This is a genomic window from Mycobacterium sp. 852013-50091_SCH5140682 (genome assembly GCF_001665685.1).
Lineage (GTDB): Bacteria > Actinomycetota > Actinomycetes > Mycobacteriales > Mycobacteriaceae > Mycobacterium.
Window position 1 is genome coordinate 56,676 of record NZ_LZTB01000075.1, and the last position, 56,012, is coordinate 112,687.

The 56,012-nt window shown below is 67.8% G+C and carries 55 protein-coding genes and 1 pseudogene (2 of these 56 cut by a window edge); 20 read left to right on the plus strand and 36 right to left on the minus strand.

Features of this window, described 5'->3' with window-relative positions; translation table 11 throughout:
- Both A5784_RS21105 and A5784_RS21110 read left to right on the plus strand, forming a co-directional pair.
- Window positions 1–243: the 3' portion of a cupin domain-containing protein gene (locus A5784_RS21105; protein ID WP_082944994.1), read on the plus strand. 96 nt of this gene lie to the left of the window's left edge; 243 of the gene's 339 nt are visible here — the last part of the coding sequence; its start codon lies beyond the left edge, outside the window; it ends in the stop codon at window positions 241–243.
- Window positions 244–276: 33 nt separating this feature from the next.
- Window positions 277–1,269, plus strand: a complete 993-nt coding sequence (locus A5784_RS21110) for a sigma-70 family RNA polymerase sigma factor (RefSeq protein ID WP_082944978.1) — start codon at window positions 277–279, stop codon at window positions 1,267–1,269.
- Here the strand turns inward: A5784_RS21110 and A5784_RS21115 are convergent.
- Window positions 1,214–1,816 (minus strand): annotated as a pseudogene (locus A5784_RS21115) (carboxymuconolactone decarboxylase family protein); the annotation flags it as partial. The gene A5784_RS21110 and the pseudogene A5784_RS21115 overlap by 56 nt on opposite strands.
- Before the next feature lie 121 nt (window positions 1,817–1,937).
- Here A5784_RS21115 and A5784_RS21120 point away from each other — a divergent pair.
- Window positions 1,938–2,792: a type IV toxin-antitoxin system AbiEi family antitoxin gene (locus A5784_RS21120; RefSeq protein ID WP_064946846.1), complete on the plus strand. Its 855-nt coding sequence runs from the start codon at window positions 1,938–1,940 to the stop codon at window positions 2,790–2,792.
- A 58-nt stretch (window positions 2,793–2,850) separates the two neighbouring features.
- Here A5784_RS21120 and A5784_RS21125 read toward each other — a convergent pair whose 3' ends face one another.
- The 4 genes from A5784_RS21125 to sdhC are packed head-to-tail and all read right to left on the minus strand — an operon-like array spanning window position 2,851 to window position 6,281.
- Window positions 2,851–3,636, minus strand: a complete 786-nt coding sequence (locus A5784_RS21125; protein WP_064946847.1) for a succinate dehydrogenase iron-sulfur subunit — start codon at window positions 3,634–3,636, stop codon at window positions 2,851–2,853.
- Window positions 3,636–5,390 (minus strand): succinate dehydrogenase flavoprotein subunit, encoded by a 1,755-nt coding sequence (gene sdhA / locus A5784_RS21130; protein WP_064946848.1) that lies wholly within the window; start codon window positions 5,388–5,390, stop codon window positions 3,636–3,638. The genes A5784_RS21125 and sdhA overlap by 1 nt, the downstream gene beginning before the upstream one ends.
- Window positions 5,391–5,394: 4 nt before the next feature.
- Window positions 5,395–5,868, minus strand: a complete 474-nt coding sequence (locus A5784_RS21135; protein ID WP_064946849.1) for a succinate dehydrogenase hydrophobic membrane anchor subunit — start codon at window positions 5,866–5,868, stop codon at window positions 5,395–5,397.
- Window positions 5,865–6,281: a succinate dehydrogenase, cytochrome b556 subunit gene (sdhC, locus tag A5784_RS21140; RefSeq protein WP_156750689.1), complete on the minus strand. Its 417-nt coding sequence runs from the start codon at window positions 6,279–6,281 to the stop codon at window positions 5,865–5,867. Before sdhC ends, A5784_RS21135 begins: the two co-directional genes overlap by 4 nt.
- A 215-nt stretch (window positions 6,282–6,496) precedes the next feature.
- Between sdhC and A5784_RS21145 the strand changes: the two genes are divergently transcribed.
- Window positions 6,497–6,904, plus strand: a complete 408-nt coding sequence (locus A5784_RS21145) for a cytidine deaminase (RefSeq protein ID WP_064946851.1) — start codon at window positions 6,497–6,499, stop codon at window positions 6,902–6,904.
- Window positions 6,905–6,915: 11 nt separating this feature from the next.
- Here A5784_RS21145 and A5784_RS21150 read toward each other — a convergent pair whose 3' ends face one another.
- The gene (locus tag A5784_RS21150; protein WP_064946852.1) at window positions 6,916–8,346 is read right to left on the minus strand and encodes an MFS transporter; all 1,431 of its coding nucleotides are present in this window, start codon (window positions 8,344–8,346) and stop codon (window positions 6,916–6,918) included.
- A 93-nt stretch (window positions 8,347–8,439) separates the two neighbouring features.
- On the opposite strand from A5784_RS21150, the gene A5784_RS21155 reads away from it, so the two are divergent.
- A complete protein-coding gene (locus A5784_RS21155; protein WP_064946853.1) occupies window positions 8,440–8,976 on the plus strand; it encodes a TetR/AcrR family transcriptional regulator in 537 nt (178 codons plus the stop codon).
- A gap of 9 nt (window positions 8,977–8,985) precedes the next feature.
- A complete protein-coding gene (locus A5784_RS21160; RefSeq protein WP_197514827.1) occupies window positions 8,986–10,278 on the plus strand; it encodes a thymidine phosphorylase in 1,293 nt (430 codons plus the stop codon).
- 19 nt (window positions 10,279–10,297) lie between these two features.
- Here the strand turns inward: A5784_RS21160 and A5784_RS21165 are convergent, their stop codons facing one another.
- Complete coding sequence (locus tag A5784_RS21165; protein ID WP_064946855.1) at window positions 10,298–11,158, minus strand: LysR family transcriptional regulator; 861 nt, start codon at window positions 11,156–11,158, stop codon at window positions 10,298–10,300.
- Window positions 11,159–11,227: 69 nt separating this feature from the next.
- Between A5784_RS21165 and A5784_RS21170 the strand changes: the two genes are divergently transcribed.
- Together A5784_RS21170 and A5784_RS21175 are read left to right on the plus strand one after the other, a co-directional pair.
- Window positions 11,228–12,130, plus strand: coding sequence for an EamA family transporter (locus A5784_RS21170; RefSeq protein WP_082944981.1), 903 nt, complete (start codon window positions 11,228–11,230; stop codon window positions 12,128–12,130).
- Window positions 12,131–12,137: 7 nt separating this feature from the next.
- Complete coding sequence (locus A5784_RS21175; protein WP_064946903.1) at window positions 12,138–13,229, plus strand: adenosine deaminase; 1,092 nt, start codon at window positions 12,138–12,140, stop codon at window positions 13,227–13,229.
- 3 nt (window positions 13,230–13,232) lie between these two features.
- On the opposite strand, the gene A5784_RS21180 is transcribed toward A5784_RS21175, so the two are convergent.
- Genes A5784_RS21180 through A5784_RS21200 form a run of 5 tightly spaced genes read right to left on the minus strand, consistent with a single transcriptional unit; the run spans window position 13,233 to window position 18,717 of the window.
- Complete coding sequence (locus A5784_RS21180; protein WP_064946856.1) at window positions 13,233–14,630, minus strand: acyl-CoA synthetase; 1,398 nt, start codon at window positions 14,628–14,630, stop codon at window positions 13,233–13,235.
- Between the two features lie 10 nt (window positions 14,631–14,640).
- A complete protein-coding gene (locus A5784_RS21185) occupies window positions 14,641–15,588 on the minus strand; it encodes an Lrp/AsnC family transcriptional regulator (protein WP_197514821.1) in 948 nt (315 codons plus the stop codon).
- An 11-nt stretch (window positions 15,589–15,599) separates the two neighbouring features.
- The gene (locus tag A5784_RS38825) at window positions 15,600–17,024 is read right to left on the minus strand and encodes a sodium:solute symporter family protein (RefSeq protein WP_064946858.1); all 1,425 of its coding nucleotides are present in this window, start codon (window positions 17,022–17,024) and stop codon (window positions 15,600–15,602) included.
- Window positions 17,021–17,290, minus strand: coding sequence for a hypothetical protein (locus tag A5784_RS21195; RefSeq protein ID WP_064946859.1), 270 nt, complete (start codon window positions 17,288–17,290; stop codon window positions 17,021–17,023). The genes A5784_RS38825 and A5784_RS21195 overlap by 4 nt, the downstream gene beginning before the upstream one ends.
- Window positions 17,287–18,717, minus strand: a complete 1,431-nt coding sequence (locus tag A5784_RS21200) for an amidase (RefSeq protein WP_232006171.1) — start codon at window positions 18,715–18,717, stop codon at window positions 17,287–17,289. Before A5784_RS21200 ends, A5784_RS21195 begins: the two co-directional genes overlap by 4 nt.
- Window positions 18,718–18,960: 243 nt before the next feature.
- Between A5784_RS21200 and A5784_RS21205 the strand changes: the two genes are divergently transcribed.
- Window positions 18,961–20,556: an outer membrane protein assembly factor BamB family protein gene (locus A5784_RS21205; protein WP_156750690.1), complete on the plus strand. Its 1,596-nt coding sequence runs from the start codon at window positions 18,961–18,963 to the stop codon at window positions 20,554–20,556.
- 8 nt (window positions 20,557–20,564) lie between these two features.
- Here A5784_RS21205 and A5784_RS21210 read toward each other — a convergent pair whose 3' ends face one another.
- The 7 genes from A5784_RS21210 to A5784_RS21240 form a co-directional block, all read right to left on the minus strand.
- Complete coding sequence (locus tag A5784_RS21210; RefSeq protein WP_064946862.1) at window positions 20,565–21,377, minus strand: alpha/beta fold hydrolase; 813 nt, start codon at window positions 21,375–21,377, stop codon at window positions 20,565–20,567.
- A 59-nt stretch (window positions 21,378–21,436) separates the two neighbouring features.
- Complete coding sequence (satS, locus tag A5784_RS21215; RefSeq protein WP_064946863.1) at window positions 21,437–22,705, minus strand: protein export chaperone SatS; 1,269 nt, start codon at window positions 22,703–22,705, stop codon at window positions 21,437–21,439.
- Between the two features lie 35 nt (window positions 22,706–22,740).
- Window positions 22,741–22,890 carry a hypothetical protein gene (locus A5784_RS21220; RefSeq protein WP_232006173.1) on the minus strand — a complete coding sequence of 50 codons (150 nt, stop codon included), beginning with the start codon at window positions 22,888–22,890 and terminating at the stop codon, window positions 22,741–22,743.
- A gap of 13 nt (window positions 22,891–22,903) precedes the next feature.
- Window positions 22,904–24,022: a C40 family peptidase gene (locus A5784_RS21225; RefSeq protein ID WP_064946865.1), complete on the minus strand. Its 1,119-nt coding sequence runs from the start codon at window positions 24,020–24,022 to the stop codon at window positions 22,904–22,906.
- A 2-nt stretch (window positions 24,023–24,024) separates the two neighbouring features.
- Complete coding sequence (locus A5784_RS21230; RefSeq protein WP_064946866.1) at window positions 24,025–24,315, minus strand: hypothetical protein; 291 nt, start codon at window positions 24,313–24,315, stop codon at window positions 24,025–24,027.
- 48 nt (window positions 24,316–24,363) lie between these two features.
- Window positions 24,364–25,011, minus strand: coding sequence for a sigma-70 family RNA polymerase sigma factor (locus A5784_RS21235; RefSeq protein WP_156750691.1), 648 nt, complete (start codon window positions 25,009–25,011; stop codon window positions 24,364–24,366).
- Window positions 25,012–25,115: 104 nt separating this feature from the next.
- Complete coding sequence (locus A5784_RS21240) at window positions 25,116–27,881, minus strand: helix-turn-helix transcriptional regulator (protein WP_064946905.1); 2,766 nt, start codon at window positions 27,879–27,881, stop codon at window positions 25,116–25,118.
- Window positions 27,882–28,014: 133 nt separating this feature from the next.
- Between A5784_RS21240 and A5784_RS21245 the strand changes: the two genes are divergently transcribed.
- Together A5784_RS21245 and upp are read left to right on the plus strand one after the other, a co-directional pair.
- Window positions 28,015–28,908, plus strand: a complete 894-nt coding sequence (locus tag A5784_RS21245; protein WP_064946867.1) for an RNA polymerase sigma-70 factor — start codon at window positions 28,015–28,017, stop codon at window positions 28,906–28,908.
- 9 nt (window positions 28,909–28,917) lie between these two features.
- A complete protein-coding gene (upp, locus tag A5784_RS21250) occupies window positions 28,918–29,541 on the plus strand; it encodes a uracil phosphoribosyltransferase (protein ID WP_064946868.1) in 624 nt (207 codons plus the stop codon).
- 4 nt (window positions 29,542–29,545) lie between these two features.
- On the opposite strand, the gene A5784_RS21255 is transcribed toward upp, so the two are convergent.
- The gene (locus A5784_RS21255; protein WP_064946869.1) at window positions 29,546–31,192 is read right to left on the minus strand and encodes a phospho-sugar mutase; all 1,647 of its coding nucleotides are present in this window, start codon (window positions 31,190–31,192) and stop codon (window positions 29,546–29,548) included.
- A complete protein-coding gene (locus A5784_RS21260; RefSeq protein ID WP_064946870.1) occupies window positions 31,189–31,662 on the minus strand; it encodes a MarR family winged helix-turn-helix transcriptional regulator in 474 nt (157 codons plus the stop codon). The genes A5784_RS21255 and A5784_RS21260 overlap by 4 nt, the downstream gene beginning before the upstream one ends.
- A gap of 103 nt (window positions 31,663–31,765) precedes the next feature.
- On the opposite strand from A5784_RS21260, the gene A5784_RS21265 reads away from it, so the two are divergent.
- Window positions 31,766–32,866: an AbrB family transcriptional regulator gene (locus A5784_RS21265; RefSeq protein ID WP_064946871.1), complete on the plus strand. Its 1,101-nt coding sequence runs from the start codon at window positions 31,766–31,768 to the stop codon at window positions 32,864–32,866.
- Here the strand turns inward: A5784_RS21265 and A5784_RS21270 are convergent.
- Entirely contained in the window at window positions 32,812–33,588 is a 777-nt protein-coding gene (locus tag A5784_RS21270; protein WP_156750696.1) for a purine-nucleoside phosphorylase, read from the minus strand. The two genes, A5784_RS21265 and A5784_RS21270, sit on opposite strands and share 55 nt — an antisense overlap.
- An 83-nt stretch (window positions 33,589–33,671) precedes the next feature.
- Here A5784_RS21270 and A5784_RS21275 point away from each other — a divergent pair, with 83 nt between their 5' ends.
- From A5784_RS21275 to A5784_RS21285, 3 genes are read left to right on the plus strand one after another with little or no spacing between them, the layout of a single operon-like run.
- Window positions 33,672–34,856, plus strand: coding sequence for a M20 family metallopeptidase (locus A5784_RS21275; protein WP_064946906.1), 1,185 nt, complete (start codon window positions 33,672–33,674; stop codon window positions 34,854–34,856).
- A 5-nt stretch (window positions 34,857–34,861) separates the two neighbouring features.
- Complete coding sequence (locus A5784_RS21280; RefSeq protein ID WP_197514828.1) at window positions 34,862–36,028, plus strand: M20 family metallopeptidase; 1,167 nt, start codon at window positions 34,862–34,864, stop codon at window positions 36,026–36,028.
- Window positions 36,029–36,038: 10 nt separating this feature from the next.
- Window positions 36,039–36,980, plus strand: coding sequence for a hypothetical protein (locus tag A5784_RS21285; RefSeq protein ID WP_064946874.1), 942 nt, complete (start codon window positions 36,039–36,041; stop codon window positions 36,978–36,980).
- A gap of 14 nt (window positions 36,981–36,994) precedes the next feature.
- Here the strand turns inward: A5784_RS21285 and A5784_RS21290 are convergent, their stop codons facing one another.
- The gene (locus tag A5784_RS21290) at window positions 36,995–38,455 is read right to left on the minus strand and encodes a purine-cytosine permease family protein (protein WP_197514822.1); all 1,461 of its coding nucleotides are present in this window, start codon (window positions 38,453–38,455) and stop codon (window positions 36,995–36,997) included.
- Window positions 38,456–38,727: 272 nt separating this feature from the next.
- Between A5784_RS21290 and A5784_RS21295 the strand changes: the two genes are divergently transcribed.
- The 3 genes from A5784_RS21295 to A5784_RS21305 are packed head-to-tail and all read left to right on the plus strand — an operon-like array spanning window position 38,728 to window position 41,129.
- Complete coding sequence (locus A5784_RS21295) at window positions 38,728–39,423, plus strand: hypothetical protein (protein ID WP_064946907.1); 696 nt, start codon at window positions 38,728–38,730, stop codon at window positions 39,421–39,423.
- A gap of 25 nt (window positions 39,424–39,448) precedes the next feature.
- On the plus strand, window positions 39,449–40,420 hold the full coding sequence (locus tag A5784_RS21300) for a PDR/VanB family oxidoreductase (RefSeq protein WP_064946876.1): 972 nt from the start codon (window positions 39,449–39,451) through the stop codon (window positions 40,418–40,420).
- Window positions 40,421–40,472: 52 nt separating this feature from the next.
- Entirely contained in the window at window positions 40,473–41,129 is a 657-nt protein-coding gene (locus tag A5784_RS21305) for a GntR family transcriptional regulator (protein WP_197514823.1), read from the plus strand.
- 6 nt (window positions 41,130–41,135) lie between these two features.
- Here the strand turns inward: A5784_RS21305 and npdG are convergent, their stop codons facing one another.
- Window positions 41,136–41,861, minus strand: a complete 726-nt coding sequence (npdG, locus tag A5784_RS21310; protein WP_197514824.1) for an NADPH-dependent F420 reductase — start codon at window positions 41,859–41,861, stop codon at window positions 41,136–41,138.
- Window positions 41,862–42,000: 139 nt separating this feature from the next.
- Here npdG and A5784_RS21315 point away from each other — a divergent pair, with 139 nt between their 5' ends.
- On the plus strand, window positions 42,001–43,659 hold the full coding sequence (locus A5784_RS21315) for a PucR family transcriptional regulator (RefSeq protein ID WP_064946877.1): 1,659 nt from the start codon (window positions 42,001–42,003) through the stop codon (window positions 43,657–43,659).
- Here the strand turns inward: A5784_RS21315 and A5784_RS21320 are convergent.
- The 12 genes from A5784_RS21320 to A5784_RS21375 form a co-directional block, all read right to left on the minus strand.
- Window positions 43,619–44,800, minus strand: coding sequence for an XdhC family protein (locus A5784_RS21320; RefSeq protein ID WP_064946878.1), 1,182 nt, complete (start codon window positions 44,798–44,800; stop codon window positions 43,619–43,621). The two genes, A5784_RS21315 and A5784_RS21320, sit on opposite strands and share 41 nt — an antisense overlap.
- A 15-nt stretch (window positions 44,801–44,815) precedes the next feature.
- The gene (locus A5784_RS21325) at window positions 44,816–45,436 is read right to left on the minus strand and encodes an SRPBCC family protein (protein WP_064946879.1); all 621 of its coding nucleotides are present in this window, start codon (window positions 45,434–45,436) and stop codon (window positions 44,816–44,818) included.
- Entirely contained in the window at window positions 45,433–47,820 is a 2,388-nt protein-coding gene (locus A5784_RS21330) for a xanthine dehydrogenase family protein molybdopterin-binding subunit (protein ID WP_082944987.1), read from the minus strand. Before A5784_RS21330 ends, A5784_RS21325 begins: the two co-directional genes overlap by 4 nt.
- A complete protein-coding gene (locus A5784_RS21335; RefSeq protein ID WP_064946880.1) occupies window positions 47,817–48,320 on the minus strand; it encodes a (2Fe-2S)-binding protein in 504 nt (167 codons plus the stop codon). The genes A5784_RS21330 and A5784_RS21335 overlap by 4 nt, the downstream gene beginning before the upstream one ends.
- Window positions 48,317–49,210 (minus strand): FAD binding domain-containing protein, encoded by an 894-nt coding sequence (locus A5784_RS21340; RefSeq protein ID WP_064946881.1) that lies wholly within the window; start codon window positions 49,208–49,210, stop codon window positions 48,317–48,319. The genes A5784_RS21335 and A5784_RS21340 overlap by 4 nt, the downstream gene beginning before the upstream one ends.
- Window positions 49,207–50,031: a CoA-transferase subunit beta gene (locus A5784_RS21345; RefSeq protein WP_197514825.1), complete on the minus strand. Its 825-nt coding sequence runs from the start codon at window positions 50,029–50,031 to the stop codon at window positions 49,207–49,209. The genes A5784_RS21340 and A5784_RS21345 overlap by 4 nt, the downstream gene beginning before the upstream one ends.
- The gene (locus tag A5784_RS21350) at window positions 50,028–50,993 is read right to left on the minus strand and encodes a CoA transferase subunit A (RefSeq protein WP_082944988.1); all 966 of its coding nucleotides are present in this window, start codon (window positions 50,991–50,993) and stop codon (window positions 50,028–50,030) included. Before A5784_RS21350 ends, A5784_RS21345 begins: the two co-directional genes overlap by 4 nt.
- Window positions 50,990–51,943 carry an LLM class flavin-dependent oxidoreductase gene (locus A5784_RS21355; protein ID WP_064946882.1) on the minus strand — a complete coding sequence of 318 codons (954 nt, stop codon included), beginning with the start codon at window positions 51,941–51,943 and terminating at the stop codon, window positions 50,990–50,992. Before A5784_RS21355 ends, A5784_RS21350 begins: the two co-directional genes overlap by 4 nt.
- A gap of 120 nt (window positions 51,944–52,063) precedes the next feature.
- Window positions 52,064–52,945 (minus strand): 5-oxoprolinase subunit C family protein, encoded by an 882-nt coding sequence (locus tag A5784_RS21360; RefSeq protein ID WP_064946883.1) that lies wholly within the window; start codon window positions 52,943–52,945, stop codon window positions 52,064–52,066.
- Window positions 52,942–53,556, minus strand: coding sequence for a 5-oxoprolinase subunit B family protein (locus A5784_RS21365; protein WP_064946913.1), 615 nt, complete (start codon window positions 53,554–53,556; stop codon window positions 52,942–52,944). The genes A5784_RS21360 and A5784_RS21365 overlap by 4 nt, the downstream gene beginning before the upstream one ends.
- 11 nt (window positions 53,557–53,567) lie before the next feature.
- The gene (locus tag A5784_RS21370; protein WP_064946914.1) at window positions 53,568–54,329 is read right to left on the minus strand and encodes a LamB/YcsF family protein; all 762 of its coding nucleotides are present in this window, start codon (window positions 54,327–54,329) and stop codon (window positions 53,568–53,570) included.
- A gap of 71 nt (window positions 54,330–54,400) precedes the next feature.
- Window positions 54,401–55,315: a LysR family transcriptional regulator gene (locus A5784_RS21375; RefSeq protein WP_064946915.1), complete on the minus strand. Its 915-nt coding sequence runs from the start codon at window positions 55,313–55,315 to the stop codon at window positions 54,401–54,403.
- A gap of 106 nt (window positions 55,316–55,421) precedes the next feature.
- Between A5784_RS21375 and A5784_RS21380 the strand changes: the two genes are divergently transcribed.
- Window positions 55,422–56,012 carry the 5' portion of a pyridoxal-phosphate dependent enzyme gene (locus A5784_RS21380; RefSeq protein WP_232006175.1) on the plus strand. It continues 465 nt past the right edge of the window, so only the first 591 of its 1,056 coding nucleotides appear in the window; its start codon is at window positions 55,422–55,424; its stop codon lies off the right edge, out of view.

Sequence of the window (56,012 nt, forward strand, 5' to 3'; positions counted from 1 at the left end):
GTCTGGGCCGATTCTGTGATCGACACCGGGGTGTGGGAGTGCGACCCGGGGGAGTTCACCGCTGATCGGTCGGCAGCGACCGAGGTCTGCCACATCATCTCCGGTTCCGGCATAGTGGTGGGCGACGACGGGACGAGCGCCGACATCGGGCCCGGCTCACTGCTGGTGCTGCCCCGGGGCTGGCGCGGAACGTGGTTGGTCAAGGAGACAATCCGTAAGACGTACGTCATCATCGGCGCCTGACGGGTGTCGTCGGCCCCGCCCTAGACTGGGGCCATGACCGCGAGCACTCGCGTCGATGAGTTCGAGGAGTTGCGGCCGAATCTCCTTGCGGTCGCCTACCGGTTGACGGGCACCTACGCCGATGCCGAGGACATCGTGCAGGAGGCCTGGATCCGGTGGGACGCCAACCGCAACGAGATCCATGACCTGCGTGCCTGGCTGACCACGGTGGTCAGCCGACTCGGCCTGGATCGGTTGCGGTCGGCCGCGCACCGGCGCGAAGCGTATGTCGGCGAGTGGCTGCCCGAGCCGGTGGTGACGCCCTTGGATCTCAACGCCGGGTCCGGCACCGTCGACCCGCTCAATGCCGTCGTCGCAAGTGAAGACGCCCGGTTCGCCGCCATGGTGGTGCTCGAACGCCTGACCCCGGACCAACGGGTCGCGTTCGTCTTGCACGACGGCTTCGCTGTGCCGTTCTCGGAGATCGCCGAGGTGCTCGGCGTCAGCCCGGCCTCGGCGCGCCAGCTGGCTTCGCGTGCCCGCCGGGCGGTGGCCGACGCCCCGCCGCCGGTTCCGGCCGACACGCACAATGAGATCGCCGGCGCGTTCATGGCGGCGTTGGCGACCGGGGACCTGGAAGCCGTTGTGCGCCTGCTGCATCCGGAAGTCACGTTCACCGGGGACTCCAACCGCCGGGCGCCGACGGCTGCGCGGGTCATCCACGGCCCCGACAAGGTGGCACGTTTTCTGCTCGGGCTCGCGAAGCGGTACGGGCCGAATTGGCATGCGCAGGGGCAGCTGGCGTTCATCAACGGCGAGTTGGGCACGTACACACCGGGGGCACCGGCCCGCGACGGCTACCCGGAGATGATGCCGCGCGTCACCGCAGTGACGGTCCGCGACGGAAAGGTCTGCGCGGTATGGGATATCGCCAATCCTGACAAGTTCACCGGTTCTCCGCTACGTGGAGGTGTGGCCGCCTACATCGAGATCACGCCTGCTGTTCAGACGCCGCCCACGGAACCCGGCACGCATCACCCGAATTGAAGCCCTGCTCGGTGATCCCCAGCGCCGAGTACATCCGGGCGCGCATGTTCTCCACCCCGATCTGATACGTCAGCTCGATCACGCCGTCGTCGCCGAAACGCTTCTTCAGATCGGCGATCTGCTCGTCGGTCACGGAGTGGGCGTCGGTGGTCATCGCGTTGGCGTACGCGATGGCGGCGCGCTCGTCGTCGGTGTACAGCGGTGAGGTCGCGTAGTCGTCGATGGACTTGAGCCGGTCGACATCCAGGTTCTCCAGCCGCATCAGCATCGAGCCGAAATCGACGCACCACGAGCAGCCGACCGTGCGGGCGGTCCACAGCACCGCCAGTTCACGGACGCTGGCCGGCAGCTTCTTCGAGCCGCTCTGCAGCAGAGTTTCGTGGACGGCATTGGCCACCAGCAGCCGGGGATGGTGTGCCACCACGGTGAACGGCTCGGGCACCTCACCGAAGCGACGCTTGGCAACGCGGTACATCACCCGGGTCAGCAGGCCGGCTTGTTTGGGGGTCACAGGGGCGATTCGTGTGGTCATACCAGTCAGACGAGACAGCCCCGCGATGTGTGACGGGCGAATGTGAACATGATGGCGAGATTCTCGAGATTTCTCGCCATCATGTTCACACTGGCGGGCGGTGGAACCGCGTTTACCTCCGCGGCGTCCTATTCGCATGGCATTGCCCTTCGTCGGATCCGAGGCACTCGCGGCGGGGTCGCTCAACCGGTATCAGCTGAGCACGCGCTACCACATGCTGCATCGGGATGTTTATGTCCCGCGCGATGCAGAACTGAAACCCATCGACAAGGCGGTCGCGGCGTGGTTGTGGTCGGGGCGGCGCGGGATCGTCGCTGGGCTGTCGGCGGCCGCGCTCCATGGTTCCAAGTGGATCAACGCGGAGCTGCCCGCCGAGCTCAATCACTCCAGCAGACACAAGACCAACGGCATCGTGTTGCACAGTGACCGCCTCGCCGACGACGAAGTCTGCACGGTGCGTGGCATCCGGACGACGACGCCGGCGCGCACGGCATTCGATCTCGGCCGCCGACGTGGGCTGGAGACGGCCGTTATCCGGGTGGACGCGTTGCTGCAGGCCGCCGACCTGAAAGTCGTTGACGTGCAGGCACTCCTGGCGCATCACCGGGGTGTGCGAGGCCTGGTGCAACTGCGCGAGGTGCTCGACCTGGCCGATGCCGGCGCCGAGTCACCGCAGGAAACCCGGCTCCGCCTGCTGTATACCGAGGCCGGGATGCGACCGTCGCAGACCCAGATCGAGGTGTTCGACCATGGGCTGCAGGTGGGCCGGATCGACATGGGGTGGCCGGAGTGGACGGTCGGCGTCCAGTACGACGGTATCCAGCATTGGGCCGACCCGAGACAGCGCACCAAGGACATCGACCAGGATGCCGAGTACCGCGCACTTGGCTGGCGCATTGTCCGGGTAGGCGCCGACTTGCTCCGACACCGGCAGGGCACCATCATCGCGCGCACCCGGGAAGCACTACGCGCACGCGGGTGCCCAGTGTGAAGAAGATCGCGAGATTTCTGAAAAATCTCGCGATCTTCTTCACACTCGGCGAATCAACCTAGCGCGCAAACATCAACGCGCGCTTGACCTCCTGGATGGCCTGGGTGACCTGGATGCCACGCGGGCAGGCCTCGGTGCAGTTGAAGGTGGTGCGGCAGCGCCACACGCCGTCGACCTCGTTGAGGATGTCGAGCCGCTCGGCGGCCGCCTCGTCACGCGAGTCGAAGATGAAGCGGTGCGCGTTGACGATCGCCGCCGGGCCGAAGTAGGACCCTTCGCTCCAGTACACCGGGCAGCTCGTGGTGCAGCAGGCGCACAGGATGCATTTGGTGGTGTCGTCGAAGCGGGCCCGGTCGGTGGCGCTTTGGATGCGCTCGCGGGTGGGCGGGTTGCCGCTGGTGATCAGGAAGGGTTTGACGGCGCGGTAGGCGTCGAAGAACGGTTCCATGTCGACGACGAGGTCTTTTTCCACGGGCAGGCCGCGGATGGGCTCGATGGTGATGGTCAGTGGCTTGCCGGGCTTTTTGGGCAGCATGTCGCGCATGAGCACCTTGCACGCCAGCCGGTTGACCCCGTTGATACGCATGGCATCCGAGCCGCACACCCCGTGAGCACACGAGCGGCGGAAGGTCAGGGTGCCGTCGAGGTAGCCCTTGACGTAGAGCAGCAGGTTGAGCAGCCGGTCCGACGGCAGGCACGGCACGCGGAAGCTCTGCCAGCCGGCGGCGTCGGGGTTCTCCGGGTTGAACCGGGCGATCTTGAGGGTGACCATGACCGCACCCTCGGGCACCGGGGGCAGGGGCGGGTCGCCGGCTTCGGGCTTGTCGATGACAGGTGCACTCATCAGTACTTCCTTTCCATCGGCTCGTACCGGGTCTGGACCACGGGTTTGTAATCCAACCGGATGTCGGCCAGCAGACCGGGGCCTTCCTTGTAGGCCATGGTGTGGCGCATGTAGTTGGTGTCGTCGCGGTTGGGGTAGTCCTCCCGGGCGTGCCCGCCGCGGGATTCTTTGCGGTTGAGTGCCCCGACCACGGTGACTTCGGCCAGTTCCAGCAGGAAGCCGAGTTCGATGGCTTCGAGCAGGTCGCTGTTGTAGCGCTTGCCCTTGTCGTGCACGGTGATCCGCGAGTAGCGCTCTTTGAGGGCGTGGATGTCGGTCAACGCCTGCTTGAGGGTTTCCTCGGTGCGGAACACCGCGGCGTTGTTGTCCATCGACTGCTGCAGGGAGGTGCGGATGTCGGCGACGCGCTCGTTGCCGTGCTCGGAGAGGATGTCGGCGACCCAGCCCACGACCATGTCGGCCGGGTTGTCCGGCAGGTCGACGTGGTTGTGGTTGTTGGCGTATTCGGCTGCGGCGATACCGGCCCGGCGACCGAACACGTTGATGTCGAGCAGCGAGTTGGTGCCAAGGCGGTTGGCGCCGTGTACCGACACGCAGGCGCATTCCCCGGCGGCGTACAGGCCGGGGATGACGTTGGTGTTGTCGCGTAGCACCTGGCCGTGCACGGTGGTGGGGATACCGCCCATGACGTAGTGACAAGTCGGGTAGACCGGCACCAGTTCGGTGACGGGGTCGACGCCGAGGTAGGTGCGGGCGAATTCGGTGATGTCGGGCAGTTTGGCTTCCAGGACGTCTTCGCCGAGGTGGCGCACGTCGATGTAGACGTAGTCCTTGTTGGGGCCCGCACCGCGGCCTTCGAGGACTTCGAGCACCATCGAGCGGGCGACGATGTCGCGCGGCGCCAGGTCGACGATGGTGGGCGCGTAGCGTTCCATGAACCGCTCACCCTCGCCGTTGAGCAGGCGGCCGCCTTCGCCGCGCACGGCTTCGGAGATCAGGATGCCCAGCCCGGCCAGGCCTGTCGGGTGGAACTGGTGGAACTCCATGTCTTCCAAGGGAAGTCCCTTGCGGAAGATGATGCCCAGGCCGTCACCGGTCAGGGTGTGGGCGTTGGAGGTGGTTTTGTACATGCGCCCGGAGCCGCCGGTGGCGAACACGATGGCCTTGGCGTGGAAGATGTGGATGTCGCCGGTGGCCAGCTCATAGGCGATGACGCCGGTGGCCACCGGGCCCGCGGGGGTGTCGGTGAGCGCGACGTCCAGCGCGTAGAACTCGTTGAAGAACTCCACGTCGTGCTTGACGCAGTTTTGGTAGAGGGTCTGCAGGATCATGTGGCCGGTGCGGTCGGCGGCGTAGCAGGCCCGGCGGACCGGGGCTTTGCCGTGGTCGCGGGTGTGCCCGCCGAAGCGGCGTTGGTCGATGCGGCCCTCGGGGGTGCGGTTGAACGGCATCCCCATCTTTTCCAGATCCAGAACGGCGTCGATGGCTTCTTTGGCCATGATTTCCACGGCGTCCTGGTCGGCGAGGTAGTCGCCACCCTTGACGGTGTCGAAGGTGTGCCATTCCCAGTTGTCTTCTTCGACGTTGGCCAGAGCGGCGCACATGCCGCCCTGGGCCGCGCCGGTGTGGCTGCGCGTGGGGTAGAGCTTGGTGAGCACGGCCGTGCGGGCCCGGGGGGCGGCTTCGACCGCGGCGCGCATGCCTGCGCCGCCTGCGCCGACGATGACGACGTCGTAGCGGTGTTGGTGAATCATGGTGTTAGCCCCCGATGTTGGCGTCGAAGGTGACCAGGACGTAGGTGCCCAGTACCAGGGTGAATCCTGTGGCCAAGAGCAGCAGTGAGTTCAGGTAGAACTTGGTCACGTTCTTGCGGGCGTAGTCGCCGATGATGGTGCGCATGCCGTTGGCGCCGTGGATCATGGCCAGCCACAGCAGGGCCATGTCCCAGATCTGCCAGAACGGCGACGCCCAGCGCTGCGCGACGTAGTTGAAGTCGATGCGGTACACGCCGTCCTGCCACATCAGCATGATGAACAGGTGCCCCAGGGCGAGAAAGACCAGCGCCACTCCGGAGAACCGCATGAACAGCCAGGCGTATTTCTCGAAGTAGGGGATACCGCGGGGGCGCCGGGGAGCGCGCGGGTGATCGAGTGCGGCGGGACGGTCGTGTTCGCGCTCCAGGACCGGGGCCAGGCGGCCGAGGCGGGATTCGCCCGGGGTGGGGGCGCTCACAGGAATCGCTCCGTCATGTGCATACCCAGAACTCCTAGTCCGGCGATGAGGGCAACAGCGAACACGGTCACCGCCACGGCGAGCATGTGGCGTTGATAGCGCGGGCCTTGGGCCCAGAAGTCGATGAGGATGACCCGGATGCCGTTGAGGGCGTGGAAGAGGACCGCAGCGACCAGGCCCATCTCCATCAACCCGACGATCGGGGTTTTGTAGGTCTCGATGACCGCGTTGTAGGCCTGCGGGCTGACCCGCACCAACGCGGTATCCAACACATGGACAAACAAAAAGAAGAAGATCGTCGCCCCGGTGATGCGATGCAACACCCACGACCACATTCCTGGATCTCCGCGATACAACGTGCGTCGCCGCGATTTCCCGGACCGCGCCGCCGGCACCTCCGCCTGAGTACTCACATCGCCCTCCAACGCCATCGGTGGACGTTCGGGACCTGGTCTGCCGATTAGCCCCAAACCTCGGGGCGACTCTAAACCCATTTGCACTGGCGAACGAATACGGTGTCGAGGTATGGCGCGCAGAACTGGGAAAAGTTAGGTTTACCTATCCACATCACACGTCGCTGAGGCGGAGGTTTCGGAATGCATTCAGAACCCATTCTCGAGGCGCTGACGTGACGCGGGAGATTGACTGGAAAGTGTTGCGCGAGAAGGCAATTGCCGCATCGGAAGCCGCGTACGCGCCATATTCGCAATTCCCGGTCGGCGCTGCGGCACTGGTCGACGACGGCCGGGTGATTACCGGCTGCAATGTGGAGAATGTCTCATATGGCCTAGGTCTCTGTGCGGAGTGCAGTGTGGTCTGCAACCTGCATTCTTCGGGCGGCGGACGGCTGGTCGCGTTGAGCTGTGTCGGGCCCGACGGCGCGCTGTTGATGCCGTGCGGCCGGTGTCGACAGGTGCTGCTGGAACATGGCGGCTCCGCGTTGTTGATCGACCATCCGGGTGGCCCACGCCCGCTCGCCGAGTTGCTTCCGGACGCATTCGGGCCCGCTGACCTCGAGCGATCGAACAGAGCGTGATGTCAAGCGGGTCAACGGCTCTCATCGGTGTCCAGATATCCGCGATCACGGAACAACCAAAGCGGTACCAGCAGTCCGCCCATCGCCGCGACGCCGGCCGCGAGCGAAAACGCCACGGTGAAACCGGTGTTGACGTCGCGGGGAGCTGCCCAGCCGACCAGCACCGCGGCCGCGAGCTGGCCGCCGAGCGCGCCGCCGATGGTGCGCGCCACCGTGTTCAGACCGTTGGCGCTGCCGCTCTGTGCCTGCGGGCAGGCGGCGTTGACCATCCTGGGTAGCGCCGCCATCGCCAATCCCCAACCGACGCTGGCGATGGCGTAGTACAGCACCGCGTGCCACACCGATGCGTGGGTGACGGCCAGTAGGGCGGTGCCTGCGGCCGCAAGCGTCAGTCCGGCGGTCAGCGGGGCCCGCACCCCGAACCGGTCGGCTAGTGCCGGTGCGGCCCAACTGGCAGGCATCGTCATCAGGGTCCCGGGCACCAGGACCAGTGCGGCGCCTGTCACCGACAATCCGAACCCTGGGTTACCCGTGGGTAGTTCGGCCAGTTTGGGCAGCGCCACGTACACCGCGAACTGGTTGACCCCGAGCAGCAACGCGCCCAGATGTGCTGCCGTCAGCGGCGGCTTGGTGAGCAGGGCGAGGTCCACGATGGGATGGGCCACCCGTCGCTCGACGGCGACGAACACCGCCAACATCGCGACGGCGGTGCCGAACAGGCCGAGTACGCGGGCGGTCGTCCAGCCCCACGCCGGCCCCTGTGTGACGGCGAGCAACAGCGCCAGCAGTCCTGCGGTCATCGTGGCTGTGCCCGCCACATCGAGCCGGCCGGGGTGGCGCTCGCGGCTTTCCGGAATCCACCGTGCCGTCATGATCAGGGCGGCCGACACCGGAACCGTGCCGATCGCGAACAGCCACCGCCACGACGCGTGGTCCACCACCAGCCCGCCGAGCAGCACGCCGACTCCGGCGGTGCCGGTCACCAGTCCGGATGCCACGGCCAGCCCTGCATGAGCCCGCGATGCGGGGAGTGCCTCGCGCAGGATCGCAAACGTCAGTGGCAGCAGCGTGAGGCTCACGCCCTGGACGGCCCGGCAGGCGATGAGCGTGCCGATGTCGGGTGCGGCGATCGACGCCAGCGTGGCAGCCAGGTAGATCGCCAGCATCCAGAGCAGCACCCGGCGCTTGCCGAACCTGTCGCCCAGGCGGCTGACGACGGGTGTGACCACTGCGCTGGCCAGCAGCATCGCCGACAGCACCGCCCATGATGCTGCGGTGGTGGTCGTGCGCAGATCGCGTTGCAGGACGCCGAGGGTCGGCACGAGCATGGTCTGCAGCAGTCCGTAGGAGACGACGACCATGCACATCGCGGCAAGGATGCGCCCCGAACCGTACCGTCGGGAAGCTCCGGATGCGGCATGCTGGCGAGCGATGACGTCCATGGATCTCCTTGCCAAGAGGCCTGTCACGTGCGCGAACACTGTTCGCAACCGCTCTCACGGTAGCGCGAACGCTGTTCGCGTAGGGGTCTACCCGTGACGCAACCGCTGAACAAGGCGACGATCGTGGCGGCGGCGCGCCGGATCGCTGACCGCGACGGCCTGGCCGAGCTGACGCTGCGCCGCATCGCCGGGGAACTCGGCACGGGTGCGGCCTCGCTCTACCGGCACATCGCCGACCGGCAAGAGCTGCTGCTCCTGCTCGTCGAGGATCTGGTGGCCGGCTACCCGTTGATCGACCCTGCGGGCGCAGACCCCGTGGAGGCCGTGGTCCGGCAATGGCACGCCATGTACGACCACCTGGTCGCGCACTCGTGGAGCGGACCCGTCATCGCCGACGGCGACTACGCGCTGCCGTCGGCGAAACCAGTGGCCGATCACTGCATGGCGCTGCTGCGCGGCGCCGGACTCGACGAGATGGCCGCGCCACGCGTCTACCGCGCCGCGTGGCGCCTCCTGATCGGTCACCTGATGTCGCGGCACCCGTTCGGACATTTGCAGGGTGCTCCGCCCCAGCAGGACGATTTCGACTGGGCGCTACGGACATTGCTGCGGGGCGCGCTCGCCGAATGAGCGGTTAGGATTTGCGCCATCGACGCCCCCACCATCATCCGAACCAAACGCGACGGCGGTGTGCTGTCCGACGCGGCCATCGACTGGGTTATCGCCGGGTATACGCATGGCCGGGTTGCCGACGAGCAGATGTCGGCGCTGCTGATGGCGATCTTCCTGCGTGGCATGACGCCCGCGGAGATCGCCCGGTGGACCGCGGCCATGGTGGCGTCGGGGGAGCGGTTCGACTTCACCGATCTGCGCCGGGCCGGTAAGCCGCTGGCGCTGGTGGACAAACATTCGACCGGCGGAGTCGGCGACAAGATCACCATCCCGCTCGTCCCCGTGGTGCTGGCCTGCGGTGGCAGTGTGCCGCAGGCTGCCGGACGCGGCCTCGGGCACACCGGTGGCACGCTCGACAAGCTGGAGGCGATTCCCGGATTCACCGCCGAGCTGTCCAAAGACCGTATCCGTCAACAGCTTTGCGAGGTCGGCGCGGCCATCTTCGCGGCCGGGGACCTGGCACCGGCCGACCGCAAGATCTATGCGCTGCGTGACGTCACCGCCACCACCGAATCGCTGCCGCTCATCGCGAGCTCGGTGATGAGCAAGAAGCTCGCCGAGGGGGCCGAGGCACTGGTCCTCGACGTCAAGGTCGGGCGCGGCGCGTTCCTCAAGACTGAGGCCGAATCCCGCGAGCTCGCCCGCACCATGGTCGAGCTCGGCAATGCCTACGGGGTTCCGACGCGGGCCCTGCTCACCGATATGGACCGGCCGTTGGGGCGCACGGTGGGCAATGCGGTCGAGGTGGCCGAGTCGCTGGAGGTGCTGGCAGGCGGCGGCCCGCCCGATGTGGTCGAGCTGACGGTGGCGCTGGCCGCCGAGATGCTCGCTGCTGCAGGCATCGACGGCGTCGACCCGGCCGCAACGCTGCGCGACGGTTCGGCGATGGACCGGTTCCGTGATCTGGTGACCGCGCAGGGCGGCGATCTGTCCCAGCCGCTGCCCGTGGGCGCCTGTTCGGAGACCATCACCGCGGCGAGCGGCGGCGTGATGGGCGACATCGACGCCATGGGTGTGGCGATGGCCGCCTGGCGACTGGGCGCAGGCCGTGCCCACCCGGGCGACCCCGTGCAAGCGGGCGCAGGGGTCCGGATTCATCGCACGCCGGGCGAGCCGGTAGCGGCCGGTGACCCGATCTTCACGCTCTACACCGACACAGCCGACCGGCTCCCGGCAGCGCTGGCCGAACTCGAGGGGGCGTGGGCGCTCGGGGACACCGCGCCGGTGCTCGGCCCGCTGATCATCGACCGGATCGACTGACGGCAACGCGGCAGGCGCCTCACGACGCGTAGAGCCGCGTGACGGCGTCGATGAGAGCGTCGAGCCCTTCCGGGCGATCGTCGTGGCGCCACACCAGCCGGACGGCGATGCGCGGGCCGTCTTTGATCGGCCGGTAGGTGACGCCGGGCCGGGGGTGGTGGTGCGCGGTTGCCTCGGCCGTCGTACCCACACCACGGCCCGCGGCGATCGCGTCCAGCCAGCTGTCGATGTTGGTGGACTCGATGAACCGTGGTGGTTGATGCTCGGTGCCGCTCCACAACCGGCTGCTGGTGGTCCCGACCCGGGGATCGATGATCACCGTGCGTTCGGCGATCTCGGCCATGCTCAGCTGACGCCGCCTCGACCACTGCGGATCGTCGGAGGCGAACGCCGCCAGGCGTCGTTCCAGACCGACCACCACCGAGTCGAACCGTTTGTCGTCGCCCGCACGCCGCACGATCGCGACGTCGCACAATCCCTCGGACAGGCCGGCGGAGGGCGAGTCGTGGCGCACCAGCTCGAGTTCGATGGAGTCGTGCTGCTCGGCCCAATCCCGTTGCAGCCGTGCGGTATGGCGTCCGAGTGCTGCCCACGCGTACCCGAGGCGCAGCACTCTGTGGCGCGAGGCCACGAATTCGGTGAACTTCTCGGCTTCCGCGAGCACCCGCCTGGCATGGGGCAGCAGCTGTTGGCCGGCTCCGGTGAGTTCGCAACCTCGTGGCACCCGGCGAAGCAGCCGGTTGCCGACGGCCTTCTCCAGCGCCGCGATGGTGCGCGAGACCGCGGCTTGTGAGACGTACAGCTGGGCCGCCGCGTCGGTGAATGACCCGGTGTCGGCGGCGGTCACGAAGTATCGCAGCTCGCGCAGACTCCACTCCATAACCAAATCGTATGGCAACTGCAAAACATGCACTAGGTTTATGGTGCTGGTCATCCTTACCGTGACCGCATGAACACCCTCGACAGCACTGAGCGTCCAGGCAGCCCCGTGGCCGCCCCGGCGGCTGCGCGTCGGCGTGGCGCAGGCTTCGCGTTGATGGCGGCGAGTTCGGCTTCCAACCAGGTCGGCGCCGCACTGGGCGCGTCGGCGTTCGGGGCGATCGGTCCGATCGGTGTGGTTGCCGTCCGGCAGATCGTCACCGCGCTCGTCCTGGTGCCCGCGGTGCGGCCCCGTCTGCGGGGGCTGCGGGCAGACCAGTGGCGCCCGATTCTCGCCCTCGTGGTGGTCCTCGGCGTGATGAACCTCTGCCTGTACGCCGCGATCGAGCGCATCGGACTTGGTCTGGCCGTCACACTGGAATTTCTCGGCCCGCTGGCCGTCGCGGTCGCCAGTTCGCGACGTGCCATGGACATTGCCGGTGCTGTGCTGGCGGGGATCGGCGTGGTGATACTCACCGACCCCGGCCCTACCACCGATGTCGTCGGCATCGCCCTCGGCCTGCTTGCGGCAACGGCCTGGGGTCTCTACATCCTGCTCAACCGCACCCTGGGCCTGCGGCTCCCCGGACTGCAAGGAACCGCCGTGACCAGCCTTGTCGCCGCCGCGGTCTGGATTCCGATCGCCGTGGTGTGGTTCAGCGTCCACGCGCCGACCGCCGCGGCGATCGCGCTCGCGCTCGCGTGCGGGCTGATGTCGTCGATCGTGCCCTATGTCGCCGATCTGCTCGCGCTGCGTCGCGTCCCGGCGCACATCTTCGGCACGTTCACGAGCATCAATCCGATCTGGGCGGCCCTGGCCGGCTGGCTGCTACTGCGCCAACCGCTGGACGTCCACGAGTGGGCCGGTATTGGTCTGATCGTCATCAGCAACGGTGTGGTTTCGTCTGCACAGTTGCGCCGTGGTCGCGGATGATGGAGAGATGAGTACCCCGCTGACCTTCGACATGATCCGCCACGCCCCCAAAGCCCTGCTGCACGATCACCTCGACGGTGGGTTGCGCCCGGGCACCGTGCTCGATCTTGCCGGTCAGTTCGGGTACGACGAGCTGCCCGCCACCGACGTCGACGAACTGGCGACGTTCTTCCGCACGGCCGCGCACAGTGGCTCGCTCGTGCGGTACCTGGAGCCCTTCGCGCACACGGTCGGTGTCATGCAGACCCCCGAGGCCCTGTACCGCGTGGCCCACGAATGCGTCGAGGATCTCGCGGCCGACAATGTGGTGTACGCGGAGGTCCGGTTCGCACCCGAACTGCACATCGACCGCGGCCTGTCCCTGGATGCGGTGGTCGACGCGGTGTTGGCTGGTTTCGCCGACGGGGAGAAGGCGGCCGCGGCGGTCGAGGGGCGCACCATCACCGTGCGCTGCCTGGTCACCGCGATGCGCCACGCTGCCCGGTCCCGCGAGATCGCCGAACTGGCAATCAGGTTCCGCGACAAGGGCGTTGTGGGCTTCGACATCGCCGGGGCCGAGGCGGGCTATCCGCCGTCCCGGCATCTCGACGCGTTCGAGTACATGCGAAGCAACAACGCGCGCTTCACCATTCACGCCGGCGAGGCGTTCGGGCTGCCGTCGATCCATGAGGCGATCGCGTTCTGCGGTGCCGACCGGCTCGGTCACGGCGTGCGAATCGTCGACGACATCACCCAGCTCGACGACGGCAGCCAGAAGCTCGGCAGGCTGGCAGCGATCTTGCGGGACAAGCGCATACCGCTGGAGATGTGCCCGAGCAGCAATGTGCAGACCGGGGCCGCGCCGTCCATCGCCGAGCACCCGTTCGACCGGTTGGCCCGGCTGCGGTTCCGGGTCACCGTCAACACCGACAACCGGTTGATGAGCGACACCACCATGACCCAGGAGATGACGCGTCTGGTCGATGCTTTCGGCTACGGCTGGAGCGACTTGGAACGCTTCACCATCAATGCGATGAAGTCCGCGTTCATCCCGTTCGACGAGCGGCTGGCCATCATCGACGAGGTGATCAAGCCGCGTTACGCCGTGCTGGTGGGCTGAAACTCAGCTGTCTAGGAGTTTCTTCTGGACCTTTCCCATTGCGTTCCTTGGCAATTCATCGAGGAAGACGATGTCGCGGGGACGCTTGTGATGCGACAGGGTGTCGGACACGAACTCGATCAGGCGCCCGCCCAGCTGGGTCCGATCCGCGTCGTCGGTGACCACGTAGGCCACGATCCGCTGTCCGAGGTCCGCATCGGCCTGTCCCACAACGGCGACCTCACGGACCGCGGGGTGGGCCAGCAGCGCGGTTTCCACCTCACCTGCCCCGACGCGGTAACCGCCGGACTTGATCAGGTCGACGGACTCCCGGCCGACGATCCGGTGAAAGCCCTGCATGTCGCGCGTCGCGACGTCGCCGGTGATGAACCAGCCGTCGTCGGTCCATGATTCGGCTGTCGCGTCCGGCCGGTTGAGATAGCCGTCGAACAGCATGGGTCCACGGACCTGGAGGCGGCCGATGCTCTCGCCGTCGTCGGGCACGCCCTGCCCGTCCTCGGTCCGCAGCCGGGTCTGCACACCCAGCACGGGTTGCCCGACCGATCCGGGCCTGCGTTCGCCGAGCGCGCGGGTGCTCAGCGTGATCATGGTTTCGCTCATGCCGTAGCGCTCGATCGGGGCGTGCCCGCTGAGTTCGGCGATGCGATCGAAAACGGGTGTGGGCAGCGGCGCGCTGCCCGAGACCAGCAGCCGCGCGCGACCCAGCGCCCGGGCCGACACCTCGTCGGCGGCGATCCGCGACCACACGGTCGGCACCCCGAAGTACATGGTTCCGGGCGCCGCGGCGTAGCGCTCGGGGCGGGGTGCGACGGTGTGCACGACGCGGGAGCCGATCCGAAGGGAACCAAGCACACCGAGCACCAACCCGTGCAGATGGAACAGCGGCAGGCCGTGCACGACGGTGTCCTCGGAACTCCACTGCCACGCATCGGCGACGGCGTCGATACCGGCGGCCACGGCGCGGTGGCTCAGATTGACACCCTTGGGGGCCCCGGTGGTTCCCGATGTGTAGAGGATCATCGCGGTCGCGTCGTCGGCAGGGGTGGGCAGCCCGGCGCCGCCGGTATGGCCGCGGGCCGGTACTGCGCGCAGATCGGAATCCGGGTGGGCCGGCCCGGCCCAGCACCCGACCGCGGCGTCGGAAAGGATGTGGCGCAGCTCGGCACTGCCGGAGTCGGGCGGGACGGGCACCACGGGCACACCGGCCAGCAGGCATGCCGTCACGGCGATGACGGTGTCGAGCGTGGGCTCCGCGTACACCGCAACGGGATGCTCGGCAGGCAGGGCGGCCGCGAGAGCCGTTGCGGCATCGACCAATTCCGCCCGCGACAGGCTCTGCTCACCGATGGTGACCGCCGCCGCAGCGTCCCGGTCGGCGGCGTCGAGCGAGGTCAGAAGCATTGAGGGCCTTTCATTTCGGAACTGCGGGCACCACGCCGCCGCGCTTGTAGGTCTGGATCAGCAGGGTCGCGTGAACCGATTCGACGCGAGATTCCCAGGGGCCGTTGACGAGAAAGTCGCGGAGCTCGGCGATGTCGCGGGCCGTCACGTCGACGACGACCGGATACTCACCCATCACCATGGCCGCGTAGCGCACGAGAGGTGAACGGGCGAGCGAAGTTCCGATGTGTTCCGCGTGCTGGGGCGCACATCGTATCCACAGCAGGGCTTCGACGGGCAGCCCGAGCAGGGCCGGTCCGACGACGGCGCGGATACGGACCACGCCGCGCTGGATCAGTTGATCGATACGCCGGCGCGCGGTGGCCTCGGAGAACCCGGCCAGCGTCGCGATCGTCTCGAAGGGGGTACGCCCGTCGGCGACGAGCGCGTCGATGATGGCGCGGTCGACGTCGTCGACCTGCAGGCCGGTCCGCGTCTGTTCCGGTGGGACATCGGGCAATTCGAGTTCGGCAACCTCGGCGGGGCTCAGCACACCGGCGCGCCATTCGGCGACGGTCCGGAAGTACTGCAGTACCGGGGTCAACCGGTGGGTCAGGACGCCGTCCAATTCGGCACCGAGCAGTGTGGGCAGCGCGTCGAAGTCCGCCGTCACCTCGGCGATCACTTCGGCGGATTCGGCCAGCACATAGACGAACACCGATTGCGGCCACGACGCCAGGGTGCGGGCCACCGAGTGGACGCGCTCCGGTCGGCACCGCACGCGCAGCAGATGTGTCGGTGCGAGTGCGGTCAGACCGACCACCTGTACTGTGCCGTCCTCCAGGAGGGCGGCACCGCGGCGGGCGACGGTGCGGACCGGCTCGTCGAGTACCTGCGCGATCCGCCGCCATGAGGCCCGACCGTTGACCTGGAGGGCCTCGGTGATCCGTCGGGCGAGTGGGTCGAGTGGTTCCGGCACCGGCTCAGTATTCACCGCGCGGCCGGTACTTCCTCTTCGATTGCAGGGCGGGGCATCCGGCGCCGGATCGCCTCGGCGACGATCACTGCCGCGATGTTGGGGCCGAGTGCGATGAAGCCGGAATCCCAACTGCCGATCGGAATCTCGAAGAAGGTGATCCAGCTGACCACCAGTACTCCGATCACGATGCCGATCAGTGCCGGGACGGCGCCAACGCAAACCCGTCCTCGCAACGCCACCAGGATCGCGGGGGCGAGCTGGGTCAGCCCGCCGTAGGTGAGCAGCAGCAGGCTGGAGATGCTGGCGCCGCCGAGTCCGAAGCCGAGCGCCAGGATGATGGCCGCCGCGACGACCGCGGTGTTGACCCGCATCCGGGTCTTGTCGGAACCACCGGTGATCAGGTTGCGCGACACCAGGGTTGAGATGCCCATGACGATCGCGGCCGCCGGAACCATCGCCGCCGAGGCGCCACCGATCGCGATGACGGCGACGAGCCAGTCGGGCAGGGTGTGCGTCGCGGTGTCGATGAGGACATGGTTCCCGGTGGTGTCGGCGGGCAGGATCAGGGTGGCGCCCAGCCCGACGATGATCGGCGCGAACAGCAGCAACTGGTACAGCGCGAGCCACGTGTAGTTGCTGCGCAGGATCTCACCGCTGCGGGCCGCCAGCACCGGGGGCCACAGGTGCGGAAAGACGTTGAGGCCTGCGCCGATCGAGGTGACGACGACCGCCGTGACGAAGCACGTGGTGTCGTATCCGGGCGCGGACAGCGTCAGCAGCTGTGGTTGACCACTCTGCACGCGCGAGAAGACCTCGGGAATGCCTGCGATGCCGAAACCGACGCCGCCCACCACGATGAGCAGGGCGACCACCATGAGCGCGTCCTTGACCACTGCGACCCGCGAGATCCCGCGAATGCCTGCCCAGACGACGAACACGATGACCAGCACGCTCGCGATGACCATGGACAGGCCGCGGCTGGACGCGTTGCCGGTGGCCAGTTCGACGATCAGGCCGAGGCCGGTGATCTGCAGTTCGAGATAGGGCAGCAGGAAGACCGCGCCGACCACCGCGACCACCTTGCCCAGTGGCACGCTGTCGAACCGGTCGATGAAGAAGTCGGCCATGGTCAGGTAGCCGCGGCCCTTGCCGAGTCGCCACAGCTTTGGCGCGACGAAGTACATGCCGATCGCCGAGATGGATAGGTACGCCAAGGCGAACGTGGCACTGACGCCGCCGCCGAACGCGATCCCGGACAGCCCGAGAAAGCTGAAGGTGGTGAGCGATTCACCGGCCTGCAGGAACCACGACCGCCACCGGCGGAAGCTGCGGCCGCTCACGGTCCACTCGTCGAGCTTCCTGGCGCGGTTGCCCGCGATGCCGATCGCGCCGATGGCGAACAGGCCGATCACGATGTAGACGGTGAGCGCGTTCATCGGACGTCTCCAGCCGTGTCGGCTCCCTCGGCGGCCTCGGCCGCGTCGAGTGCGTCGCCGCCGTCACGGCGGTAGGACGCTTCGACGACGCGAAGGGCGACGACGGTGCCGATCACCCAGATCGCGGTCCACACGAGGACCGACGGGACGCCGAACCATAGGTGCGGGCCGTTGACGAAGGGCAGAAAGGGCGTGGCGAGGAAGCCGAGGATCGGGACTGCCGCGATGGCGAGGCGTCGCGGGCTTTCCAGGACAGGCGATGTCATGAGCGGTTCTCCGAGATGAGGGCGGGACGCCGCGTGCCGTGTTCGGTGGCGGCTTCGAACGCGGCGGCGACGCCGAGCAGCGCCTGTTCACCACGAGCGCGGGTGACGATCTGCAGCCCGACGGGCAGTCCGCCGGGCGTAAAACCGGCAGGCACCGAGATGGCGGGCACGCCGAGGACGGTGATCAGGTAGGCCGCGGCCATCCAGTCGAGGTAATTGTGCTGCCGCACGCCTGCGACCTCGGCCGGCCAGAGTTGGTCGGCGTCGAATGGAACGACCTGGCTGACCGGGGCGATCAGCACGTCGTAGGTGTCGAAGAAGCCGTTGGCGGCACGCTGCAGCCGGGTCAGTTCAGCCAGTGCTCGGCCGATGTCGCCCGCGGTTCTGGCGCGGCCTTCCCGGATGTTCCAGGCCAGGTCTGCCTTGAACGCCTCGGGCGTGGCGTCGAGCTGCCGGCCCCACAGCGTGTCGAACTCGACCGCGCGCAAGGTACGGAATGTCGCGTCGGCTCCGTCGAGGTCGGGACATGCCGGCTGGACGTGCGCGCCGAGTTCGGCGAACACCTTGGCGGCGGTTTCCAGGGGGGCCAGCACTTCCGCGTCGACGGGGACGCGGTCGCCGAGGGTCGGTGCCCACGCCACGCGAAGCCCTTTGAGGTCAGCAGGTTTCACGTCTGCGAACCCTGCCGGGTCGTCGGCCAGCGACAGCGGGTCGTCGCGATGCGGCCCGGCGATCACCGACAGCAGCAGTGCGACGTCGTTGACGGTGCGGCCCATGGGGCCTGCCGTCGCCAGGTTCGGGTACGCCCAGGCCGCGGCGGGGTCCGGAACCCGGCCTGTCGTCGGTCGCAGACCCACGACATTGCAGAACGATGCCGGATTGCGCAGGGAGCCACCCATATCGCTGCCGTCGGCGATGGGTTGCATGCCGCTCGCCAATGCGGCTGCCGCGCCGCCACTGCTGCCACCGGCCGACCGGTCCAGTGCGTACGGATTGCGGGTCGTTCCGAAAACTTCGTTGAACGAATGCGATCCGGCCGCGAACTCGGGCACGTTGGTCTTGCCGACGCGAATGGCGCCTGCGCCCTGGATACGTCGCACGATTTCGTCGTCCTGCTCCGGGATCCAGTTGGCGTGCAACGGGGAACCGAACGTGGTGCGCAGGCCCGCGGTGGCGTGGGTGTCCTTGAACGCGATCGGCAGCCCGTGAAGCGGGCCCAGCGGTTCACCCGCCGCGCTGCGCTGGTCGGCCTCTGCGGCGGCCCGCTCGGCTCCCTCGATGTCGAGGGTCACGATCGCGTTGACCGCGCCGTTGTACCGGTCGATCTGAGCGACGTGGGCCGCGAGCACTTCGCGGGCGGATATATCGCGGCGCCGCAGCGCTGTTGCCATGTCGGTGGCGCTACCGAAGACCAATGAGTCGTCCACAAGCTCCCAATTTCTCCGTGGCCCTGTCGCGCAGGTGCCTGCCATGACAGTCCGGACCTGATGAGATCCCCATCACAATGTTGGTATAGGCCAGAAAAGTAGCAGGAATGACTGATCAGGACAAGAGCTAAGAAAAAACAACGGTTTGTGCCTTCACTGGCGCTCTGATGATGGAATGTGCCGATTTTCGGGGCCAGCAACGAGCTGCGCGGGTGGGGTGGCAACCTGAAATACACTCCCCACGTGAACCAGTGGGGGAGTTCGCCGTGGGGCGACAACGACGGGCAGCCAGGGGCATCGGGATGGTCCGAGTCGCCGTTCGACGCACCTGAGGTCCGCCAGGAAGCTCCGCCGGTGTTCGGGGCTGCCCCCGGATTGCCGATGTATCCGCAAACCCAGGGCTGGGGACAGGCACCGGGCTACGGGTACCCGCAGTTCACGCCGCAGCCGCCGGACGGTCCCCGTCGCCGCGGCAAGGTCATCGGAATCGTCGTCTCTGCGGTGGTGGTGGTCCTCGCCCTGGTGATCGGTTCGGTCGTGGTGTGGAAGTTCAGCTCCGGAGGCTCGGGCTCGGACACCGACACCACCGCCGGCAAGGCCGAGGTCGCGTCAGAGTCGCCGCGACCTCCGGCCGAGGTCAAGCTGCCCTCGTTGAGTGCCGCGCCCACCACGCTGTGGAGCTATCCGCCGTCGGGGGACTCCAGCAGCTACCTGACTGTCCTCGGTGGCGATACCAAGACCGTCATCATCAAGCTCGGGGACTCCATCATCGGACTCGATGCGGCCGGCGGCTCGCAGCTGTGGCAACAGCCATGGCCGAAGTCGAACGGTGATTACGTCAACTGCGTGGTCGGCACGTCGGGTGACACGGCCATGTGCGTCGGCGACAATATGGCCGCGATCATCGACATGAAGACCGGAACCACGAAGAACACCGTGTCCGGGCACCAGGGCAGTAGCGGCTACAGCGGCTCCGGATTGTTGGCCTATGCGGACAACACCGTCGGCGTCACGGTGTTCGACGATTCCGGACAGCAACTATGGACGAAGCCGATGACGGGTGTCGTCCAGCCGTTCCTGGATCAGGGCATCATCGCGGCGAAGGCGCCCACGAACACGAAGTTCTATGACGCGAAAACGGGAGACGATCTGTTCTCCATCGGCATCGTCGACGATCTGATCGCCACCAGCCGCGGCATCGCCGTGTCGGTGCGGGGAAGTTCGGTCGATGTCCAGCCGGACCGGTACCCGAAGCAGCGGATCGACTTCTACTCCTTCACCGGGAAGAAGGCGTGGAGCATTCCCGAAGATGCGCATTATCGCCTGCCCCACACCGCGATTCTCACCTCCTACACGTTGCCGCAGTCAGTGGAGAATTCGACGTCGGGGGTCGCATCGCCGATCGTGTACAGCGAGGACAAAGGGGAGATCGCCGGAGTCGACGATGCCACCGGAGAGATTCGCTGGTCGCAGCAGGTGCCCCTGGTGCCGCACACCCTCCCCAGCCTGTCCGGTATCGGCGACCTGTGTATCGTCGCGATCCCGACCGCCGAGCCGAGCGCCGAGCCGGGAGCCGGTGCGCCCCGGGTGCGGGTGCGCAAGTGCACGGACGCCACCGGCGCGCTCGTCGCCCCGTCGCAGGGCAGTAGCAGCCCAGGTCTGGTAGCCGTCAATGGCGATCAGACCGTCATCGGCGGTCCCGGTTCCGATTCGACGACGGCCTACGACGCTGCGACGGGTCAGCAGTTATGGCAATTGGGCAGGGACGCCGGAAGTTTCACGTTGGTCGGCGATGCGCTGTACAGCGCATCGTTTGGACGGGTGTCGCGCGTCTCCTGATCTCGGCCCTACGCCAGCGCCAGTCGCAGCGCGTCCGCGAAATCGCCTGGCTCGCTGAGGAATCCGCCGTGATCGCCGGGAAACATGACCGGTTCGGTGCCCAGTAGCTCGGCCAGCGCGACGGTCGTGCGCTGGGTGAGCAGCCGCCCCGAATCCACACCGAGCCCGAGTACCACCCGTGCGTTGCGCAACGCCTCGACGTCGGGCAGGTACCGCGTGGTTGGCCGCAATTCGTGGGCGAAGAAGTGCGTCGCGTTGGCCTCTTCGTTCGGATCGGGTTCCCCGGGCGGCCCGGCCGGGGCGTCGTCGGGCAGGTCGAAGCCGGCGGTGACCATGAATTGAGCGAACGCCGCGTGATACCCGTCGCGATGAAACGTCGCGACGATCTCGTCGGTGGCAGCTCGTTGCGCGGCGGCGTCGGGCAGCAGTTCCACCAGCGGTGGCTCGTGGGCGACCAGGGTGCGCACCCGGTCGGGATGCCGGGCGACCAACGCCAGGCCCGTCACCGCTCCGCCGGATGAGCCGAACACGTCGGCCGTATCCGCGCCGAGATCGTCGAGGATGGCGGCGACGTCGTCGGCGCGGAGCTCAGGGGTGGAATCCTGTGCGGGGTCGTCGACGACGCTGGCGGTAATGCCGCGCGGATCAGTGGTGACGACGGTGTGATCGGCGGCCAGCGCGTGCGCCAGCGGTACGAACTCGGCGGCCGACATCGGGGCGCCGAGGATCAACAGCAGTGGGCCGTCCCCACGCACCTCGTAGTGCAGGCGAGCGCCGGGGACGGTGACGGTACGGGTGGACAGGCGGCTCGTGGAGGTCATGTGCGGGTAGACCGCCGGGATACCGAGAATTCATCGGCAACCGGCGGCACCACCGACAACTACTCGGGCCGCAGCCGCGACTCCACGAAGCGCTCGAGGGTCTCCCACTGCTCGACAGCATCGGCGTAGGGCGCGGCCGGGGCCTTCACCTTGTCCGGGTCGAGCACGTGGCCGACGAACTTGCCGAGCGGCGTGGTGGCGGCGAGGGTCTCCTCGACGGTCTTGTCCTCGGCGTAGTCGCTGACGTCGCGCAGCAGTTCCACGGCGAGCTCGAGCTGATCGTGGTCGATCGCATCGGGTCCGTCGGCGATGTCGTCCGAGATGCCGGTGAGCACATAGACGTTCTCGTCGGAGACATCCACCCGCAGCGACCCGTCCGTGGCGGCGGTGCGGATGTCGTCGTAGGTGGCGAGGTCCGACAGATCGTGGTCGTGCTCGTCGGCCAGGTAGCGGGCCAGGGCACGTTCGGAGCTGAACACACTGATGCGGCCGTTGCGGCCCAGGAAGACGGGTTCGTCGTCGAGGTAGCAGCGCAGCGTGTACACCGTGCCGGACCGCGTCATGAGCCGCACGGGGTCGATGCCGACCTTGACCCAGAAGTCCTCGTCACCGCCGAGCACGGCGTTGTCGTCGGCGGCCTCTTCAGCCTCTCCGGCCTCGTCCGCCTCGTCGGTGTCCTCGGCTTCGGTCGCCTCGACCTCTGCCTCGTCCTCGTCGGGCTCAGGCGCGGGCTCGTCGAGTTCCTCCTGGGCCTTCTTCACCGCGTCGGCGTCGATGTCCTCAGGGATGGTGACGATCTCGTCGATGGCGTCGAGGACCGCGTCCCAGCCGCGGTCGATCACGCCTTCGATATCGGCCCAGCGCTTGCGTCCGCTGCGACCGGTGAATTCGTCGAGTCCGCCGCCGAGGGTGCCGAGTACCGGGTTGCCGTTGAAGAACTTGCTGATTGCGGCCAGTTCACACACCGAGCCGATGGACGACACGATCGCCAAGGTGCGGTGCAGGCGCGCGACCGATTCCTCGGTGGGCTTTTCGGCCACCAGTTCCGGTACCCCGACGAGGTCGTACTGCCGGTCCTCGGCGGGGTCGAGCTTATGCGCCGAGGCCTCGGTCAACTTCTCCCACGCGGGATGATCGGCCAGGTCATTGTCGGAGTTGGTGCGCACGAACGCGACCAGATCGGCGACCGACTCGAACGCGAACAGGTCTTCGTCGTCGCCGAGGAACGCCTCCCACTCGTCGCCTGCGTCCCGCCACCGCGGAGCCCACAAGGTGTAGAGGTCGCCCTTGGTCAGTGCCAGCCGAACCGGCACGATGTCAGCAGCCATGCGGCACAGCCTAACGGCGCACCCTGCGCGGCCTGTCACGTCGTCTCCGGTTGGCGGCCGAACCCTGCGGCGAGGTCCTCGAGCAGCCGCCGTCGACGTTTCACGGCGTCGGCGCCCTCGCGCAGTGCGCACAGGTCGTCACCGGCCCGCTCGAGCGCGGCGAGGCAGGCCCTAGCCCAGGTCATCGTGTCCGCGACGTCACGCGGTGGGTCGGAAGAAACCATGGAAACCCTGCCCGGCGTTGGTGGTGCGGATCGGGGAGAGCTGTACCGGATCGCCCGCCTCGATCATGGTCGAATCACCGACGATCATCGCCACGTGGCCGTCCCACACCGCGAGGTCGCCGGGCCGCAGCGTATCCGCGGACACCGCGGCGCCGACATCCTGTTCCTGCGCCAGCCGGGGAATGTCCAGCCCCGCTTCGTGATACGCCCACTGCGTCAGACCGCTGCAGTCCAGGCCGACGCCGGGCGTGGTGCCGCCCCAGCGATAGGGCACACCCAATTGCGTCAACGCGTTGCGCACGGCCTCGGCCGCCACCGCGTTGGGGGCCCGTGCGGTGCTCCCGTCGGGCAGCCGCACGGCCACCCCGTCCCCGAACATGCCGGGATCGCGGGTGCCGATCGCGGACTCGGGCGCCGAGCCTGCCGACCCGCCGCCGCGGTGTCGCCCCACCAGCGCAGCCAACGGACCTGTCAGACCCGAGAGTGCGCCGGGTCCGGGCGGTGTCGACATCGCGGGCGACGCCCCCAACCCGGGCGCAGCACCCAGGCCCGACGGTGTGCCCAGCCCGGCCGGAACGGTCGCAGCGGGTGCTGCAACCCCCTCCGCACTGACGGCCGAGGCGTGGTCGTCGAGTTGGGTGCGTAGTTCGTCGACGACGGAGATCGCGTCGCGCAGTGCCTGTTGCGCCTCGCCCAGCAGCGCCTCCGCCACCCCGGGTTCGTCGAGGCGAGGTTCCAGCGCTGCGGCCCGTTCCTCGAAGCCGGACACGATGGCCTGCAACCGGGCAGCGGCGGACCGCGCCGCAGCGCCCGCGTGCCGTGCGGCAGCGCCGAGAGTTTCCGCGCGGTCGGCCAGCGCATCTGCCGTAGCGGCGGTCGCGGTCGCAGCGCGTCCGGCGGCGTCGGCGGCGGCACCCGACCAGTCGCCCACCGCAGCCCACGAGCCGCGGGAGGCGGTGGCCACAGTGCTCAGCGCGTCGCGCACCTCGGCGAGCACTGCGTCCGGACTGCCCGGCGCGGCCCAGCCCGGGCCGACCAGCGCCTGTACCTCGCGCAGCGGGGCAACCAGCGCGCTGACAAGTGGGCCCGGCATTGCTACACCCAGGGCAGCAGGTCGGCGGCCCGGCGCCCTACGGCGTCGAAATCGGCGGCAGTCCCCGCGGCGGACATCGCGGCGGCCCTGGCCTGGACACTCAGAGCGGTGATGGCGGCCGAATGCTCGGTGAGCGCCGTGCGCAATGCAGCTACGAAGTCGGCGCCGACCGGCCCGAGCGCCGAGGCGGGGGTGTCCGTCGACCACACCAGCGCGGCGGCGGCGCTGAGATCGGCGGCGTGGGCGGCGTGCGCGCTGCCGAGGGCACGGATCAGGGCGGTGTCGGCGAACATGTCCTTAAGACGGCGGCCGGCGTCGTTCGGTTCCGTGTCAATTGCCGGTCACGCCACGCATTGCTCCCCGGGCCCGCGGCGGGTGTCGGCCAGGTCTGCCAGCGCGACCCGCAGCCGTTGGCGGCTGCGGGCGACCCTCGACATCACGGTGCCCATGGGCACACCCAGCAGTGCCGCGGTCTGGGCGTAGGTGAGCCCCTGCATGTCGGCGTAGTACACGGTGAGGCGGAAGCTCTCGGGCAGAGCGCTCAGTGCCTCGCGAATCACCTTGTCCGGCAAGATGTCCAGAGCCTCGTCCTCCGCGGACCGGTGTACCGCGGACAGGTGCACCGAGCTGGCGGCAAGGTCGCTGTCGGTGATGTCCTCGACGGTGAACACGTCGGGTCTGCGCTGTTTGGTGCGGTGCAAGCTGACCCAGCGGTTGTGCATGATGCGGAACAGCCACGCCCGCATGTTGGTGCCCGGCTGGAACCGCCGAAATCCCGCATAGGCGTTCATCAGGGTGTCCTGCAGCAGGTCTTCCGCGTCGGCCTCGCTGTGGGTCAATCGCCTTGCCCCGCGCAGCAATACGGCGTGGTACTGCATGGCGTTGCGTTCGAACCGGGCCGCCAGCTCTGCCTCCGACTCCGGCTCGGATGCGGACGTCTCGGGCATCCCCGGTGGGGTGCTGGTCCGGGCATCGGACTGCGGCAGCATGTGGAGCCTCCAGAGTGGGTGGGAATGCGTGGAACGGTTACCAACTAGAGCCTTGCCGTCGGCACCGGGTGGCGGACCCTTGACAGTCCGTGGTCCGTGGCCGCTCAAACCACCCACGAGGTCCCGCGCAGCTGCCTGCGCGATGTGATGTTGAGCTTCACGAACACTTTCCGCAGGTGCCACTCCACGGTGTGGGTGCTGATGAACATCTGCGCCCCGATCTCCTGATTGGTCAGGCCTGCGGCGGCCAGCCCGGCGATCTGGGCTTCCTGTGCGGTCAGCCGATCGCCGCCGCCGGCGGGTCGGCGCCGGGTCTTCTCGCCTGTGGCCACCAGCTCCCGGCGCGCCCGTTCGGCGAAGGCCTGCGCGCCCATGTGCGTGAACATGGTGTGGGCGGCGCCCAGGTGCGTGCGGGCGTCGGCGCGTCGGTTCATCCGGCGCAGCCATTCGCCGTAGCGCAGCCGGGCTCGTGCCTGCTGCACGACGATGCGCGTACGGTCCAGGCGCTCGATCGCCTCGGCGTACAGCTCTTCGGCAAGCTGATCGTCGGCGAGAAGTGCACGAGCTCCGGCCAGTGTGCCCAGCGCCCAGTCGGTTCCGCTGGGCAGGGTGCTCTGTTCGAGTTGCCGCAGGGCTCTCTTGGCGGCATCGGGTTCGCCGCATCGCGATGCCGATTCGACGAACTCGGTGAGCGACCAGCCGAACAGGCCGAGGTCCTGGTATTCGCATGCTTCACGCGCGGCGGCGTACGCCTGGTCGTAGCTGCCGAGACCGTTGTGCAAGACAGCCCCGGCATAAGCGGTCAACCCGAGTAGCCGGCCCTCACCACGGGCGGTGGCTCTCTCGGCTGCCGCTTGGATCAGCCTGTTGGCTTCGGCGGGGTGACCCCGCCAGGCGGCCAGGATCAGCGAGTGGTCGGTCATCGGCGGGTGCCCGGCGGCGGCGCTGAGCGAATCGGCTTCGTCGAGAAGCATGGCCGCGGCGGCGAATTCGCCGGCCTGGACGTGCGCGCCGGCCCGGTAGCCGAGGGCACGGGGCAGGATGGCCAGTGCGGCGGTGTCCCGGGTCAGCTGGACCGATCGCGTCGCGAGCCGATGCCATGCCTCGTCGTCCCAGATCTCGTGCACGGCCGATTCCTGAGCGATCGGGAACGCCGCACCCGGCCAGCGGATGCGGTGAGGCTCCGTGTGCAGCAAGGTGTCCAGCAGGGCCACCCCGGCACGCAATTCGGTGTGCCCTGTGCCGTCGTCGGTGCCCATCCGCCGGGAGATGCCGCTCACCAGAAGGTAGGCCGGATGAGGCGGTTCGGGCGTTGGCGCCGTGACGGCCTGCGCGGACTGGGCGGTGGCGTGCACCGCGGCGGGGTCACCGAGCCGGCCGGCATGCATGGCCGCGGCGAGCGCCTCGAGGTAGGTCGGACCGGCGGCCGGATCGTTCAGGTTCGCCAATTGCCGTGCAGCGTCGATCAATTCGGCGACCGGAGGACCCTGGAAGGTGCCGCGCGCGACCAGGAGCCGGGCTCGCAGATGGGTGGCGCGGGCGCGGTCCAGATCGGTCAACGGCCCGAGTTCGGCGATGCCGAGCAGTTCCTCGGCTTCGCCGGGGGCCGCGGCATCGCTCTTGGCGCGCGCCGCTGCCAGTGCCCGGGCGCCGCGGCGTGCCGGATCCCGGCTCAGTGCGGTGGCCCGCTGGAGAAGTGCGGCGGCAGCCGCCACCCCGCCGCGCTGTTGTGCACGCCCGGCCGCCGCCTCCAGTTCGGCGGCGACAGCGTCGTCGGGCCCGGTGGTGGCGTACGCCGAATGCCAGGCCCGCCGGTCGGGGTCGACATCGGCGTCGGTGACCTCCGCCAGCACCCGGTGGATCGCGCGGCGTTCGGCGAGATCGGCAGACCGATAGGCCGCCGACCGCACCAGCGGATGGTCGAAGAGGACGCGTCCCGTCAGTTCGATAAGACCTTCGCGTTCGGCCGGAGCCAGCGCGCTTGCGGGGATACCGAGTCGCTGCGCCGCCCGCATCAGCAGGAGCGGATCGCCGACGGGATCCGCCGCGGCGGCCAGCAGCAGCTGTCGCGTTGGGAGGGGTAGGGCCGCGATGCGGTGCGCGTAGGTCAGTTCGAGTTGCAGCTGGGGCCCGGGGTGGCCCGGGTCTCCGAAGCCTCCGGCGAGTTGGGCGGCGGTGCGGTTGCGGACCGACTCCAACAGCCCGAGGGGTAGGCCACGGGTCTCGGCCACGATCTGGTCGCGGACCCGCCGGTCGAGACGGCCGGGCACCAGAGAGTCGAGAAGCTGCCCGGCGTGTTCGGTGGTGAGCCCGCCGACGACCAGCTCCGGTAGCTCCGTCAGCGCGGTGTCGCGGCCGGAAGTGGTTCGCGCGGCGAAGATCACGCCCACCGGCCCGGCGGAGAGCCGGCGCGCGACGAAGGTGAGTGCCTGCAGCGAGGCCTGGTCGATCCACTGCGCATCGTCGGCGAGGCAGAGCAGCGGTTGCGTGCCTGCGACCTCCGACAGCAGGCTCAGCACCGCGAGTCCCACCAGGAATGCGTCGGGCGGTGGCCCGGCGGCCAATCCGAAGGCGACGCTCACGGCATCGCGCTGGGGCTGGGGCAGGCTGTCGAGCCGGTCCAGCAGCGGGGCGCAGAGATGCTGCAGGCCGGCGTACGGCAGCTCCATGTCGGACTCCACGCAGGTGACCCGCAGCATGCGCGTATCGGCGCGGCGGTTGTGCAGGTAGGCCAGCAGCGCGGTCTTCCCTGCGCCTGGCTCGCCGCGCAGCACCAGCGCCCGGCTGCGGCCGGTGCGGACATCGGCGAGGAGCTCGTCGAGCGCGGCGCATTCGGCGTCGCGACCGTAGAGGCGTCGTGTTCGGCGCATCGGTACTCCTTGTTGCATGCTGCGGGTGGTGTCGTTCAGGTAGACCGGGCTGCCCACCGATCTGTGACAGTGCGATGTGTCACAGCGCGGCATCGCAGGATGCGCCGGTCGATGGTGTGTTTGACTACCTCCCATGACCGACCTTGCCGACGCGGAGGAGGTCTTCACCGGGGTCCGCCCGCGGCTGTTCGGTCTGGCGTACCGGATGTTGGGCAGTGTCGCAGAGGCCGAGGACGTGCTGCAGGACGCCTGGGTGCGCTGGCAGGCCACTGACCGCGACGACGTGCGCGAGCCCGTCGCATTCTTGGTCACCATGGTGACGCGGATGTGCGTCAACGTGCTGCAGTCGGCCCGGGTCCGGCGCGAAACCTACATCGGGCCTTGGCTTCCCGATCCCGTCGATACCAGTGCCGATCCGGCGCTCGGCGCCGAACGCGGCGAGGCCCTGCAGGTCGCGACGCTGATGCTGATGGAGAAACTCGCGCCGCCCGAGCGGGCGGCATACATCCTGCGCGAGGCGTTCGACTACCCGTACGAGTTGATCGGCGAGACCATCGCGGTGACCGACGTCAACGCGCGTCAGTTGGTGAGCCGGGCCCGCAGGCACCTGGCCGCTCGGCGCGGCGAACCGGTCGGCACCGAGGAGCAGCGGCGGTTGCTGACGGCGTTCGTGGCCGCGGCGCAGACCGGCGACATGTCGGATCTGGAGGAGCTGTTGGCCTCGGACGTGGCCAGCTACACCGACGGGAACGGGATGCGCAACGCCGCGCCGGTGCCTGTCGTCGGCCGGCAGCGGGTCGCGAAGTTCGTACTGGCATTCCGGCGCCGGTTCTGGCGCAACGCCGCGGTCACGTGGATCACCGCGAATGGGCAGGCCGGCGCGCTGATTTCGCAGGACGGCGCGCTGGCGGCGTTTCTGACCGTTGCGGCGTCGGCGGAGGGCATCGAAGAGCTGTTGTGGGTGCTCAGCCCGGACAAGCTGGCGCACATCGCCACTGCGGTCCCTGATCCGGCGGAGACCGTTTAAGGTCGGCGCATGGACGTACGTGTCGTCGAGCATCCACTGGCCGCTGCCCGGCTGACCACCCTGCGTGATGAGCGCACCGACAACGCGGCGTTCCGTGCGGCCTTGCGCGATCTGACGCTCATGCTGGTCTACGAGGCCACCCGCGACGCGCCGTGCGAACCGATCCCGGTGCGCACACCGCTGACCGACACCACCGGTTCCCGGCTGGCCAATCCGCCGCTGCTGGTACCCGTGCTGCGCGCCGGGTTGGGCATGGTCGACCAGGCGCATGCGCTGATCCCGGAGGCTCAGGTGGGTTTCGTCGGGATGGCCCGTGATGAAACCACACACCAGCCGACGCCGTATCTGGCGTCCCTGCCTGACGATCTGAGTGCCCGGTCGGTTTTCGTGCTCGACCCGATGTTGGCCACGGGAGGGTCGATGGCCTACACCGTGGACCTGCTGCAGGCCCGCAACGCCGTCGACATCACCGCGGTGTGCGTGGTGTGTGCGCCCGAAGGCATTGCGGCACTGGAGAAAGTCGCCCCCGGCATCCGGCTCGTCACCGCGACCATCGACGATGGTCTCAACGAGATCGCGTACATCGTCCCAGGTCTCGGCGACGCGGGGGACCGCCAGTTCGGACCGCGCTGAGGCGTCAGAAAAGTGCCGCGGCGGTGGCTAGTTCGTCGTTGAGCGTATTCGCCCGGGCCCGTGCCATGGTCAGGTCGTCGGTCGGTGCGCACCGAACTTCGGTGTAGGACTTCAGCTTTGGCTCAGTCCCCGAGGGGCGCACGACAACCCGCACCGTGGTCCGCGCGTCACCGCCGGTGAGGATCAGCGCATCGGTGCGCTGCTCGCCGGGCCGGTCCAGCAGATCCTCGACACTCACGGGGAAGCCTGCGAGTTCGGTGGGCGGGGTGGTCCGCAGCCGAGACATCGCGGCCTCGGCGTCCTCGACCGGTCGCGACACCGCGCCCGTCACGTGTACACCGTGTCGCAGGGCCAGGGCGTCGAGCGCATCGGGCACCGTGCGGCCCTGATCGCGCAGGGCGACCACCAGGTCGCAAAACAGGATCGCGGCGCTGATGCCGTCTTTGTCGCGCACTGCCGCCGGGTCGACGCAATGCCCGATGGCCTCCTCGTACGCGTATGCCAGTGTGGTGCCGGGACCTCCGGCGCGGGCCAGCCACTTGAATCCGGTCAGCGTCTCGGCGTGGTGGGCTCCGTGCGCGGCGGCGATCGCGGCCAGCATACGCGATGACACCACGGTGCTGGCCACCACCGTGGCCTCGCTGACCGGGCCGGGCTCGACCTGCGACAAGATGTAATCGCCCAGCAGCCAACCGGTTTCATCACCGGAGAGCATGCGCCAGCCGTCGGCGGTGGGGATTCCGACGGCACAGCGGTCGGCATCGGGATCCAGCGCGATCGCCACGTCGGCCGACACCTTGGCGGCCAGGGTCAGCAACGCGTCGGTGGCTCCCGGTTCCTCGGGGTTCGGAAAGGCCACGGTGGGGAAGTCCGGGTCGGGCGCGAACTGGCTCTCCACCACGTAAACATCGTCGAGGCCGGCCAATGCCAGTGCGTCGAGCGCGAATTCGCCGCCCACCCCGTGCAGCGGGGTCAGTGCCACCCGCAGCGAACCGGTGGTGTGACGCACGTGCGCAACCCGCTCCAGGTAGTGGCGGATCTCCTTGAGGCCCCCGGTCTGCACGGTCGCGCGTGGAATTTCGTCGGCATGGGGTGCGCGCGCGACGGCCGCCTCGATCTCGCGGTCGGTGGGGGAGATGATCTGCATGCCGCCTTTGCCGAACACTTTGTACCCGTTGTCCGCCGGTGGGTTGTGCGACGCGGTGATCTGGATGCCCGCCGTGGCGCTGAGGTGCCGCACGGCGAACGCCACCACGGGCGTGGGGACGGCCGCGAGCATGAGCAGCACTTGAAAGCCCTGGGCCGCAAGGACTTCCGCAGCAGCGAGAGCGAATTCATCGGAGCGGTGCCGGGCGTCGCGCCCCACCACCACCTGCGTCTCGCTGGGAGTGAATCCGGTGCCGTCATGGGCGAGCTGGTCTTTGAGCACCTGCGCCACCGCCCAGCTCGTCCGCAGCACGACGGCCAGATTCATCGCGTCGGGTCCACCGCGGACCGGTCCGCGCAGCCCGGCTGTGCCGAACGTCAACGGGTTGTTGAACCGCCGCGCGAGCTCATCGGGGTCGCACGCGGACAGCTCGGCCGCGGTGCCCGGATCGGGGTCGTGGGTGATCCACGTTTGAGCCACCGCCGAAATCGCCGATTGCGTCATGAGTCAAGTGTGCCTGCTTTTGCATCGGCGTACGCGAGCTTGCGGAGCACCGGCGCCACGAGCGTCAGCAGGCCGCGCTCCAGATCGGTGAGATTGTCGCGCATCGCGGTATGTAGCCAGGCATCGCGTTCGGCGCGGTCACCCTGCAGGAGCTCGGCGCCCTGTGCGGTCAGCTCGATGAGTTGACGTCGGCGGTCGTGTTCGTCAGGGCGGCGCACGATCAGCCGACGGTTCACGAGTTCGTTGATGCCGTCGGTCAAGGACTGCACCCGCACCTGCAGCCTGGTGCCCAGCTCGGCGGGCGTGGTGGTCCCGGCGCGGCTGATCTCACCCAGCAGCTCGAGTTGGCTGAGTGTCAGACCGTGATCGGGGCGGTGCCTGCGCATCTGCCGAGCCACCGCCATCATCGACTCCCGCAGTTCCGTTGCGGTACTGACCGATGGCTTCGCGGTGGACCGTGTGCTGACCATAGCCAAGTTATACCTTGGTAACTGTCGCATTGTGTCGAGACTCCACGAGGTTGCGACCGCGTAATAACAAGGTAATACTTGGCACTATCGAATCGGAGGTTGCATGCGGCGGATGCTGAGCTGGGTCGTTCTGGTGACGCTGACCATCGCGGCGACCTTCGCCCTCACCGCCATCGGCGTTCCGTCCGCCGGACTGTTCGCCGCGCTCGTCGTGGGAGTCGCGCTGGCATTGGCCGCCCTGGCTCCCGCCCGATTGCCTCGGCACACCGGCCTGGCGGCGCAGGGTGTGCTCGGCGTCTACATCGGCACCATGGTCCGGCCGGAGGCCGTCGACGCGCTGAGGCCCGACTGGTTGATCGTGTTGGCCATCGCGGTGGCCACGCTGCTGCTCAGTGTCCTCGCCGGGGCGCTGTTGGGCCTGCATCGCGACATCAGCCCGCTGACCGGCTCGTTGGCACTGGTGGCCGGCGGTGCCTCTGGGCTGGTGGCCATCGCCCGCGAACTCGGCGGTGACGACCGCGTGGTGTCGGTCGTGCAGTATCTGCGCGTCGCGCTGGTCACCGCAACGATCCCGGTGATGGTCACCCTCGTCTATCACGCCGACACGTCGCACCCGGGTTCGTCGCCGGCGCAAACCGATTCGGCCCCTTGGTATGTGAGCCTCGCCATGCTGGCCGCATTGGTAGTGGTCGGTGCCGCAGGCGGCAAGCTGATCCGGTTGCCCGGCGCCGGGCTGCTCGGGCCGCTGGCGCTGACCATCGCGCTGCAGCTCACCGGCCTGTCGTTCGGTCTCACCGTTCCGATGGTGCTGGTGCAGGCCGCCTACATGCTCATCGGCTGGCAGGCCGGGCTGTCCTTCACGCTGGCTTCGGTGCGGGCGATCGGCCGCATCCTGCCCCTGGCGCTCGCGCTGATCGTGATCCTCGGAGCGATGACCGCAGGGCTCGGCGTCGTGCTCGCGAAAGTCACAGGTATCACCCAACTGGAGGGATACCTCGCGACCAGCCCGGGCGGCGTCTACGCCGTGCTGGCGACCGCCGTGGAGACAGGTTCGAATGTGACCTTCATCATCGCGGTCCAGGTGGTCCGCATGCTGCTGATGCTGTTCGCCGCACCGCTGATGGCCCGGGGTTTGGCCAGGTTCAGCGCTCAGAGACGCGCGATCACGCCGGCCAGCAGGGAGCCCATCCGCGCCGCCGACTGACGGCCTGCCTCCAACACTTCTGTGTGGCTGAGCGGCTGGCCCGTCATACCCGCCGCCAGGTTCGTCACCAGCGACACGCCCAGCACCTGCGCCCCGGCGGCCCGCGCGGCGATGGTCTCGTGCACCGTCGACATGCCGACCAGATCGGCACCCAGTGTGCGCAGCATCCGGATCTCGGCCGGGGTCTCATAGTGCGGTCCCGGCAGCGCCGCGTAGACGCCCTCGGCCAGAGTCGGGTCGATCTCGCGGGCGAGGTCGCGCAACCGCGGCGAATAGGCGTCGACCAGGTCGACGAATTGCGCCCCGACCAGCGGCGATCGTGCCGTCAGGTTGAGGTGGTCGCTGATCAGCACCGGCTGTCCCACCTGGTAGTCGGCGCGCAGACCACCTGCGGCGTTGGTCAGCACCACGGTGTGCGCCCCGGTCGCCACCGCGGTCCGGACGGGGTGCACGACGTGCTGCAGATCGTGGCCCTCGTACGCGTGGATCCGTCCGACGAGCACGAGGACCCGGTGTGCGCCGATGCGTACCGACAGCACTTGTCCGCCGTGCCCGGCCGCGCTGGGCGGGGTGAATCCGGGTAGCTCGGCCATCGGCACCACCGCGACCGGGTCGCCGAGTTCGGCGACGGCAGGCGCCCACCCGGAGCCGAGCACCACCGCGACGTCGTGGTGGTCGACGCCGGTGCGCTCGGCGATGGCTTCTGCGGACGCGAGGAGCAATTGGGCTCCTGCGGACGCGTGCTCCCGATCGGTCACGGTGGCCGAGCTTAACCGGCGCGAACAGGCAATGCGATACTGCGATGATGCCCACCGCCGCTGCCTCGCTGAGCGTCGAAGACGCCGTCAACCGGCGCCGTGGTGACCTCATCGAGCTGTCCCACTCCATCCACGCCGAGCCTGAACTGGCGTTCGCCGAGCATCGCAGCTGCGCCAAAACCCAGGCGCTGGTGGCCGAATACGGGTTCGAGATGACCGCGGCGCCCGGCGGTCTCGACACCGCGTTCCGGGCGTCCTACGGCAGCGGCCCGCTGGTGGTGGGGATTTGCGCCGAGTACGACGCGCTGCCCGAGATCGGGCATGCGTGTGGACACAACATCATCGCGGCCTCCGCGGTCGGCACCGCCCTGGCGCTCGCCGAGGTGGCCGACCAACTCGGCCTCACGGTGGTGCTGCTCGGCACGCCGGCCGAAGAGCTCGGCGGGGGAAAGGTGTTGATGCTGGGCGCCGGAACCTTCGACGACATCGCGGCGACGGTGATGCTGCATCCCGGTCCGGTGGACATTGCCGCGGCCCGCTCGCTGGCGCTCTCGGAGGTGACGGTCGATTACACCGGGCGGGAATCGCACGCGGCGGTGGCCCCGTACATGGGCGTGAACGCAGGTGATGCGGTCACTGTCGCACAGGTGGCCATCGGGCTGCTGCGCCAACAGCTGCTGCCGGGGCAGATGGTGCACGGCATCGTCACCAACGGCGGCCAGGCGACCAACATCATCCCGGGTCATGCGGAACTGCGCTACACCATGCGGGCGACCGATATGACGGCGCTGCACGAGCTGGAAGGCCGGATGGCCGGCTGTTTCTCGGCCGGGTCGATCGCAACGGGCTGCACGCATCAGGTCAGTGAGACCGCACCCGCCTACGCCGAGCTGTTGCCCGATCGGTGGCTTTCGGAAACCGTGCGCGCGGAGATGGTGGCCCTCGGCCGTGAGCCGCTGCCGCCAAGCGTGGAAGCCAGCGTGCCGATGGGCAGCACCGACATGGGCAACGTCACTCAGGTGATGCCGGGAATTCATCCGGTCATCGGCATCGACTCCGGTGGCGCGGCCATCCACCAGCCCGCGTTCACCGCGGCGGCCGCCGGTCCGAGTGCCGACAAGGCTGTGGTGGAAGGGGCAATCATGTTGGCCCGCACCGTGGTTCGCCTTGCCGAGACCCCCGGCGAACGGGATCGGGTGTTGCAGGCCCAGGAAAGGCGGACGGCATCATGACTGCGGTGAATCTCGCCCAGATCGCCGACAGTTGGCTGGCTGCCCACTACGACGATCTGGTGGCCTGGCGCAGGCATCTGCACGCGCATCCCGAATTGGGCCGCCAGGAGTTCGCCACCACCGAATTCGTTGCCAAGCACCTCGCCGAGGCGGGGCTCAACCCGAAGGTTCTGCCCGGTGGCACCGGTCTGACGTGTGACTTCGGCCCCGACGACGGCTTGCGGGTCGCGCTGCGCGCCGACATGGACGCGCTGCCGATGGCCGATCGCACCGGTGCGCCGTATGCGTCGACGGTGCCGAACGTCGCGCACGCCTGCGGGCATGACGCGCACACGTCGGTGCTGCTGGGCACCGCCCTGGCGCTGGCCTCGGCCCCGGAGCTTCCGGTCGGCGTTCGGCTGATCTTCCAGGCCGCCGAGGAATTGATGCCCGGCGGCGCCATCGACGCTGTGTCGGCCGGGGTGCTCAACGGGGTCTCGCGGATCTACGCGCTGCACTGCGACCCGCGACTGGCTGTGGGCCGCGTGGCCACCAAGCCTGGGCCGATCACCTCGGCGGCGGATTCCATCGAGATCACCCTGCACTCACCGGGTGGGCACACGTCGCGCCCGCATCTGACCGGTGACCTGGTGTACGGCCTGGGCACGCTCATCACCGGGCTGCCCGGGGTGTTGTCGCGCCGCATCGATCCGCGGCACAACACCGTGATGGTCTGGGGTGCGGTCAACGCCGGTGTCGCCGCCAACGCGATACCGCAGATCGGAACATTGGCCGGCACCATACGCACCGCGAGCCGTGATACCTGGCTGACGCTGGAATCGATTGTCGAGGAAGTTGTTTCGGCGTTGCTCGCGCCTCTCAACATCGACCACAGCCTCAACTACCGGCGCGGTGTGCCGCCGGTGGTCAACGAAGAAGTCTCCACGCGCATCCTCACCCACGCCATCGAGGCCGTCGGCCCTGACACCCTTGCCGACACCCACCAGTCCGGCGGCGGCGAGGACTTCTCCTGGTATCTGGAGGAAGTGCCCGGCGCCATGGGACGGCTCGGCGTGTGGAGCGGCCAAGGACCCCAACTCGACCTGCACCAGCCGACGTTCGACCTCGACGAGCGGGCCCTCGGCGTCGGCGTCCGCACCCTGGTCAACATCGTCGCTGCCTCGTCCTGCTGACCCCCTTGATGTGACCCATACTCCCGACGAGGTGCTCACCGCGGCGACCGCAGCTTTGCGGGAAGCGGAGTCCTTGCGGCAGCGGTTGGCGGTGGCACGCAGCAAGGCCGAAGCCTCCGCAACGGCCGCAGCGGCGGCCGAGCAACAGATCGCCGGAGAGGCCCGCGACGTCAGGAAGCTGAAATCGCTGTCGCTGACCAAGATTCTGGCGCACCTCAACGGTTCGTACGACGACGATCTCGCCCGCGAAACCGCGCAGCAGGACGCCGCCGAGTACGCATATGCCGCCCGGCAGGCCACGGCTGACGCCGACCAGAGCGTCGTCGATGCCCTGCAGCATCAGCTCGTCGCACTCGGTGACGTCGACGAGGCCTTCCACCGGGCGCTGGCGATCAAGGAGAACTGGTTGCAGCGCAACGGCGGCGCGACGTCATTCAAACTGCTCGAATTCGCCCAGCAGCGTGGCCGATTGATCGCCGAGCTCAAGGAGATCGGGGAGGCCCAGGCCGCGGGCGAGGCGGCGCTGCGCGAATTGCATGGCGCCGCAGACCTGCTCAACGACGCGCGATTTCTGTCGTCATACGACACGGTGGCCAACGGCGAGTTCGTCGGCGCGGCGATCAAGTGGCAGATGCTCGACGATGCGGCGGACCAACTGCGAGCCGCGGACGTCGCCATCAAGACGTTCACGACGGAGCTGGCGGACATCCAGGCGGACAGTCTGAGGTTGGCTGAATTGGATGACTTCACCACGTATTTCGAAACCTGGCTCGGCGCCATCTTCACCGGCAGGGCTGTGCGTGAACGGCTCGGCGAAGCCCACGCCACCGTCGTGTCGACCATCGATGCCACCAACGGGATCTGGGTCAACCTCGAGGAGCGCAGGCTTCGCCACGTCAACGACTTCGCACAGCTCAAGGCGCAGCGGGACGCGTTGGTGCTGCGCGCTTGACCAACGGGCACACCTTAATTCATCTTCTCCAGCCGCGACGCCTCCGGCCGACCGGGTGGCAGCGCGGCCCCGGCGTTCGGTGCGAACCAGCGCCGCGCGGTGAGGTAGACAACGGCCGCCACGATCGCGGAGACGAAGTAACTCAGGTCGGCGCCACCGAGGCTGATGCCGATCGGGCCCGTGTAGAAGTCGTTGGCCATGAACGGTACTGAGACCACGACGCCGATGACCAGTGCCGACAGGCCCGCCACGTTGAACCGCCCGAACGCTCCGGCCGGAGTGTAGAAGTTCTCGAACGGCAACACGTTTCGTCCGCCGCGCTGCACGACGTAGTAGTCGACCAGCAGGACCGCGACCCACGGCGTGATGTAGTACGACAGCACATGCAGGAAGAGCAGGAAATTCGACTGGAACTGGTCGCCGCCGAACACCAGCGCGACAACCAGGCCGACAAGACCTGCGATCGTGACGGTCACCCACTGTGGCAACTTCACGTCACACGTCAGTGTGTTCATCGCCCCGCTGTAGAGGTTCACCGAGTTGTGCGGGATGGCAGACAATCCCAGCGTGAGCAGCGCGACGTAGCGCAGCCACCCGGGCAGGGCGACGCCGAACGCGTCGATCACGTCACCGCCGGGCATGAGCGTGATGAGACCCGCGCCGAGGCACATCATCCAGGTCGTGGAGGCGAAGAGGCCGGCGGAAGCTGCCGCGAATATCGATGAGGGCTTACTGTTTTCGGGCAGATAGCGCGAGTAGTCCGACGCGTAGGGCGCCCAACTCGCGGTGTAGCCGAACACGGCGGTGAAGAGAACCGACCAGGCAAGCCAGTAGTCGACACCGCTGACCGTGGCATCGGTGCCTGGCCCGCCGCCGTGGACGATGAGGACTATCGAGACCACGGTGAGGACCACGATGCTCACGTTGGTGATGATCTTGCCCAGCGCGTGCAGGATCTTGTAACCGAAGATGCCGATCAGAATGCTCACTGCCGCAACGACAACGACAGTCGGGGCGTATGGGGCATTGAGGAGGCTTGCCAGTGATTTGGCGCCGAGGACCGTTCCGACGCTGTAATAGCCGATGCACATCAGCAGGGTCAGGAACGCGGGAAGAAAGTTTCCGAAGTAGCCGAACGGAGCCCGCCCCATCGGTAGCTGTGGCATACCGAGTCGGGGTCCCATGACCGCGCACAAGCCGGTGACGATGGAACCCAGGATGTTGGCGAGAACGATCGCGGTGATGCTGCCCGTAAGGCCCAGGCCCAGCGGGCCGCCGCTGGCGCCCAGATAGATGCCGGCAAGGTAGATCACCGGTGCGAACCGCACAGTGAACTGATTTCGAGGGTTGCCATAACGCTGGCTTGCCGGGATGTGGGCGATGCCGCGTCGTTCGAGCGTCAACGCGCTGGCAGACGTTTCCGTGCGGGACGGCTGCCCAACGGGCGGAACCGATTGCGCGTCGCTGTCTTTCATGCAAGTCCTCATTTCGTGGACAGGAAGACTGTGAGGTCCATCACGCTAGGGTCGGGGGTGTCGGATGCACACATGACCAGGAGCCAATCTTCACAGGGCCTGTTTGGCGGAAGGTGCCAACCCCCGCGGGGCCGGGTGGGTGAGGCTGTTGTGCGCCGCTGAACCCGACAGGCTGAACCCGGTAGGGAGGCGCCGAGCGGCCTTGACCGTGACACAACTCTCACCATACTATCGATTATCGATAATTACCGGGTGCGAGAGAGGTGCTTCACGTGGTCGATGTCAGGAACGTTCGCGGCGGGACAGGTCTGGACCCCATCAAAGAAGAGGTCGACGCCATCCTCGACTCGATCTTTGCCAATGCGAAGCGCACCAGCGAAAAGTTCTTCGAATCCTTCGCGTTGGACCCTCAGCCGATCATTCTCGCTGAGTGGCTGGCTACCCGGGCTTGGCGCGAAATCGACTATGTCTTCCTGCTCAACGAGGAGATTCGCCGCTACGGGTTGGGTTTCGAAAGAAAGCACATCACCCTGTTGGCGAAGCAGGCCTTCCAGGAAGCCGAACACTATGAGGCAGTGAGCAGTGCTGTCGAATCACTCGGTGGCACAGCGCCTACCACGGTTCCCGCGGATTCTCAGGCCTGGAGCGAATTCCTGTGGGAGTGCCTCGACCGCCATCCACTTGCGGCCGTCGCAGCATGGAATGCCTCGGAGACCTCAGCAACGGGAAGCCTTGAGCCGACTTTCCTTGCCGGAGAACGCCACGGCTTCGACGAGGTGGTCCGAGTGCACCGAAAGATCGAGATCGACGAGAAATTCCATGTCGGACTCGGCAGGCAAATTCTCGCGCGTTACGCGGAAACCGACGACGATCGCAACGAGATTCTCCGTGCGATGCGCGGCATGCGTGACATCGCCGCAAACATGTTCTCGCCGGACTCGGCGACGCGACTGCTGACACAGCGATAAGCCATACCCGCAGCGAGGTTGGGCAATGCCATCACAGAGTCAGACACGCACGGCGCCTGCCGCACACGTGACGGTTTCGTCGGTTCGCCGAGAGGCGGACGGTGTGCTGGCCCTCGAACTGCGAGCATCGGACGGGTCCGCGCTCCCGACGTGGACGCCCGGAGCGCACATCGAGGTGGAATTGCCAGGGGGTTTTGTACGCCAGTACTCGTTGTGCGGCGCCCCTGACGACATCGACCGCTGGCGCATTGCCGTACTGCGCGAGCCCGCGAGTCGCGGTGGCTCGAAGTTCATCCATGACAACATCGAACCGGGGGACGTCCTGTCCGTCCGAGGGCCTCGCAACAATTTCGGGATTGTCGAAGCGGACCGATACTTGTTCGTAGCCGGGGGTATCGGTATCACGCCCATCCTCCCGATGGCTCGGCATGTCGCCCGCAGTGGCAAGCCGTGGACGCTTGTCTACGGTGGGCGAACACTCGCGTCGATGGCATTCGTCGACGAGTTGAGAAACCTGCCTGCAGGCGATGTGCGCGTGATACCGCAAGATGAATACGGCCTGCTGGATCTGGACTACTTCCTGGGGACCCCGCGTTCTGACACTGCCGTCTACTGTTGCGGCCCGGGCCCCCTGATCGACGCGGTCGAACTACGCTGCGCCACATGGCCGATAGGCGCGCTACATCTGGAACGCTTCGCGCCGAAGGAAGTACCACGCAGTTCCGTCGACGACGAGTTCGATGTGCGACTCGCCCGGTCGGGGGAGCGGCTGCGGGTACCCGCTGACCGGACGCTTCTCGAAGTGCTCGAAGCGGCCGGCTACGAGATCGACAACTCCTGCCGCGCCGGCATTTGCGGTACGTGCGAGTTGGCCGTTGCCGACGGCATCCCAGAGCACCATGACGACGTTCTCAGCGATGCCGAGCGGGAGTCGAATCGAGTCATCCTGCCGTGTGTTTCCCGGTCGAAGAGTGCCGTGCTGGTCGTCGACCTCTAACCGGTACCGCCAGGTACGTGTCTAGGCGGCAATGAGTCCGTATCTTCAGAACATGCCCGCGCACGACCAGATGGATGTCCGCCAGACGCTCAGTCACCGGATCCGGGACACCCTGGTGCGCCAAATCGTGTCAGGCGAACTGGAGCCCGGCGAGCGGCTGGTGGAGACGAAAGTTGCGGCCACGTTCGGTACCAGCCAGGCCCCGGTCCGGGAAGCGTTGCGCGAGCTGGAGACGTTCGGGCTTGTCGAGATCAAACCGAGGCGTGGCACGTTCGTCCGCTCGTTCATTCGCGAGACTTTGCGCGAAAGCTACGTTCTTCGTGCCGCACTTGAGGAGACCGCCACGCGGCTTGTGCTCATGGCAGGCAACGTCCCTTTCGATCAGCTGGCGGACGACGTCAGACGCATGCACGATGCCGCGCGCAAGAACGACACTGAAGCAGTGGGCCTGGAAAGCGTGGCATTCCATCGCCACATTGTCGAAGCCGCAGGCAATGACCTCATCAAACGCTCGTGGGAAAACCTGCACATCGAGGCTCGAACTTCGGTGACCATCATGGCCCGCACGCCGGATCTCAGCGGGATAGCCCGTGAGCATCAGGCACTCCTGGATTCACTGTCCGCCGGTGACGTCGAGGCGGCGTGTGCGCTGGCGCGTCAGCATCAGTGGGATTACGCGGAACTTCCGGAAAGCTCGTCGTCCGATTGAGCAGATTCACGCCAGGGCCGGCCGCGCCTGCAGATGCGTGACCTGAATACCGGCATGCGTTTTGTGCCGGATGTTGATTCCGATCAGAACCGGGGTGAGCCCTTCGAGGAGTCGGCTCATCTCAAGTGATCCCGCGTCGACGACTCGCAGACCCCGGATGCGTTCCAGCGCCGCGGTCACCGCAACCTTGGCGTGGGGGTCGCCGCAGATGAGAGTGTCTTGATCGAGTGGATGCGCGACGTCGCGCAGTGCCGCTGCACTGATGGTGTGCAGCCCGGAGGCGAGGCCGATCTCGTCGCTGATCGCCGAACGTGCTTGCTGCGCAGCCGATCCGTGCCAGGGCTCGACCAGATGGGTCGGGCGCCCGCCGATCGCGGTCGCCAGCGGAACGGTGGTGTCGAGCAGCACCTGACCTGCTCGCCAGTGCGTGGCGACGCTCTTCAGCGTCGCCACGTGGCTCGCGAACGGGACGGCGATGATCACCAGTTGATCTGCCCGGGTGACGGCTTCGCCGTTGAGGCAGCCGACGAAGGTGCCGTCTTCGATGAGTTCACGAGCGTGCGTCGCGGCGCGGTCGGCCCGGTGCGCATCCCGCGAGCCAAGGCAGACGGCGTATCCCGCCTCCCCGAGCCGCAGGGCAAGGCCGAAGCCCAGATTGCCCGTCCCTCCCAGGATGGACACCGTCTCCTTCGCATTGCCTTCAGCAACACCGGATTTCCCGCGTCGTGTCACGGTGTTCCTCCTCATCGGGTCGACCGGGCGCTGATGTCCGGCGTGTAGCAACCATAAGAAGACAGGCATCGCCCAACCCATGGCTATTTATGCCAAAGAATGCGGCGGTCGTTGTCGATCAGCGCTAAGCTTGCCGCCGATGAACACGCCAGATGCGGCGAGTGCCAGTTCGAGCCAAACTCTTACTCTCCGAGAGTTACTCGACGACGAGGTGCTGGCCGGTGCTGAGTTGATCGCGGGCGGCGCCGGGTTGGACCGGGCCATCAGCGCCGTGAACGTGATGACGGTTCCCGACATCGGCAAATGGGTTCGGCAGGACGAGTTTCTGCTCGCCACCGGCTACCCGCTGCCCCGTGACGACGCCGACCAAGGACAGTTGCTGACAGACCTGCACCGGCTCGGCCTGGCAGGTATCGGTATCAAACTCGACCGGTATATGCCCGAACTCGGGCAGGAGATGGTCGATGTCGCCGAACGCCTCGGGCTGCCGCTGGTCGTCATACCCGAACACATCCGCTTCGACGACATCCTCAGCAGGGCATTCGCCATCATCGTCAACCGCCAGGCGTCAGCTTTGGCCAAGGCGCAGGAGATTCACCACTCGTTTCTCGCGATCACGTTGTCCGGTGGCGGGCTCAATGAGCTGGCAGGCAGCCTCTCGGGCCTGCTGGGAGACGCCAGCGTCGTGATCACCGATCCACAGGGCACCGTGTTGGGGCTCGCCGGCGACGAAGCTCCCCTGATCGACCTGAATTTCATGAAGGCGGAGTCCGCGGACTTGTTGCGGCTGGGCATGACGGGCCTGCACACCGACAAACGCACGGGCAGGCGGTGGGCGGCACGGGAGATCCGAGCCGGCCGCCTGCACCACGGCTTCGTCGTGGCCGTCGAAGCCGAAAGGCCCTTCGGCGAATTCAGTCTCGTCGCAGTCGGACAAGCGGCAATCGTTGCCGCACTGGAGGTTACGCGTGACCTCGCAGTGGGTGCCGTGGAACGTCGGTTCTCGTCCAACGCCCTGTTCGAGCTGATTTCCGGCAGTGAGTTCGAAGCCGCCGAATACGCATCGCTGGGTTCGGGATTCGGGTGGGACCTCGAACGCGACATCGTCGTGCTGGTCGGCCGCCGGGAGGGCACCGCCGACGACTCTCCCGACACCCGGCGGCGGTCCCGACTGGCCGATGACCGGGCCATCGAATTCTGGGCCTCGGCGGTCCGCAGCAGGGACCGGTTGGCAGCCGCCGCCGGGCTCGGCTCCGAACTGGTCGCGGTCGTCGGAGCCGACCAGGATGTGCTCGCCGTCGCCCGCGCCGTGCAGGACGAGGTCGCGCATTTCACGCACGCGCAATACGCCATCGGCGTCAGCCGCAATTATCCAGGGCCCGCCGGGGTTTCAACGGCGTACCAGGAGGCCCGCACCGCGCTGCGACTCGGCCCGCGGGTGTCCGGCAGCGGCGCAGTGACCGCCTATGGCGACTTGGGTCTGTTCCGGTTGCTAGCGCAGGTCAGCGACGATGACCTGCGGGCATTCGCCGAGGAGAAACTCGGGCCGGTCCTGCGCATGAGCGAGCCCGAACGGTCGGAGATGTTCCAGACGTTGGAGACGCTGATCGAACACAACATGAACATGGCCGAGGCGGCGCGGCATCTGCACTACCACTACAACACGATGCGGTACCGCCTCGCCAAATTGGAGCGGCTCCTCGGGCCGTTCAGCACCAGCACGCCCGTGGCCATCCAGATCGGGGTGGCGTTGCAGATCAACGAGATGCAGAAGATTCTCGCGACCCGGCCGACATGACCCGGGGCACAAGGGTTCCCTCGTGAATTGAACCGGCGGTGTCGGTGAGACGCCGACCGCTGCCGCCCCAGCGTTTCGCGATGATCTCGGCGGCGATGGAGACGGCGGTCTCTTCGGGTGTGCGGGCCCCGAGGTCAAGCCCGATCGGGCTGCAGAGTCGCGCCAATTCGGCGTCGGTCAATCCGTTGTCGCGCAACTGTTCCAGCCGCTGTCGATGGGTACGGCGTGAACCCATGGCCCCGACGTAGGCGATCTCGGGGATGCGCAGCGCGGTCTGCAGCAGGGGAACGTCGAACTTCGGATCGTGCGTCAACACCGTCACGACGGTGCGGGAATCGATTCTGCCCGAGTGGTATTCACCGTCCAGGTAGCGGTGCGGCCAGTCGACCACGACGTCGTCGGCGTCGGGAAACCTGCTGCGGGTCGCGAACACCGGCCGCGCGTCGCACACCGTCACGTGGTAGCCCAGAAAACTGCCCACCCGAGCCACCGCCGCAGCGAAGTCGATGGCCCCGAAGACCAGGAGCCGCGGTTTGGGGGCGAAGGCCCACACGAAGACGCGCATGCCATCGCCACGCCGTTGGCCGTCGGCGCCGTATGTCAGTGTGGCGCTCGTGCCGGTGGCCAGCAGCCCCAGGGCGTCGTCGCGAACAGCGTCGTCGGCCCGGGTAGATCCGAGAGTCCCCTGTGCAGAGGGGTTTTCGTCGGGACGAATCACCAAGCGCCGACCGACCCAGGCCCGGTTGGGATGTTCGACGACCGTGGCCACCGCGACGGGTCGGCCCGCATCGACATCCTCGGCGAGCTGGCCCAACTCGGGAAACGTTGTCCGGTCGACCTTCTCGACGTAGACGTCGAGGATGCCGCCGCAGGTCAGCCCAACGGCGAACGCGTCGTCGTCGGACACCCCGTAACGCTGCAGCACCGGTCGGCCCGAAACCGCCACTGCCTGCGCCAGTTCGTAGACCGCGCCCTCGACACAACCACCCGACACCGATCCGACAGCGCACCCGTCGGGGCCGACCATCATCGACGCTCCCGGAGCACGAGGCGCGGAGCGGAACGTCGCGACGACCGTTCCGAGACCGACGCTTTCGCCGGCCTGCCAGCACTTGACCAGCTCGCCCAGCACGTCACGCACGGCCGACCTCCACGCTCAGTTCGGCCGGATCTTGGTGCTGAGGCGCTCCAGGAAGTTGGCCAGACGCTCGCGGGTGACGGCCCAGATCAGCGGCAGCACTTTGATTTCGCCGCCGGCGGCGCTCTTCGTGGCGGGTTCAAGCAATGTCACCGGCGCGGCCGGCGTCGCGGCGGACGCGGCGGCAGGCCGACCGGGATATTCGATGCGGTTGCCGAGTTCGCCGGCGAACGACACGAACATCTGGTTGCTCACGTCGCGGATCCCGCGGCCCAACGATGCGATGCGGCCCGTGAGATCGATGTCGGACACCACATCGATACGGCTGCCCGACTCGATGGGCTCGACCCGCAACGCGACATGCGCCACGACCGAACCGGATCCGCGCTTGTCACGTCCGGTGGCGTCCAAGACGATTCGCCGCGCTGCCGCGTCACGCTCGACGACCGAAGCCCGTCCCGCGTAGTTCATCTTCAGCGGTCCGATCGCGACGCGAAGCACGCCCTCGTAGCGGTCGTCACCGAGGTCGTCGACGAGTTCAGCACCGGGCATGCATTCGACCACACCTGCGGTGTCCTGCAGGAACGCCCACACATCGTCGGGGCGGGCCTCGACGTCGGTCTGATGCTGAAGCTTCATGCACTCATTCCCTTCTCGGACTCGCGTTGATCGAGCAGTGCCAGTACGCGTTCGGCGGTGATGGGTAACTGGGTGGGCCGGACACCGATGGCGGCTTCGACGGCGCTCGCCAGTGTTGCCGCGGGCGGCCCGATGGGTGGTTCACCGATGCCGCGTGCGTTGAGCGGGCCACGGCCCTCGCCACTTTCGACGACGGCGACCTGGATGTCGGGCAGGTCCATCGCCGTGGGGATGAGATAGTCGGCGAACAGCGATGACAGCGGATGGCCCGCGTCGGTGACGCAGTCTTCGGTCAGCGCATACCCGATGCCCTGGGCGGCGCCGCCGATGATCTGCCCGCGCACCCGGGTCGGGTTGATCGCCCGGCCGACGTCATGGCACGCGGCGTACTTGAGCAGCCGCACCTCGCCGGTTTCGAGATCGACCTCGACTTCGGCGGCGTGGGTGCCGAACGTGTAGTCGGGATAGGTGTGGCCCTGGCCCTTCTGCGGGTCGAATCCGCCTGAGCGGGCGCGCCAGCTGTTGAGCACCGAGGTGTCCACGCGGGCTTCGTTGGCCGCGCGGACCAGCTCGGGCAAACTCAGTCCGGTGCCACCTGATTCGGTGCGAACCATCCCGTCGACCCACACCAGAGCGTCTTCGGGGACCCCGAGTTCTTTCGCGGCGACGGGCGTCAGCTGGTCGCGCAGCTTGCGTGCCGCGCGCAGGATCGCATTGCCGGACATGTAGAGCTGACGGGTGGCGTAGGTGCCGCCGGCCGGTGGGGTGAGGGCCGTATCGCCGATGTAAACGCTGATGTCCGAGAGTGCCACACCCAGGATCTCCGAGGCGATCTGGCACAGGCTCGCTGCCTGCCCGGCCCCCAGATCGGTGACGCCGCTGCGGATGAGCAACGTGCCGTCCGCCTGCAGCGTGACCCACGCGGCGGCATGGTCGCGGAACCAGATGGAGCGGCCGTACGGCTGCATGCCACATGCGAAGCCCTGGCCGACGACCTTGTCAGGACCACTGGGCTGGCTTGGCGCGCCCAGCATGTCGAGCGCGGCGCGGCGGGTTTCCCGAACCGCGACAGCCGTCGTGAGCGGCTCGCCGCCGGCCAGCAGATCGCCCTTCTCGATGTAGTTGCGGTCCCGGATCTCTTCGCGGCTGAGGCCCAGTTCGGCTGCGAGTGCGTCCATCTGGGACTCGTACCCGAGAGTCACCTGCATGGCGCCGAATCCGCGGAACGCGCTCGTGGGAACGTTGTTGGTGAACACGGCTCGAGAGCGGATCCGGACGACGGGAACCTTGTACGGACCCGGCGACAATGCCGCTCCCGCGAACAGGACTCGGGCGCTCAGGCACGGGTAGGCGCCCGCATCGCCGACGATGTCGGCGTCGACGGCGAGGATCTTGCCGTCCTTGGTGGCCGCGGTGCGGTAGTGCATGGTGAACGGGTGGCGTTTGGTGCTCGCCAGGATCGATTCCTGCCGCGACCAGATCATCCGCACGGGGCGTCTGGTCCGCCAGACCAGCAGCGCGATGTAGGGCTCGACGGTCATGTCTTCCTTGCCGCCGAAGCCGCCGCCCATGTAGGACGCGATCACGCGGACCTGGCTCTGCGGCAACCCGAGGATCGTGGCGATCTCGACGGCGTGTTCGATCACCTGGGTCGAGATACGCAGTGTGACAACGTCGTTCTCGATCCACCCGACTCCGGCCTCGGTCTCGAGGTAGGCGTGCTCGGCATGCTGGCTGCGGTAGGTGTGGTCGATGACGACATCGGCCTGCTCGAACGCGGCGTCGATGTCTCCGCGCTCCAGATGCCAGTTGACCAGGACGTTGCCCTCGTCGTGCACGAGCGGTGCGCCGTCGGCCAGCGCGTCCTCCGGGCGGTACACGCCCGGCAATGGTTCGTATTCGACCTCGACGAGATCGGCTGCCTCCGCGGCCGTCTCGGGGTCGACGGCGGCCACCACCGCGACGGGTTCACCGACATAGCGCACCCGGTCGCGCGCGAGCACGGGCTGCTCGACGGTCAGTTCACCCAGACCGCCGCTGGCGTGCTCGATGATCGCGTTGTGCGGCACGTCGGCTGCGGTGAGCACGGCCACCACACCTTCGAGCCGCTCGGCGGCCGAGGTGTCGATCCGGACGATCTTCGCCGGGGCCATGTCCGAGCGGACGACTTTCCCGTGGATCATCCCGGGCAGGTTCCAGTCTGCGGCGTACAGCAGGGTGCCGCGGACCTTGTTGACGAAGTCGTGGTGGGCGGGTGACTGCCCAACCACGCGGAAATTGCGTTCGCGCTCCTCAGGTCCCGAATCCGCGTCCGGATCGAATTCCGCAGGGGCGCTGGGTGGTTCCGTGGTGTCCGGAGTGGTTCCCGGTTCGACGGTCGTCATCGGGCACCTCCCATCTCGGCGTGCGGAGTGGCCGGCGCGTGCAGGTAGTCCTCGACCGCGTCGACGATGGCTTGGTATCCCGTGCAACGACACAGGTTTCCGACCAGTTCATGGCGGATCTCCTCGCGCGTGGCGGCCGGGTTGCGTTCGGCCAGCGTGGCCGCGGTCAGCAACATCCCGGGTGTGCAGAAGCCGCACTGGGATGCGCCGCGCTCCAGGAAGCACTTCTGCAGCGGATGCGCGTCCTCCTGGGGATCCGACCAACCGCGCAGCGTGACGATCTCATGACCCTCGGCCTGAACGGCGTAGATGCAGCAGGCGCTCACGGGGTCGCCGTCCAGCAGAACAGTGCAGGTGCCGCAGACACCTTCGGCGCAGCCGTAGCGGACGTCGGGCATCCCGAGGTCGTCGTGCAGGACATCGAGCAGGGTGCGATCGTTGCGCACCCACACTTCGTGGTCACGGTCGTTGACGCGAAGCACCACCTGAGTCCGAATCATGCTGTGCCCTCCTCGGTGAGAACCTGCTGCAGTAGGCGACGGGTGTGCACGCCGACGAGTCGCCGTCGGTAATCGGCGGTCCCGTGCAGATCGGTGTCCGGGTCGAGCGACGCGGCGATCGCCTGCGCGCTCTCGCGGATCCGGTCCGGGTTACCCGGGTCGGACAGCGCGGGCGCCAGCAGATCCTGATCGACGAGCACCGGGCGGACGGCAACACCGCCGAGCACGACGCGGACATCGTCGGCTGCCCGCGCCATGACGGTGACGCTGACTGTCGCGAAATCCGAGTAGCGACGGACGACTTCGTGGAAGGCCCAACGACCACCGCCCCCGACCGGAATGCGGCCACCGATGACGACTTCGTTGGGTTCCATGGCCGTCGTGAGGTACGTGATGAAGAAGTCCTCGGCGGGGACGGTGCGAGTTCCGGCCGGGCCCTGCACGATGATCTCGCCGCCCATCGCCATGGTGACGGCAGCGATCTCGCCGGTCGGGTCGGCGTGGGCGAGGGTCCCTCCGAACGTGCCGCGGTTACGCACCCGCACGTTCCCGACGAACTGGACGGCGTGCGCCAACAGCGGTGCGTGGGTGCGTATCACCTCGGACGTGGTCAGCGTCCGGTGGCGCGTGTTGGCGTCGACGACGATGTGCCCGCTCTCCACACGAGGAGCCGCGGCGGGGATGGGGTTGATGTCGATCAGGGCGGCCGGAGCGGCCAGGCGCAGGTTCAGCATGGGGATCAGGCTTTGCCCGCCGGCGAGTATCTTGGCTTCGCCGTCCCACAATTCGAGGAGTTCGACTGCGTCGGACCATGTTTCGGCGCGCTGGTATTCGAAGGACGTCGCCGGGGTGGGTCCCACGGGCGTCGGCACGGTCTCCTGCACCGTCATGCCATCTCCTCCTCGCCGCCGACAAGACGGCGCAGCAGGGCGAGCTCTGCGGCGTCCACCGGTGGTAGCACTTCGATCTCATCGTGCACAAGCAACTCGAATGCGGTTGCGGCCCTTACCTGGTCGAGGGTAACGCCGGCCTGCAGTGCGCGCACCCGCATCCGGTGGGATTCCGGGTGAAAGTCGAGCAAGGCCAGATCGGTGACGACCCATCGGGGTCCGCCGAACAGCAACCCGCTGTCGCGCCGGCTCGTTCCTCCGGTCAAAAACCCTGGGCTCGTGACGAAGTCGACACGCTCGACGAACCGTCGCGGCTCGTGCTGTGTCACCACCACCACCTGGTTACACATAGAGGCGATGTCGTTGGCGCCGCCGGGGCCGGGCAGCCGCACCGACGGTTTCGCGGGGTCACCCACCACGCTGGTGTTGACGTTGCCGTACTGGTCCACCTGGGCGACGCCGATGACGCCGTAGTCGAAAAACCCGCGCTGGGCCATCAGAAAGATATCGGTTGCGGTGGTGAGCATTTGAGCACCGACCGCGGCGCGTACCTCATTGGTCGACGCAGGCAGTTCACCGGGCAGCAGTTCGATGCCGATCATGCCGCCTTCCAGGAGCACCGTCAGCGACGGGGCTTGCCGACGCTTGGCGATCGCAGCGGCCACCAGCGGCTGGCCGATCCCTGCGAACAGCACCTTGCCGTCCTCGAGGAGCCGACTGGCGGCGATGGTCATGATCTCGTCGGGCTTGGCGTCGCGCACGTGAGGAGCAGAATTGCCAGGGTGCTGGACGCCACGCTCTCGCGTCATGGACTCGGTCATCGGGGGAGCATCTCCTGCGCGGTGCGACGTACGGCTGCCAGCCGGGTGGGATCGATCGAAGCCAGATAGGCGTCGTGGTCGGGGTGGGCGGTGAGTGCTGCGACGTACGACCGGGCGCCCTCGACGCCTTCGCTCTTCACGGCCTGCATGTACGCGGTGAACTCATCGAGGTCGGCTTCGTAGTGCCCGTAGCACTCGTGTGGGTAGGCGCCCATCGGCTGGTGCACGACCGCGTCGACCGCGAATCCCGGGATCACCGTCCGTCCCGGGTCCAGCCGGAGTTGGTCGGTGGTCACGATCTCCTCGGCGGTGACGATGACGCGGCAGGCGGCCAGCGCCAGATCGGCGTCCATCAGTTGGTAGCCGTCGATCTGGGCGTTGCCGAGGGGATCGGCACGTTGCACGTGAAGCAGCGCCACGTCGGGGTTGAGGCTGGGGACGGCGTTGAGCAGCTGACCCGTGTAGGGACAGGTCACCTTCGCCAATCCCAACTGTGCGTCGATGTCGGAGCCGAGCATGCTCAGCGTGGGAACGTAGGGCACGCCCATGGCTCCGGCCTTGTAGCGCAAGCCGATTCCGAGGTGGCTCCACTCTTCGAAGACCGGCAGGCCGTCCTCGACCAGTTTCCGCACCACCGGGGCGAGACCCCAGCCGTGCCCGATGCCGACCCAACTGGTCATGATGCGCTCGGCGGTCCCGGTGGCCAGCATGAGTTCCGCTTCGAAACACGACAGGGGCCGAGTCATCGTCAGCCCGGTGCGGCCCTGGCGCAGGATCTCGATCAGCAGAGCCATGGGGGTGCGGGCGTGGTTGGTGCCGCCCACCCCGATCACGGCATCGTTTCCGACCAGCCGCCGTACGGCTTCGGCTGCCGTGGTGAGCTTGTCATCGCTGTTGCGGTCGTGCCCTTCGAGTTCCCGACGCGCCGCGGCGGCGTCAGGGGTCATCAGCCGGCCGCTCATGCCACGCCCACCAAGCTGCCCAGCAATGGGCGGACCTCCGCGGCGAAGCGTTCCACCTGCTCGGGGTCGTAGGCGTGGGGGACCAGGCAGATCTCCTGCACACCGGCGTCAAGGTGGGCGGCGATCTGCTCGGCACAGTCCTCGGGGGTTCCGCAGATGGCGCTTTCCGGGGTGGCGTTGCTCCACTCCGGTGTGTCGAAGTAGGACGCCAGCCATGGACCGGTCAGCGCCTGCGCCTGCTCCCGCGACGAGCCGATGCAGATCGGCAGCTGGTTCAGCGAGTGCAGCTGATCGGGGTCGCGGCCGGCCTCTTCGGCGAATCTCCGTATCTTCGACCAGGATTCGGTAAAGGCTTCCGCGGTGTAGAAGTAGGTCAGCCAGCCATCGCCAAGGGTCGCAACGCGTTTGAGTACCCGGTCGACGTATCCGCCGATGAGAACCTGCGGCCGCGGCTGCGGTAGGGGGAGCATCTTGACGCGCCGAAACGACAGATCGTCCCAGGTGCCGGTCACGTCGTCCTGAGTCCAGAGGTTCATGCAGATGTCGAGGTTACGCTCGAAGATGCGTCCGCGCCCGTTGAATGGTGTTCCTGTGGCGTCGAATTCGCGTTCGTACCAGCCTGCCGCCACTCCGAGGCGCAGCCGCCCGTTCGAGATCGACTGAATGGTCGCGGCGGTCTTGGCCAGCAGCGCGGGGTCACGGATCGGCAGAACCAGCACCCCGGTCCCGAGTTCGATGGTGCTGGTGTGGCTGGCCAGCACCGCGAGCGTGGTGAGCACTTCCAGCTGGGGGAAGGGCTGCCGACTGCCGAGGAACAGGTGATCCCACGCCCACAACGAGGAGAAGCCGAGCTCTTCGGCGCGACGGGCGGTGCTGAGCAACTCGTCGATCCGAGGTGTCTTCTGAGCTGAGGTGAAATTCTCCACGGCTAACCCGAAAGTTGCGGGCATGGCGGCCGTCCTCTCTGTTACGTCGCAGCTGTTACGTCTGAGGCCTGGTGAGGCGTCACGTTATGCCACGCCGCCGCGCCCTTCTATGGCAGCGCTAGCCAACTCACCGGCTGCTGTTTGTCACTGCTTGCCATTCAGCTCCGGGCGGCGGACCGCGAAGCGGATGCGGGTGCCCGGCACAGCCTGGGCGGCCGCGTTTACCGCCGCCCCGGGTACGACGCCGATGACGGGATAACCGCCGGTCACCGGCCGGTCGGCCAGGAACAGCGTCGGACGTCCCCTCGTCGGCACTTGCAGCGCGCCCAGCACCACGCCCTCGCTGGCGAGCTCCCCGCTGCGCCTGCGGGGGAGCTCCGGCCCGTCCAGGCGGATGCCGACGCGGTCCGCGTCGGCGGTGACGGTGAACTCGTGGCGGCTCAGCCGGTCCAGTGCCTCGTCGGTGAACCAGTCATCGCGCGGGCCCAGCGTCAGCGGTAAGGTCATGGTGCTGTGCCGCGGTTCGGCCATCGGCGCGAAATCCGTTGCAGGCCAGTCTGTTTTGAGCCCGCCGACGCCCAGCACGTCCCCCGCTCGCAGCGGCGGGGTGCCCAGCTGCGCCATGGTGTCCCATGACATCGACCCGAGTACGCACTCGCCGAGCACACCGCCTCGCACCGCGACGTAGCTGCGGAGTCCGGCAGTGGGCACGCCGAGCGTGATGCGGTCTCCGGCGCCCACCGGAAACGCGGTGTTGAGGCCCGGCGAGCGGCCGCGGCAGGACACGGGCACCGACGCACCCGTCACAGCGATCAGCGCGGGAGCGTCGACGCTGAATGCCATGCGGCCCAACGTGACTTCGATGCACGGCGCACCGGATCGATTGCCGACGAGACGGTTCGCCAGGTCGTAGGACGCCCGGTCGGCCGCGCCGGACTGCCCGACGCCGAGGTGACCCAACCCGCGCCTGCCGCGATCCTGCAGCAGCGCAAGCACTCCGACCGACTCGACGGTGAGGTGCTTCATCGGCCCACGTCACGGAATTGCACGACCGCACCCGGGCGCAACACCGCAGGCGGATCGGCCGAGGAATCCCATAACACCGCATCGGTGTGACCCAACAGTTGCCAACCGCCGGGGGAGACGCGCGGGTAGACCGACGAGAACTGGCCCGCGATGGCGACCGCGCCGGCAGGCACCCGGATGCGGGATTCGTCGCGCCGCGGTACCTGCAACCGGGGGTCACCACCGGTCAGGTACGAGAAGCCGGGAGCGAATCCGCAGAACGCGACCCGCCACGGCGTGCCGGTGTGGGCGGCCACCACCTCGGTCACCGTCAACCCGGTCAGCCGCGCCACATCGGCGAGATCCGCACCGTCGTAACGCACATCGATGATGTGGTGCTCCTCGTCAAGGACGCCATCGGTGTCCGGCGCGAGCCTCTCTAGAGCACTGCGCAGCGGCGCTGCGCTCGTCACCTCCGGATCCACGGTGACCAACAGGGTCGTCAGGCCCGGAACCACCTCCTGCACGCCGGGCAGGTCGGCTTGCCGGACGGCCGCCGCCCAGCGGTGCACCGATCGGTTGTCGCCGACGTCGAGCAGCCACGCGTTCTCGCCGCAGGCCCTCACGGGCACCGGATCGACCGTCACCGAATGGGGAAGAGTTCGACCCCCGCAGCCTCGAGCGCAGCACGGGTCTTGCGTGCGATGTCGACGGCGCCGGGCGTATCGCAGTGCACGAGGAGTGCTTCGGCGGTGACGTCGACCTCGCTGCCGTCGTTGGCGGTGAGGTGACCTTCGGTGACCATCTGCACGGCCCGCGCCGCGGCCGCGTCGGCGTCGGTCAGCAGGGCGTTTGGCTCACTGCGGGACTGCAACAGCCCTTCGGGGGTGTAGGCGCGGTCGACGAACGCCTCGGCGATCATGCGCAGCCCGGCCTCCTTGCCGAGTCGCCACACCTCGGTGCCGACGGCCGCGAGAAGCGGGATGTCGCCGCCGAATTCGTCGGTTGCGTCGACGAGGGCCTGGGCGTGCTCGGTGTCCTTCGTGGCGACGTTCCACAGTGCGCCGTGCGCCCGTACGAAATCGACCTTGCCGCCGGCCAAGCGCGCGAAGACCTCCAGCGCCCCCATCTGGTAGAGCAGATCGTCTCGCAATTCGGAGCCGGGGATCGCGATATAGCGTCGACCGAAGCCGTGCAAGTCGCGGTAGCTCACCTGGGCGCCGATCGCCACATTGTTCTTCACCGAGATCGCGCATGTGCGGCGCATGATGCCGGGGTCTCCGCCGTGGAAGCCGCAGGCGATGTTGGCACTGGTGACGATCTCGAGCAGGGCGTCGTCGTCACCCAGGCTCCAGCGGCCCAGTCCCTCGCCGATGTCGGTGGTCAAAGCTACGCGTGGCGCCATGGTCCTCCTGCCCTCCTTCGGGTCGTCGTGCTCCGAGTATCCCTGGCGGAATGACGCGCGAACAGCGCCGGTCACTGACGCTCATCAGTCAGTGAAACTGCCGATTCTTGGAATCTCCCGTGCAGCGACCGCCGAACGGCCCGCACCGACGGATCGCCGGTGCGGGCGTGGCGGCTCAGCGCCACCAGCGTGCGCGACCACCCCGTCGGCACCCGGACCAGCGGCGCGGTCTCGCGCTGCGGGGGCAGCACCAGCCGCGGCAGCACGCTGGCCGCCGCGCCCTGGCGGACGATCAGCAAGAGCAGTTCGAGGTCATAGGACTCGTATTGCACGGTCGGGGTGAAGCCGAGGCCAAGGCAGTGCTGCACCGCCCAGGTGCGCGAGGCGGCGCCGACCGGTTCCAGCGCCCAGGGCAGTGCCCCGCCGGTCTGCATGAAGTCGCGGCCCTTCAACGCCGATGCCGCGACCACGGCCTCCAACGGGTCGTCGGCCAGCACCTCGCGGTGCACATACCCGGGCAGGGCAGGCGCGGCGCCGGGGTACTCCTCGCTGACCACCAGGTCGAATTCGCCGCTGAGCAGCGCGGGAACGGCCACCTCCGGCTCGGACTCGACGAGCTCGACCCGCAGTCCCTGGTGTCGGTGCTGGCAGTCCAGCAGCGCGGGAACCAGCGCGCGGGCGGCGCTGCCGAACGCGGCCACCCGGCATGTCCCGGTCGGTGGTTCCTCTCCGGAACGCAGTTCGGCCTGGGCCAGTTCGAGTGCGGCGAGAATGTCGGAGCCCCGATCGGCCAGGCGCTGTCCGGCCTCGGTGAGCCGGACGCCGCGGCCGACGCGTTCGAGCAGCGGGGCGCCGGCCTCCCGTTCGAGCAGCGCCAATTGCTGGGAGATGCCCGAAGGGCTCATGTGCAGGGCCTCGGCCACCGACGCGATCGTGCCGCGATGGCTCAGTTCCACCAGAAATCGCAGACGACGGACATCCAACATCACCCGAGTGTAGGGAAACATCAGTAATGCTGCCGGGTTGACGGCAGCAATCGGTGATGTTGTCCGGCCGTCTCAGTGCCTACTGTTCCGAGTCAGGAGGTGTGCCGTGCTGACGACCGAACCGTTCGTGCTCAACCCCGAGTGGGCCCCAGGAGGTGCTGCCGCGCCGCGACAGACCGACGAGATCAGGCGGTTTCACGAAACCCTGCCCGAATACGCCGTGACGCCGTTGGTCGCGTTGCCGACGGTCGCCGACACGCTGGGGTTGGGCACAGTGCTCGTCAAGGACGAGTCGCTACGACTCGGCCTGCCCGCATTCAAGATGCTGGGCGCCTCGTGGGCCGTGCACCGCGCCCTGCGCTCGTCGGCGCAGTCTCGCCCCCGGCTCGTCACCGCCACCGACGGCAACCACGGCCGAGCGGTGGCTCGCATGGCCGCACTGATGAAACTGCCCGCGACCATCGTCGTCCCCGAGGGGGTGTCCGCACGAGCCATCGACTTGATTCGCGCCGAGGGCGCCGACGTCCGCGTCCTCGACATGCCGTACGACCGCGCGGTCGATCATGCCGCCACGCTCGCCGACACCGACCCGGATTCGCTTCTGATACAAGACACTTCGTGGCCCGGTTATGAAGAGGTCCCGCAGTGGATCGTCGACGGGTACGCGACGCTGTTCGACGAGGCCGCCGAACAGGCC

Bases quoted from the DNA above. Each gene is read 5' to 3' on its own strand.
- A5784_RS21110 (WP_082944978.1), top strand. From the start codon at position 277: ATGACCGCGAGCACTCGCGTCGATGAGTTCGAGGAGTTGCGGCCGAAT.
- A5784_RS21120 (WP_064946846.1), top strand. From the start codon at position 1,938: ATGGCATTGCCCTTCGTCGGATCCGAGGCACTCGCGGCGGGGTCGCTC.
- A5784_RS21125 (WP_064946847.1), bottom strand. From the start codon at position 3,636: ATGAGTGCACCTGTCATCGACAAGCCCGAAGCCGGCGACCCGCCCCTG.
- sdhA (WP_064946848.1), bottom strand. From the start codon at position 5,390: ATGATTCACCAACACCGCTACGACGTCGTCATCGTCGGCGCAGGCGGC.
- A5784_RS21150 (WP_064946852.1), bottom strand. From the start codon at position 8,346: ATGGACGTCATCGCTCGCCAGCATGCCGCATCCGGAGCTTCCCGACGG.
- A5784_RS21165 (WP_064946855.1), bottom strand. From the start codon at position 11,158: ATGGAGTGGAGTCTGCGCGAGCTGCGATACTTCGTGACCGCCGCCGAC.
- A5784_RS21170 (WP_082944981.1), top strand. From the start codon at position 11,228: ATGAACACCCTCGACAGCACTGAGCGTCCAGGCAGCCCCGTGGCCGCC.
- A5784_RS21175 (WP_064946903.1), top strand. From the start codon at position 12,138: ATGAGTACCCCGCTGACCTTCGACATGATCCGCCACGCCCCCAAAGCC.
- A5784_RS21180 (WP_064946856.1), bottom strand. From the start codon at position 14,630: ATGCTTCTGACCTCGCTCGACGCCGCCGACCGGGACGCTGCGGCGGCG.
- A5784_RS38825 (WP_064946858.1), bottom strand. From the start codon at position 17,024: ATGAACGCGCTCACCGTCTACATCGTGATCGGCCTGTTCGCCATCGGC.
- A5784_RS21195 (WP_064946859.1), bottom strand. From the start codon at position 17,290: ATGACATCGCCTGTCCTGGAAAGCCCGCGACGCCTCGCCATCGCGGCA.
- A5784_RS21210 (WP_064946862.1), bottom strand. From the start codon at position 21,377: ATGACCTCCACGAGCCGCCTGTCCACCCGTACCGTCACCGTCCCCGGC.
- satS (WP_064946863.1), bottom strand. From the start codon at position 22,705: ATGGCTGCTGACATCGTGCCGGTTCGGCTGGCACTGACCAAGGGCGAC.
- A5784_RS21220 (WP_232006173.1), bottom strand. From the start codon at position 22,890: ATGACCTGGGCTAGGGCCTGCCTCGCCGCGCTCGAGCGGGCCGGTGAC.
- A5784_RS21225 (WP_064946865.1), bottom strand. From the start codon at position 24,022: ATGCCGGGCCCACTTGTCAGCGCGCTGGTTGCCCCGCTGCGCGAGGTA.
- A5784_RS21230 (WP_064946866.1), bottom strand. From the start codon at position 24,315: ATGTTCGCCGACACCGCCCTGATCCGTGCCCTCGGCAGCGCGCACGCC.
- A5784_RS21235 (WP_156750691.1), bottom strand. From the start codon at position 25,011: ATGCTGCCGCAGTCCGATGCCCGGACCAGCACCCCACCGGGGATGCCC.
- A5784_RS21240 (WP_064946905.1), bottom strand. From the start codon at position 27,881: ATGCGCCGAACACGACGCCTCTACGGTCGCGACGCCGAATGCGCCGCG.
- A5784_RS21245 (WP_064946867.1), top strand. From the start codon at position 28,015: ATGACCGACCTTGCCGACGCGGAGGAGGTCTTCACCGGGGTCCGCCCG.
- upp (WP_064946868.1), top strand. From the start codon at position 28,918: ATGGACGTACGTGTCGTCGAGCATCCACTGGCCGCTGCCCGGCTGACC.
- A5784_RS21255 (WP_064946869.1), bottom strand. From the start codon at position 31,192: ATGACGCAATCGGCGATTTCGGCGGTGGCTCAAACGTGGATCACCCAC.
- A5784_RS21260 (WP_064946870.1), bottom strand. From the start codon at position 31,662: ATGGTCAGCACACGGTCCACCGCGAAGCCATCGGTCAGTACCGCAACG.
- A5784_RS21265 (WP_064946871.1), top strand. From the start codon at position 31,766: ATGCGGCGGATGCTGAGCTGGGTCGTTCTGGTGACGCTGACCATCGCG.
- A5784_RS21275 (WP_064946906.1), top strand. From the start codon at position 33,672: ATGCCCACCGCCGCTGCCTCGCTGAGCGTCGAAGACGCCGTCAACCGG.
- A5784_RS21290 (WP_197514822.1), bottom strand. From the start codon at position 38,455: ATGAAAGACAGCGACGCGCAATCGGTTCCGCCCGTTGGGCAGCCGTCC.
- A5784_RS21300 (WP_064946876.1), top strand. From the start codon at position 39,449: ATGCCATCACAGAGTCAGACACGCACGGCGCCTGCCGCACACGTGACG.
- A5784_RS21305 (WP_197514823.1), top strand. From the start codon at position 40,473: ATGCCCGCGCACGACCAGATGGATGTCCGCCAGACGCTCAGTCACCGG.
- A5784_RS21315 (WP_064946877.1), top strand. From the start codon at position 42,001: ATGAACACGCCAGATGCGGCGAGTGCCAGTTCGAGCCAAACTCTTACT.
- A5784_RS21325 (WP_064946879.1), bottom strand. From the start codon at position 45,436: ATGAAGCTTCAGCATCAGACCGACGTCGAGGCCCGCCCCGACGATGTG.
- A5784_RS21330 (WP_082944987.1), bottom strand. From the start codon at position 47,820: ATGACGACCGTCGAACCGGGAACCACTCCGGACACCACGGAACCACCC.
- A5784_RS21335 (WP_064946880.1), bottom strand. From the start codon at position 48,320: ATGATTCGGACTCAGGTGGTGCTTCGCGTCAACGACCGTGACCACGAA.
- A5784_RS21340 (WP_064946881.1), bottom strand. From the start codon at position 49,210: ATGACGGTGCAGGAGACCGTGCCGACGCCCGTGGGACCCACCCCGGCG.
- A5784_RS21345 (WP_197514825.1), bottom strand. From the start codon at position 50,031: ATGACCGAGTCCATGACGCGAGAGCGTGGCGTCCAGCACCCTGGCAAT.
- A5784_RS21350 (WP_082944988.1), bottom strand. From the start codon at position 50,993: ATGAGCGGCCGGCTGATGACCCCTGACGCCGCCGCGGCGCGTCGGGAA.
- A5784_RS21355 (WP_064946882.1), bottom strand. From the start codon at position 51,943: ATGCCCGCAACTTTCGGGTTAGCCGTGGAGAATTTCACCTCAGCTCAG.
- A5784_RS21360 (WP_064946883.1), bottom strand. From the start codon at position 52,945: ATGAAGCACCTCACCGTCGAGTCGGTCGGAGTGCTTGCGCTGCTGCAG.
- A5784_RS21370 (WP_064946914.1), bottom strand. From the start codon at position 54,329: ATGGCGCCACGCGTAGCTTTGACCACCGACATCGGCGAGGGACTGGGC.
- A5784_RS21375 (WP_064946915.1), bottom strand. From the start codon at position 55,315: ATGTTGGATGTCCGTCGTCTGCGATTTCTGGTGGAACTGAGCCATCGC.